Origin of the sequence: Sphingobium sp. AntQ-1, from assembly GCF_028538045.1 — a bacterium.
Taxonomy (GTDB): domain Bacteria; phylum Pseudomonadota; class Alphaproteobacteria; order Sphingomonadales; family Sphingomonadaceae; genus Sphingobium; species Sphingobium cupriresistens.
Genome location: NZ_CP117158.1, coordinates 2,100,001 through 2,156,753 on the forward strand (window position 1 = coordinate 2,100,001; position 56,753 = coordinate 2,156,753).

The 56,753-nt window shown below is 64.2% G+C and carries 51 protein-coding genes, 3 tRNA genes, 2 rRNA genes, 1 pseudogene and 1 riboswitch (2 of these 58 only partly in view); of the genes and pseudogenes, 26 read left to right on the plus strand and 31 right to left on the minus strand.

From position 1 onward, the window contains the following. From sphantq_RS10520 to tnpC, 6 genes are all read left to right on the plus strand, one after another. Positions 1-2,277: ribosomal RNA gene (locus sphantq_RS10520) — 23S ribosomal RNA — on the plus strand; it begins 546 nt to the left of the window's first position. A gap of 199 nt (positions 2,278-2,476) precedes the next feature. Further along, positions 2,477-2,591: ribosomal RNA gene (gene rrf / locus sphantq_RS10525) — 5S ribosomal RNA — on the plus strand. A gap of 93 nt (positions 2,592-2,684) precedes the next feature. Beyond that, positions 2,685-2,761 (plus strand) — tRNA-Met (locus tag sphantq_RS10530). Positions 2,762-2,972: 211 nt separating this feature from the next. Continuing rightward, on the plus strand, positions 2,973-3,302 hold the full coding sequence (locus sphantq_RS10535; protein WP_272798468.1) for a transposase: 330 nt from the start codon (positions 2,973-2,975) through the stop codon (positions 3,300-3,302). 62 nt (positions 3,303-3,364) lie between these two features. Next, on the plus strand, positions 3,365-3,646 hold the full coding sequence (tnpB, locus tag sphantq_RS10540; protein ID WP_006956380.1) for an IS66 family insertion sequence element accessory protein TnpB: 282 nt from the start codon (positions 3,365-3,367) through the stop codon (positions 3,644-3,646). A gap of 59 nt (positions 3,647-3,705) precedes the next feature. After that, a complete protein-coding gene (tnpC, locus tag sphantq_RS10545; protein WP_272798469.1) occupies positions 3,706-5,319 on the plus strand; it encodes an IS66 family transposase in 1,614 nt (537 codons plus the stop codon). Between the two features lie 89 nt (positions 5,320-5,408). Here the strand turns inward: tnpC and sphantq_RS10550 are convergent, their stop codons facing one another. Then, the gene (locus sphantq_RS10550; RefSeq protein ID WP_272798470.1) at positions 5,409-7,544 is read right to left on the minus strand and encodes a prolyl oligopeptidase family serine peptidase; all 2,136 of its coding nucleotides are present in this window, start codon (positions 7,542-7,544) and stop codon (positions 5,409-5,411) included. Next, entirely contained in the window at positions 7,541-7,885 is a 345-nt protein-coding gene (locus sphantq_RS10555; RefSeq protein ID WP_244884315.1) for a hypothetical protein, read from the minus strand. The genes sphantq_RS10550 and sphantq_RS10555 overlap by 4 nt, the downstream gene beginning before the upstream one ends. Further along, positions 7,879-7,989, plus strand: a riboswitch (TPP riboswitch). Its footprint overlaps the gene before it by 7 nt. A gap of 54 nt (positions 7,990-8,043) precedes the next feature. Here sphantq_RS10555 and sphantq_RS10560 point away from each other — a divergent pair. From sphantq_RS10560 to sphantq_RS10590, 7 genes are all read left to right on the plus strand, one after another. Beyond that, on the plus strand, positions 8,044-8,451 hold the full coding sequence (locus sphantq_RS10560) for a DUF2065 family protein (RefSeq protein WP_066598964.1): 408 nt from the start codon (positions 8,044-8,046) through the stop codon (positions 8,449-8,451). 11 nt (positions 8,452-8,462) lie between these two features. Continuing rightward, entirely contained in the window at positions 8,463-10,358 is a 1,896-nt protein-coding gene (gene thiC, locus sphantq_RS10565; RefSeq protein WP_129927460.1) for a phosphomethylpyrimidine synthase ThiC, read from the plus strand. Between the two features lie 70 nt (positions 10,359-10,428). Beyond that, complete coding sequence (locus tag sphantq_RS10570; protein ID WP_272798471.1) at positions 10,429-10,668, plus strand: DUF4160 domain-containing protein; 240 nt, start codon at positions 10,429-10,431, stop codon at positions 10,666-10,668. Next, positions 10,652-10,909 carry a DUF2442 domain-containing protein gene (locus sphantq_RS10575; RefSeq protein WP_066598971.1) on the plus strand — a complete coding sequence of 86 codons (258 nt, stop codon included), beginning with the start codon at positions 10,652-10,654 and terminating at the stop codon, positions 10,907-10,909. The genes sphantq_RS10570 and sphantq_RS10575 overlap by 17 nt, the downstream gene beginning before the upstream one ends. Positions 10,910-10,976: 67 nt before the next feature. Continuing rightward, positions 10,977-11,204, plus strand: a complete 228-nt coding sequence (locus sphantq_RS10580) for an AbrB/MazE/SpoVT family DNA-binding domain-containing protein (RefSeq protein WP_066598973.1) — start codon at positions 10,977-10,979, stop codon at positions 11,202-11,204. Continuing rightward, positions 11,204-11,599 (plus strand): type II toxin-antitoxin system death-on-curing family toxin, encoded by a 396-nt coding sequence (locus sphantq_RS10585; RefSeq protein WP_272798472.1) that lies wholly within the window; start codon positions 11,204-11,206, stop codon positions 11,597-11,599. Before sphantq_RS10580 ends, sphantq_RS10585 begins: the two co-directional genes overlap by 1 nt. A 47-nt stretch (positions 11,600-11,646) precedes the next feature. After that, positions 11,647-11,916, plus strand: coding sequence for a LysR family transcriptional regulator (locus sphantq_RS10590; RefSeq protein ID WP_272798473.1), 270 nt, complete (start codon positions 11,647-11,649; stop codon positions 11,914-11,916). 225 nt (positions 11,917-12,141) lie between these two features. Here sphantq_RS10590 and sphantq_RS10595 read toward each other — a convergent pair whose 3' ends face one another. Beyond that, positions 12,142-12,816 carry a DUF6891 domain-containing protein gene (locus sphantq_RS10595; RefSeq protein ID WP_272798474.1) on the minus strand — a complete coding sequence of 225 codons (675 nt, stop codon included), beginning with the start codon at positions 12,814-12,816 and terminating at the stop codon, positions 12,142-12,144. A gap of 192 nt (positions 12,817-13,008) precedes the next feature. Between sphantq_RS10595 and sphantq_RS10600 the strand changes: the two genes are divergently transcribed. Further along, positions 13,009-14,853: an ABCB family ABC transporter ATP-binding protein/permease gene (locus tag sphantq_RS10600; RefSeq protein ID WP_066598981.1), complete on the plus strand. Its 1,845-nt coding sequence runs from the start codon at positions 13,009-13,011 to the stop codon at positions 14,851-14,853. A 3-nt stretch (positions 14,854-14,856) separates the two neighbouring features. Here sphantq_RS10600 and sphantq_RS10605 read toward each other — a convergent pair whose 3' ends face one another. Then, the gene (locus tag sphantq_RS10605; RefSeq protein WP_066598982.1) at positions 14,857-15,252 is read right to left on the minus strand and encodes an acyl-CoA thioesterase; all 396 of its coding nucleotides are present in this window, start codon (positions 15,250-15,252) and stop codon (positions 14,857-14,859) included. Beyond that, the gene (locus sphantq_RS10610; RefSeq protein WP_272798475.1) at positions 15,252-17,324 is read right to left on the minus strand and encodes a S9 family peptidase; all 2,073 of its coding nucleotides are present in this window, start codon (positions 17,322-17,324) and stop codon (positions 15,252-15,254) included. Before sphantq_RS10610 ends, sphantq_RS10605 begins: the two co-directional genes overlap by 1 nt. A gap of 112 nt (positions 17,325-17,436) precedes the next feature. Between sphantq_RS10610 and sphantq_RS10615 the strand changes: the two genes are divergently transcribed. Then, a complete protein-coding gene (locus tag sphantq_RS10615; RefSeq protein WP_272798476.1) occupies positions 17,437-19,218 on the plus strand; it encodes an aminopeptidase P family protein in 1,782 nt (593 codons plus the stop codon). 3 nt (positions 19,219-19,221) lie between these two features. On the opposite strand, the gene sphantq_RS10620 is transcribed toward sphantq_RS10615, so the two are convergent. Then, positions 19,222-19,359, minus strand: a complete 138-nt coding sequence (locus tag sphantq_RS10620; RefSeq protein ID WP_165363661.1) for a hypothetical protein — start codon at positions 19,357-19,359, stop codon at positions 19,222-19,224. A gap of 116 nt (positions 19,360-19,475) precedes the next feature. Here sphantq_RS10620 and sphantq_RS10625 point away from each other — a divergent pair. Then, positions 19,476-19,550, plus strand: a tRNA-Thr gene (locus sphantq_RS10625). Positions 19,551-19,574: 24 nt separating this feature from the next. Here sphantq_RS10625 and sphantq_RS10630 read toward each other — a convergent pair. From sphantq_RS10630 to sphantq_RS10645, 4 genes are all read right to left on the minus strand, one after another. Beyond that, entirely contained in the window at positions 19,575-19,844 is a 270-nt protein-coding gene (locus tag sphantq_RS10630; RefSeq protein WP_336314423.1) for a DUF1294 domain-containing protein, read from the minus strand. Between the two features lie 19 nt (positions 19,845-19,863). Further along, positions 19,864-21,891, minus strand: a complete 2,028-nt coding sequence (locus sphantq_RS10635; RefSeq protein ID WP_066604738.1) for a TonB-dependent receptor — start codon at positions 21,889-21,891, stop codon at positions 19,864-19,866. A gap of 107 nt (positions 21,892-21,998) precedes the next feature. Further along, positions 21,999-23,399, minus strand: coding sequence for a porin (locus sphantq_RS10640; RefSeq protein WP_272798477.1), 1,401 nt, complete (start codon positions 23,397-23,399; stop codon positions 21,999-22,001). Between the two features lie 112 nt (positions 23,400-23,511). Then, the gene (locus sphantq_RS10645) at positions 23,512-24,468 is read right to left on the minus strand and encodes a PQQ-dependent catabolism-associated beta-propeller protein (RefSeq protein WP_272798478.1); all 957 of its coding nucleotides are present in this window, start codon (positions 24,466-24,468) and stop codon (positions 23,512-23,514) included. Positions 24,469-24,611: 143 nt separating this feature from the next. On the opposite strand from sphantq_RS10645, the gene pedF reads away from it, so the two are divergent. The 4 genes from pedF (at position 24,612) to sphantq_RS10665 (ending at position 28,553) form a co-directional block, all read left to right on the plus strand. Continuing rightward, positions 24,612-25,040 (plus strand): cytochrome c-550 PedF, encoded by a 429-nt coding sequence (gene pedF, locus sphantq_RS10650; protein WP_066599000.1) that lies wholly within the window; start codon positions 24,612-24,614, stop codon positions 25,038-25,040. A 5-nt stretch (positions 25,041-25,045) separates the two neighbouring features. Continuing rightward, positions 25,046-25,912, plus strand: a complete 867-nt coding sequence (locus sphantq_RS10655) for a substrate-binding periplasmic protein (RefSeq protein WP_272798479.1) — start codon at positions 25,046-25,048, stop codon at positions 25,910-25,912. Between the two features lie 106 nt (positions 25,913-26,018). Continuing rightward, positions 26,019-27,758: a methanol/ethanol family PQQ-dependent dehydrogenase gene (locus sphantq_RS10660; RefSeq protein ID WP_066599006.1), complete on the plus strand. Its 1,740-nt coding sequence runs from the start codon at positions 26,019-26,021 to the stop codon at positions 27,756-27,758. Positions 27,759-27,770: 12 nt separating this feature from the next. Further along, the gene (locus tag sphantq_RS10665) at positions 27,771-28,553 is read left to right on the plus strand and encodes a response regulator (RefSeq protein WP_066599009.1); all 783 of its coding nucleotides are present in this window, start codon (positions 27,771-27,773) and stop codon (positions 28,551-28,553) included. Between the two features lie 27 nt (positions 28,554-28,580). Here sphantq_RS10665 and sphantq_RS10670 read toward each other — a convergent pair whose 3' ends face one another. The 6 genes from sphantq_RS10670 to sphantq_RS10695 all read right to left on the minus strand — a co-directional run bounded on the left by sphantq_RS10670 (position 28,581) and on the right by sphantq_RS10695 (position 35,176). Beyond that, positions 28,581-30,803, minus strand: a complete 2,223-nt coding sequence (locus sphantq_RS10670) for a hybrid sensor histidine kinase/response regulator (protein WP_272798480.1) — start codon at positions 30,801-30,803, stop codon at positions 28,581-28,583. Beyond that, positions 30,800-31,942: an FIST N-terminal domain-containing protein gene (locus tag sphantq_RS10675; RefSeq protein ID WP_066599016.1), complete on the minus strand. Its 1,143-nt coding sequence runs from the start codon at positions 31,940-31,942 to the stop codon at positions 30,800-30,802. The genes sphantq_RS10670 and sphantq_RS10675 overlap by 4 nt, the downstream gene beginning before the upstream one ends. Positions 31,943-32,014: 72 nt before the next feature. Next, the gene (locus tag sphantq_RS10680; protein ID WP_272798481.1) at positions 32,015-32,419 is read right to left on the minus strand and encodes a DUF779 domain-containing protein; all 405 of its coding nucleotides are present in this window, start codon (positions 32,417-32,419) and stop codon (positions 32,015-32,017) included. Between the two features lie 108 nt (positions 32,420-32,527). Beyond that, on the minus strand, positions 32,528-34,048 hold the full coding sequence (gene adh, locus sphantq_RS10685; protein WP_272798482.1) for an aldehyde dehydrogenase: 1,521 nt from the start codon (positions 34,046-34,048) through the stop codon (positions 32,528-32,530). 49 nt (positions 34,049-34,097) lie between these two features. Continuing rightward, positions 34,098-34,544 carry a pseudoazurin gene (locus sphantq_RS10690; protein ID WP_422917745.1) on the minus strand — a complete coding sequence of 149 codons (447 nt, stop codon included), beginning with the start codon at positions 34,542-34,544 and terminating at the stop codon, positions 34,098-34,100. An 89-nt stretch (positions 34,545-34,633) separates the two neighbouring features. After that, positions 34,634-35,176, minus strand: a complete 543-nt coding sequence (locus sphantq_RS10695) for a rhodanese-like domain-containing protein (RefSeq protein WP_272798483.1) — start codon at positions 35,174-35,176, stop codon at positions 34,634-34,636. Between the two features lie 81 nt (positions 35,177-35,257). Here sphantq_RS10695 and sphantq_RS10700 point away from each other — a divergent pair, with 81 nt between their 5' ends. After that, positions 35,258-36,067, plus strand: coding sequence for a quinoprotein dehydrogenase-associated SoxYZ-like carrier (locus sphantq_RS10700; RefSeq protein WP_129927542.1), 810 nt, complete (start codon positions 35,258-35,260; stop codon positions 36,065-36,067). Beyond that, positions 36,064-37,005, plus strand: coding sequence for a quinoprotein relay system zinc metallohydrolase 1 (locus sphantq_RS10705; RefSeq protein WP_272798484.1), 942 nt, complete (start codon positions 36,064-36,066; stop codon positions 37,003-37,005). Before sphantq_RS10700 ends, sphantq_RS10705 begins: the two co-directional genes overlap by 4 nt. A gap of 175 nt (positions 37,006-37,180) precedes the next feature. Here the strand turns inward: sphantq_RS10705 and sphantq_RS10710 are convergent, their stop codons facing one another. The 5 genes from sphantq_RS10710 to paoA form a co-directional block, all read right to left on the minus strand. Then, positions 37,181-37,471, minus strand: a complete 291-nt coding sequence (locus sphantq_RS10710; protein WP_272798485.1) for a DUF1330 domain-containing protein — start codon at positions 37,469-37,471, stop codon at positions 37,181-37,183. A gap of 26 nt (positions 37,472-37,497) precedes the next feature. Beyond that, a complete protein-coding gene (locus sphantq_RS10715) occupies positions 37,498-39,816 on the minus strand; it encodes a TonB-dependent receptor (protein WP_272798486.1) in 2,319 nt (772 codons plus the stop codon). A 74-nt stretch (positions 39,817-39,890) separates the two neighbouring features. Continuing rightward, positions 39,891-42,095, minus strand: a complete 2,205-nt coding sequence (gene paoC, locus sphantq_RS10720) for an aldehyde oxidoreductase molybdenum-binding subunit PaoC (protein ID WP_272798487.1) — start codon at positions 42,093-42,095, stop codon at positions 39,891-39,893. Further along, positions 42,092-43,048 carry an FAD binding domain-containing protein gene (locus sphantq_RS10725; protein ID WP_272798488.1) on the minus strand — a complete coding sequence of 319 codons (957 nt, stop codon included), beginning with the start codon at positions 43,046-43,048 and terminating at the stop codon, positions 42,092-42,094. The genes paoC and sphantq_RS10725 overlap by 4 nt, the downstream gene beginning before the upstream one ends. After that, entirely contained in the window at positions 43,045-43,671 is a 627-nt protein-coding gene (gene paoA / locus sphantq_RS10730) for an aldehyde dehydrogenase iron-sulfur subunit PaoA (protein WP_066599045.1), read from the minus strand. The genes sphantq_RS10725 and paoA overlap by 4 nt, the downstream gene beginning before the upstream one ends. A 327-nt stretch (positions 43,672-43,998) precedes the next feature. Between paoA and sphantq_RS10735 the strand changes: the two genes are divergently transcribed. Next, positions 43,999-44,073, plus strand: a tRNA-Gly gene (locus sphantq_RS10735). Between the two features lie 308 nt (positions 44,074-44,381). On the opposite strand, the gene sphantq_RS10740 is transcribed toward sphantq_RS10735, so the two are convergent. From sphantq_RS10740 to sphantq_RS24395, 5 genes and pseudogenes are all read right to left on the minus strand, one after another. Further along, positions 44,382-45,713 carry an efflux transporter outer membrane subunit gene (locus tag sphantq_RS10740; protein WP_272798489.1) on the minus strand — a complete coding sequence of 444 codons (1,332 nt, stop codon included), beginning with the start codon at positions 45,711-45,713 and terminating at the stop codon, positions 44,382-44,384. A gap of 50 nt (positions 45,714-45,763) precedes the next feature. Next, positions 45,764-46,945 carry an HlyD family secretion protein gene (locus sphantq_RS10745; RefSeq protein WP_066599048.1) on the minus strand — a complete coding sequence of 394 codons (1,182 nt, stop codon included), beginning with the start codon at positions 46,943-46,945 and terminating at the stop codon, positions 45,764-45,766. Between the two features lie 14 nt (positions 46,946-46,959). Further along, entirely contained in the window at positions 46,960-48,627 is a 1,668-nt protein-coding gene (locus sphantq_RS10750) for an MFS transporter (RefSeq protein WP_272798490.1), read from the minus strand. Beyond that, the gene (locus sphantq_RS10755; protein ID WP_272798491.1) at positions 48,624-48,827 is read right to left on the minus strand and encodes a hypothetical protein; all 204 of its coding nucleotides are present in this window, start codon (positions 48,825-48,827) and stop codon (positions 48,624-48,626) included. The genes sphantq_RS10750 and sphantq_RS10755 overlap by 4 nt, the downstream gene beginning before the upstream one ends. A gap of 246 nt (positions 48,828-49,073) precedes the next feature. Further along, positions 49,074-49,193 (minus strand): annotated as a pseudogene (locus sphantq_RS24395) (hypothetical protein); the annotation flags it as partial. A 154-nt stretch (positions 49,194-49,347) separates the two neighbouring features. On the opposite strand from sphantq_RS24395, the gene sphantq_RS10765 reads away from it, so the two are divergent. From sphantq_RS10765 to sphantq_RS10775, 3 genes are all read left to right on the plus strand, one after another. Beyond that, the gene (locus sphantq_RS10765; RefSeq protein ID WP_066599057.1) at positions 49,348-49,773 is read left to right on the plus strand and encodes an organic hydroperoxide resistance protein; all 426 of its coding nucleotides are present in this window, start codon (positions 49,348-49,350) and stop codon (positions 49,771-49,773) included. 11 nt (positions 49,774-49,784) lie between these two features. Then, on the plus strand, positions 49,785-50,243 hold the full coding sequence (locus sphantq_RS10770) for a MarR family winged helix-turn-helix transcriptional regulator (protein ID WP_207212381.1): 459 nt from the start codon (positions 49,785-49,787) through the stop codon (positions 50,241-50,243). A 360-nt stretch (positions 50,244-50,603) separates the two neighbouring features. After that, positions 50,604-52,043 (plus strand): mannose-1-phosphate guanylyltransferase/mannose-6-phosphate isomerase, encoded by a 1,440-nt coding sequence (locus sphantq_RS10775; protein WP_272798493.1) that lies wholly within the window; start codon positions 50,604-50,606, stop codon positions 52,041-52,043. Between the two features lie 51 nt (positions 52,044-52,094). Here sphantq_RS10775 and sphantq_RS10780 read toward each other — a convergent pair whose 3' ends face one another. The 5 genes in view from sphantq_RS10780 to hppD are tightly spaced (each overlapping or abutting the next) and all read right to left on the minus strand, a layout consistent with a single transcriptional unit that may run on beyond the window. Then, positions 52,095-52,454 (minus strand): Rieske (2Fe-2S) protein, encoded by a 360-nt coding sequence (locus sphantq_RS10780; protein ID WP_066599063.1) that lies wholly within the window; start codon positions 52,452-52,454, stop codon positions 52,095-52,097. Continuing rightward, a complete protein-coding gene (gene maiA, locus sphantq_RS10785; protein ID WP_066604755.1) occupies positions 52,451-53,095 on the minus strand; it encodes a maleylacetoacetate isomerase in 645 nt (214 codons plus the stop codon). Before maiA ends, sphantq_RS10780 begins: the two co-directional genes overlap by 4 nt. Beyond that, positions 53,092-54,396, minus strand: coding sequence for a fumarylacetoacetase (fahA, locus tag sphantq_RS10790; protein WP_066604753.1), 1,305 nt, complete (start codon positions 54,394-54,396; stop codon positions 53,092-53,094). The genes maiA and fahA overlap by 4 nt, the downstream gene beginning before the upstream one ends. Further along, positions 54,396-55,703: a homogentisate 1,2-dioxygenase gene (hmgA, locus tag sphantq_RS10795; RefSeq protein ID WP_272798494.1), complete on the minus strand. Its 1,308-nt coding sequence runs from the start codon at positions 55,701-55,703 to the stop codon at positions 54,396-54,398. Before hmgA ends, fahA begins: the two co-directional genes overlap by 1 nt. Beyond that, positions 55,700-56,753 carry the 3' portion of a 4-hydroxyphenylpyruvate dioxygenase gene (hppD, locus tag sphantq_RS10800; protein WP_165363591.1) on the minus strand. The gene runs 11 nt beyond the window's last position, so only the last 1,054 of its 1,065 coding nucleotides appear in the window; the start codon falls outside the window, past its right edge; the stop codon is at positions 55,700-55,702. Before hppD ends, hmgA begins: the two co-directional genes overlap by 4 nt.

The window sequence follows — 56,753 nt, forward strand, 5'->3', positions numbered from 1 at the left end:
CAGTACCTGAAACCGGATGCCTACAAGCAGTGGGAGGGTCCCAATATCTTCGGATAGGCGAGACCTGACCGCGTACCTCTTGCATAATGGGTCTGTGACTTAGTGTATCAAGCAAGCTTAAGCCGTTAGGTGTAGGCGCAGCGAAAGCGAGTCTGAACAGGGCGACCATAGTTTGATGCATTAGACCCGAAACCCGGCGATCTATGCATGACCAGGTTGAAGGTGCGGTAACACGCACTGGAGGACCGAACCGTTCAATGTTGAAAAATTGTCGGATGAGTTGTGCTTAGGGGTGAAAGGCCAATCAAGCCGGGAAATAGCTGGTTCTCCGCGAAATCTATTGAGGTAGAGCGTCGGATGATTGCCGTTGGGGGTAGAGCACTGGATGGTTGCGGGGGTCGCGAGATCTACCAACACTAACCAAACTCCGAATACCAACGAGTCTAGTCCGGCAGACAGACGGCGGGTGCTAAGGTCCGTCGTCAAAAGGGAAACAGCCCTAACCTACAGCTAAGGTCCCCAAGTCATCACTAAGTGGGAAAGCATGTGGGATTTCCAAAACAACCAGGAGGTTGGCTTAGAAGCAGCCATCCTTTAAAGAAAGCGTAACAGCTCACTGGTCTAAACAAGAGATCCTGCGGCGAAGATGTAACGGGGCTAAAGTGATGCACCGAAGCTTAGGGTTTGGATCTTTGATCCAAGCGGTAGCGGAGCGTTCCGTAGGCCGTTGAAGCGGGAGGGTAACCGACCGTGGAGGTATCGGAAGTGCGAATGCAGACATGAGTAGCGATTAACAGTGTGAGATGCACTGTCGCCGAAATTCCAAGGGTTCCTGCTTAAAGCTAATCTGAGCAGGGTAAGCCGGCCCCTAAGACGAGCCCGAAGGGGGTAGTCGATGGGAACCACGTTAATATTCGTGGGCCTGGAGGTGTGTGACGGATGGCGTAAATGGTCTGGGCTTATTGGATTGCTCCAGGCTGTGAAGTTGTCCCAGGAAATAGCCCCTCCGTATAGACCGTACCCTAAACCGACACAGGTGGAATGGTAGAGTATACCAAGGCGTTTGAGAGAAGTATCCTGAAGGAACTCGGCAAATTGCCTCCGTACCTTCGGAAGAAGGAGGCCCCACATAAGCGCAAGCTCTTGTGGGGGGCACAGGCCAGGGGGTAGCGACTGTTTAGCAAAAACACAGGGCTCTGCTAAGTCGGCTTCAAGACGACGTATAGGGCCTGACGCCTGCCCGGTGCCTGAAGGTTAAGAGGAGGAGTGCAAGCTCTGAATTGAAGCCCAGGTAAACGGCGGCCGTAACTATAACGGTCCTAAGGTAGCGAAATTCCTTGTCGGGTAAGTTCCGACCTGCACGAATGGCGTAACGACTTCCCCACTGTCTCCAGGATATGCTCAGCGAAATTGAATTCTCCGTGAAGATGCGGAGTACCCGCGGTTAGACGGAAAGACCCCGTGCACCTTTACTGCAACTTCAGAGTGGCATTAGGAAAGAGCTGTGTAGCATAGGTGGGAGGCTTTGAAGCATCGACGCCAGTTGATGTGGAGCCATAGGTGAAATACCACCCTGCTGTTTTCTGATGTCTAACCTCGTACCGTTATCCGGTACAGGGACCCTCTGTGGTGGGTAGTTTGACTGGGGCGGTCGCCTCCTAAAGAGTAACGGAGGCGCGCGATGGTGGGCTCAGGACGGTTGGAAACCGTCTGTTAGAGTGCAATGGCATAAGCCCGCCTGACTGCGAGACTGACAAGTCGAGCAGAGACGAAAGTCGGTCATAGTGATCCGGTGGTCCCTCGTGGAAGGGCCATCGCTCAACGGATAAAAGGTACGCCGGGGATAACAGGCTGATGATTCCCAAGAGCTCATATCGACGGAATCGTTTGGCACCTCGATGTCGGCTCATCACATCCTGGGGCTGGAGCAGGTCCCAAGGGTTTGGCTGTTCGCCAATTAAAGTGGTACGTGAGCTGGGTTCAGAACGTCGCGAGACAGTTTGGTCCCTATCTGCCGTGGGCGTCGAAATTTGAGAGGAGTTGACCCTAGTACGAGAGGACCGGGTTGAACATACCTCTGGTGTACCAGTCGTTCCGCCAGGAGCGCAGCTGGGTAGCTATGTATGGACGGGATAACCGCTGAAAGCATCTAAGCGGGAAGCCTCCCTCAAGATAAGATTTCTCAGGACGGTCGAAGACCACGACCTTGATAGATCGGATGTGGAAGTGCGGTAACGCATGAAGCTAACCGATACTAATTGTCCTATTCGCGCTTAAACGGTTCACTTGTGAACCGCAGAGTCCCACCATCAACGACAATGCTGGAAACAGCAAAGCTCGGCGATCGCAGGTTGTTAAGCCAGCCCAGATATACGCTTACAAAACATACACCAAACGCGGCTGTTGCCGTGTTTGGCAAGCAAATACTCATGTGCACGGCATCGATCAAAAACCCATATATGCGCCAGCTTCATTGCTTGGTGACCATAGCGTCTGTGACCCACCCGATCCCATCCCGAACTCGGCCGTGAAACCAGTCTGCGCCGATGGTACTATTGCTCAAGCACTGGAAGAGTAGGGCGTCGCCAGGCATTGAAGCTCGCGCATATATCGGACAAACATAAAACCCATTCATAAGTCTCATAAAAGGGCGACCCAAAAGGTCGCCCTTTTACCGTTGGTGACGCGGGATGGAGCAGCCCGGTAGCTCGTCAGGCTCATAACCTGAAGGTCGCAGGTTCAAATCCTGCTCCCGCAACCAACATAAAGCATTACCGAACGCAGCGTGCTGAGGCCTTGCGCCGCCCCCGTAAAAGCGGGGGCCATCGCACCACAACCCCGCCCACAAAACGGGGTTTTTTATCGCCTGCTCTGTATCGCTCCGGTGAGGGCCGCCTTGCGGTGATCGGCTGATATTTCGAGATGGCACCGGTGCAAGCGCTGGTGTTTGCACCGGTATTAGGGACGGTGCGATGGGTCAGATCACGGTAATTTCAGGCCCGGAGCGGCGGCGAGTATGGACGGACCAGCAGAAGCGCGAGTTGGTCGCGGCTGTTTCGGCTCCCGGGGCGAACGTGGCGGAGATTGCCCGCCGTGCTGACCTACGGCCGAACCAGATCTACAGATGGCGGCGGCAGATGGGGCAGGCAGCGCAGGGCTTTGCAGAAATGCAGGTGCAGCCCGATCCGATGCCAGTGAGCGGATCGCCGATCATCGTGGAGTTCGAGCGGGCGATCGTGCGCATTCCCGCTGGCGCATCGCCTGGGTTGGTGTCGGCAGTGCTGCGGTCAGTCAAGCCGTGATCCCTGTACCCTCAGGCGTTCGGATATGGATCGCAACGGGGCACACGGACATGCGGCGCGGCATGCGCAGCCTGGCCCTGCAGGTGCAGCAGAGTTTCAGGCGGGATCCCCATGCCGGTGATCTCTATGTCTTCCGAGGGCGCCGTGGCGACCTGTGCAAGATCCTGTGGCATGATGGCGTTGGCATGTCGCTCTATGCCAAACGCCTGGAGCGGGGGAAGTATATCTGGCCATCGGCTGTAGATGGGGTAATTGCCATCTCCGCCTCCCAGTTGGCTTGCATGCTGGAGGCGATCGACTGGCGTAATCCGCAAGCAACCTGGCGGCCGACATTGGCCGGATAATCGATGCCGGAGAGCTAAAAAGCTAGAGATTCCGGTGCTTTTCTGCTATGCCTTTGGGCATGGGTGACGCGGCGCAAGCAGAGATCCAGAGCCTTCGCGCGCAGCTTGCCGCAGCCCAGGCTGTCGCCGCTGAAGTCGCCCGCATAAAGGCGATCAACGCGGACCTGGAAGCCCGCAACGCCCTTCTCCAACTGCAAAACGAGAAGATGCGCCGCACCCTTTTTGGTCAGCGATCCGAACGCACGCGCCATCTGCTCGACCAGATGGAGCTGACGTTCGAGGAGTGCGAGACCGCTGCCAGCGAAGACGAGGCGTTGGCCGCTTTGGCGGCAGCGAAGACCAATGTCGCGCCGTTCGAGCGCAAGCGGCCCGCGCGCAAGCCCTTGCCCGAGCATTTACCGCGCGAGCGCGTTGTCATCGCTGCGCCCGATGCCTGCCCCTGCTGCGGCTCGGATCGGCTGTGCAAGCTGGGTGAGGATATCACCGAGACACTTGAGGTCGTGCCGCGCCAGTGGAAGGTGATCCAGACCGTGCGGGAGAAGTTCTCCTGCCGGGATTGTGAGAAGATCAGCCAACCCCCGGCGCCGTTCCATGTGACGCCCCGCGGGCTATTTGGCCCCAGCTTCCTGGCGATGCTGTTGTTCGAGAAGTTCGGCGCGCATCAGCCGCTCAACCGCCAGCGTGACCGCTACGCCCGCGAGGGCGTGGAACTGAGCCTTTCGACCCTGGCCGACCAGGTCGGCACCTGCACCGCTGCGCTGATGCCACTCTATCTGTTGATCGAGGCGCATGTCCTGGCCGCAGAGCGACTGCATGGCGACGATACGACGGTGCCAGTGCTGGCGAAGACCAAGACCGATACGGGCCGGATCTGGACCTATGTCCGGGATGATCGACCTTTTGGCGGACCGGCACCGCCAGCGGCGATCTTCCATTATTCCCGTGACCGGCGGGGCGAACATCCTGTGAGCCATCTGCGCAGTTGGAGAGGCATTCTCCAGGCCGATGCCTATGCCGGATATAATGCGCTGTTCCACGCCGACAGACTGCCAGCGCCACTGACCCGCGCCCCGTGCTGGAGCCATGCGCGCCGCTATTTCTTCGAGCTGGCCGATGTCGCCGCGCAGCTCAAGAAGCGCCGCAAAAAGGCCGCCATCTCGCCGCTGGCGGTGGAGGCGGTCCGCCGTATCGACGTGATCTTCGACATCGAGCGCGCCATCAACAGCAGACCGGCACAGGAGCGTCTCGCCCTTCGGCAGGAACTCAGCGCACCGCTGGTTGCCGATCTGGAAGAATGGATGCGCGACAACCGGTCAAAGCTATCGAAGAACAGCGATGTGGCCGAGGCCATGGATTATATGCTCAAGGCATGGCCTGCATTTACTGCCTTCCTCGGCGACGGCCGCATCTGCCTCACGAACAACGCAGCTGAACGAGCGCTCAGGGGCATTGCCCTTGGCAGAAAATCATGGCTCTTCGCTGGGTCAGACCGCGGGGGCCAACGCACGGCCTTCATGCTGAGCCTCATCGGCACGGCGAAGCTCAACGACATCGATCCCCAGGCCTGGCTCGCCGATGTTCTCACGCAGATCGCAGACATCCCACAGAGCCGTCTCCACGAACTGCTTCCCTGGAACTGGCGCGCAAAAGACGATCAACGCAAAGCCGCCTGATCCGCGGTTCTCACCGGATGCTTACCCTGCTCTTCGCGCCATCGGCAGATGGAAAGGCGGCCCATCCAGCCGCCTCACCATCCACCCCATCACCGGTCAGCGCCTTCCAGCTGCCGACTGAAATACACCAGCTGCATCGCCTGCAACCGCGCGCCCTGCGCTATGTCCGCGTCCCCGCTATGCCCGCCGGCCGTGTCTTCGTAGAAATAATAGGGCAGCCCATAATCCTTAAGCCGCGCCGCGAATTTCCGGGCATGTTGCGGACCGACCCGGTCGTCCTTGGTTGTCGTCCAGATATACGGCACCGGATATTTCAACTCGCGGCGGATGTTCGCATAGGGCGAAATCTTTTCCAGAAACGCCTTCTCCTCCGGCACCGCTACGCTGCCATATTCGTCGACCCAGGACGCGCCGGCCGCGATCTGCTCGTAGCGCACCATATCCAGCAAAGGCACCTGGATCGTTACCGCGTTCCAGAGGTCGGGATGCTGGTTGAACGCCACCCCCATCAACAGGCCGCCGTTGGACCCGCCATAGATACCGAATTTCCTGGGCGACGATAATTTGCGCGCAAAAATATCCTGCGCCACCGCCGCGAAATCATCATAGATGATCTGCCGCTTGGTCTTCAGTCCCGCCTCATGCCAGGCCGGGCCGAACTCGCCACCGCCACGGATATTGGCCAGCACGAAACTGTTGCCCCGTTCCAGCCACAGCTTGCCGGTGATCGCCGCATAGCTGGGCGTCATCGGCACCTCGAATCCGCCATAGGCGGTCATGATCGTCGGGGTGGAGCCGTCCGGCTTCATATCCTTGCGGTGAACGATGAAATAGGGGATTTTCGTCCCGTCGGTCGATGTCGCCTCGAACTGATCGACCGCCAGGCCAGCGGCATCGAACCGCGCAGGCATCGCCTTCACCTGGCGCGGCGCGGCGGGGTTTGCCGCGTCGATCGCCCAGAGCGTCGTCGGCGCCAGGAAGCCGGCGACCGACAGATAGGCCTTGTCGCTCTTGTGAGTGGCGGTCGCGATCGAGATGGTCGCATTGTCGGGCAGGGCGACGGGCGTCGTCGTCCACCTGTCCTTGCCCGGCGTCAGCACCTGCACTCGTCCGCGCACATTGTCGTTGATGGCCAGGATCACCCGGTCCTTCGTCGCCGTCACCCCATCGATCGACTGGCGCGCATTGGGCGCGAACAGAATTTGCGGCTTCAATGTCTCGCCGGATTGCAGCGCCTTCAACGGCACCGCCGCCAGCGATCCCGTCGGTACGCTCACGCCGCCACTGGCCCAGTCCTGACTGGTCTGGATCAGCACCTGACCCTGTACCATGCCCTGCAACTGGCTCTTGGCCGGCAGGGGGAGCTTCTTCACGCCATCGGCGGTGACGAGATAGGTTTCGTTGCCGAAAAAGGTGACGCCGCGATAGAGGAAAGCGGCGCGATTGCCCGCGCCATCCGACAGGACCATGGGAAAGGTCCCGACCTGATCGCTGGGCGCGCCGCGATAGATTTCCTGTGCGGAGGACAGCGGCTGCCCGCGCTTCAATGTCTTCACCACGAAGGGATAGCCCGACGCCGTCATGCTGCCCCCCTGTGCATCGGCGCCCCAATCGCGGGCGAGCAGGATCGTGTCCTTGTCCAGCCAGTCCTCATTCTGTTTGGAGGTGGGAATGGCGAACCCGCCCTCCACGAACTGCCCGGTCACCAGATCGAACTCGCGCAGGGTCACGGCATCCTCGCCGCCATCGGACAAATGGATCAGCGCCAGCCGCTCGTCGGGGTCCAGGATGGATGCGCCCTTCCACACCCATTTCTTGCCATCGGCCTTCGACAGCGCGTCCAGGTCCAGCACCGTCGTCCAGCGCGGCGCATCGGTCGCATAATCAGCCTCGCTGGTATAGCGCCATATGCCCTGCGGATGATCGGTGTCGCGCCAGACATTATAGACCCGGCCGTGGATCAGCATCGGCATGGCGATCCGGTCCTTGGCCGATGCGATCGCCAACGCATCCTTGAAATAACCGGCATAGCGCGGATCGCCTTGCAGGGTCGCGACCGTCGCCTTATTCTCCGCCTCCACCCATTGCATTGCGCGGGGGCCGGTCCAATCCTCCAGCCATAGGAACGGGTCGTCCGCCGGGGCAGGGGCCGAAACAGGCGAAGGGGGCGCGCCGGCGCCGGTCAACAAAGCCGCAGTCACCAACAATAAAATCCTCTTTTTCACGACCCGTCCTCCTTTGGCCGGCCCATCCGTCCCTGCCGATAGCGCCGCCGCAACCGCGCGCCCGCGACCAGCAGGGGTAACGCGCCCAGCATCAACAGGCTCCCGATAAACGTGGGCGACCAGCCCCACAGGCTGTGCAGGCCAAAGGCGGCAGGCGCCATCAGCAGCAGGAAGCCGAGCGTCAGCAACCACAGCCCCCAGCGGCGCGGCCGCACCGCGACCATGCGCATCTCGCGCCGCCAGGCCTTGCGGCCCGCTTTGGTGGACAGATCCGGGGGCGGTGGGGTGTCGAACATATGGTGCTGGACCTTGTGGCCGTTCGTCCCTATCCTGTCCAGCATCCCCGGGGGACCGTCCATAGACGGTTGAGAGGCGGTTGATTGGACCGCGACCCGTTGAACCTGATCTGGTTGAGACCGGCGTAGGGAGGGACGGCTTGTTGGACCAGCAGACCGCACCCGCCCGTCGCCCTTGTGAAGAGGCGAAGAAAGGCGGACCCATGGACACAATTTCGGTTCTGACGCTGCGCCTGGCGGAGATTATCGGCCTCTACATGATCGTCATCGGCCTGGGCGGACTGGCCAGTCCGCAGCGCTGGCGCGCGGTGATGGATGATCTCAACCGGTCGCCGGGCCTGGTCGTCGCACTGGGCTTCGCCGTCTTTGCTGTCGGCGCGACCCTGGTGCTGGTTCACAGCATCTGGACCGACCCGCTCGCCATTATCGTCAGCTTGGTCGGCTATGTCGCCCTGATCGAAGGCGCGACCTTGCTCGCCGTACCCGGTCCGCTCATCCGCATCGGCCACTGGTCGACGAATTTCATCCGCACCTGGGCACTGATCGCCCTGATACTCGGTCTTCTCCTCTTCCTCGCAGGCCTTACCGGCCGCGCCACGCTTTCCGTCTGAAAGGTATCCTCATGGCAGATGTCCCCGCCCGCACCGAAATGCGCGTCACTACCGGCCCCATTCGCGGGTCGAAGAAAATCCATGTCGGCCCGCTCAAGGTTGCGATGCGCGAAATCCATCTGGAACCGGGCAGCGGCGAGCCGCCGGTCCGTGTCTATGACACGTCCGGTCCCTATAGCGACCCGGACGCCCGTATCGACATCATGGCCGGCCTGCCCCAGTTGCGCCGCGACTGGATCATGGCGCGCGGCGATGTTGAGGAATATGATGCGCGCGCAATCAAGCCGGAGGATAACGGCCTGAAAGGCCCCGACAGGTCCGGCGGCGTCCAGCCCTTCCCGAACCTGGTCAAGCGCCCGCTGCGCGCCAAGCCCGGCGCCAACGTCTCCCAGATGCACTATGCCCGTCGCGGCATCATCACGCCGGAAATGGAATATGTGGCGGAGCGCGAGAATCTCGGTCGCGCCCGCCTCGCTGAATATGTCCGCGACGGCGAAAGCTTCGGCGCGTCCATCCCCGACTATGTGACGCCCGAATTTGTCCGCGACGAAATCGCCCGCGGCCGCGCCATCATCCCCAATAATATCAACCACCCCGAATCCGAACCGATGGCGATCGGCCGCAATTTCCTGGTCAAGATCAACGCCAATATCGGCAACAGCGCCGTCGCCTCCGACGTCGCCTCCGAAGTCGACAAGCTGGTCTGGTCGATCCGCTGGGGCGCGGACACCGTCATGGACCTGTCCACCGGCCGCAACATCCACGACACGCGCGAATGGATCCTGCGCAATTCGCCCGTCCCGATCGGCACTGTGCCCATCTATCAGGCATTGGAAAAGGTCGGCGGCGTCGCCGAAGACCTGACCTGGGAGATTTTCCGCGACACGCTGATCGAGCAGGCCGAGCAGGGCGTCGATTATTTCACCATCCATGCGGGCGTCCGCCTCGCCTATATCCCCATGGCGGCCAAGCGTGTCACTGGCATCGTTTCGCGCGGCGGCTCGATCATGGCGAAATGGTGCCTCGCCCATCACAAGGAAAGCTTCCTCTACGAGCATTTCGACGACATCACGGAGATCATGAAGGCCTATGACATCGCCTACAGCCTGGGTGATGGCCTGCGCCCCGGATCGATCGCCGACGCCAATGACGAAGCGCAATTCTCCGAACTCTACACGCTGGGCGAACTGACCCACCGCGCCTGGAAACAGGATGTGCAGGTGATGATCGAAGGGCCGGGCCATGTGCCCATGCACAAGATCAAGGAGAATATGGACAAGCAGTTGCAGGTCTGCGGCGAAGCGCCCTTCTACACGCTGGGGCCGCTCACCACCGATATCGCGCCGGGTTATGACCATATCACGTCGGGCATCGGCGCGGCGATGATCGGCTGGTACGGCACGGCGATGCTCTGCTATGTCACGCCCAAGGAGCATCTGGGCCTGCCCGACCGTGACGATGTGAAGGTCGGCGTCGTGACGTACAAACTCGCCGCCCACGCCGCCGACCTGGCCAAGGGCCACCCGGCCGCCAGGGTTCGCGACGATGCCTTGAGCCGCGCCCGTTTCGAATTCCGCTGGCGCGACCAGTTCAACCTGTCGCTCGACCCCGAAACGGCCGAACAATATCACGACCAGACGCTGCCGGCCGAAGGGGCGAAGAGCGCCCATTTCTGCTCCATGTGCGGCCCCAAATTCTGCTCGATGCAGATCAGCCAGGAAGTCCGCGATTTCGCCGCCAAACAGAACCAGAGCGTCGAAGGCTTCATCGCCACCGGCCCCACCGGCGCGCAAACCGCCGCCGCCAGCAAGGCGGCCGCGCTCAAGGGCATGGAAGAGATGAGTAAAGTCTTCAAGGACAGCGGCAGCGAGCTGTATATGGGCGCTGGCGGCAGGGAGCATGATTGATGCGTGAGCTTTAGTTCGCGCCTCTGACGCTAATGTCTGCGGTAGGTGGCTCGGCCTCATTATAGGGGATATGCTGATACCGACCTTCTTCCGCTTCGATGGCTATCGCTTCTACTTCTACAGCCATGAGCCGAACGAGCCGCCCCATGTCCATATCGACAAGGGCGGCTCGTCGATGAAAGTCTGGCTCGAACCGGTTGCGATGGCGAAGAACACCGGCTTTCGTCGGTCGGAGATCAATGGCATAATAGCCATGGTCGCGGCGCATCGCAGTCGGTTGCTGGAGGCATGGCATGAATATTTCGGCTAGGATCACCGACGAGCGCGTGGCCGATGTCCGCTGCGACGATGACAGCCTGATCGTCGACTTGATGGACGGCCGCACCATTTCCGTGCCTTTGGCATGGTATCCGCGCCTGGCCCAAGCCGCGCCTGCTCAGCGGAAGATATGGGAAGTCGCCGGTGGCGGTTATGGCATCCATTGGCCAGAGATTGACGAAGATTTGAGTACGGAAGGTTTGCTCAGAGGTGCGCCAGCACCAAAGCGATAAGCAATGTCGTGGGTTTCTACGATGAACCCTGATTGATCCGGGCACTCCACCATGTTATAACCCCCGTATGAACACGCCCCTCAAAATCACGAAGATCGGCAACAGCGCCGGGGTGATCCTGCCCAAGGAGTTGTTGGCGCATCTTAACGCCGCTGCCGGGGATAGCCTCTCCGTCGTCGTCACCCCGCGCGGGATCGAACTGTCGGCCGCCGAGCCGGACTTCGATGCGCAGATGGCGGCCGCGCGTGATGTGATGGCGCGACGCAAGCGGGCGCTGCGCGAACTCGCCAAATAATGGCGCAGGATGATTGGGTCTGGGTCACGCTGGCCGTGGCGATGGCCGCCCATGCCGAACAGATCGCCGAACATGGCGGAGGAGGCGACGCGATGCGCGATCGCGGTCTGTTCGAAAGCGCCATGGCCCGGCTGCAGCAACTCGCCCATTATGGTGATCCCGATGCTGCCGCACTGGCCGCCGCCTATGCCTATGGCCTGGCGCGCAACCACCCGTTCGTTGATGGCAACAAGCGGATTGCGGCGGTGGTCAGCGAAACCTTCCTGCTGCTGAATGGCTATAGTCTGGATGCGACCGACGCCGAACTGGTCGTCGCCTTCCTCGACTTGGCGGCGGATTCGCTTTCGGAAGAAGAGCTGGCCGACTGGTTCCGCCAGCATCTTCGTCCCGCCTGAATCCTATTTGCTTCCAATGTAGGATTTCGTCTGATCTATCCTGTCGGATGGAACAGACACCCGCACCCCACACCGCCCGCGCGCGCTGGACTCCGGCCCGGCAGCGCCTCTTCCTCACCACCCTGTTCGCCTGTGGCAGCGTCGCCCGATCGGCGCGCGCGGCGGGCATGTCGCCGTCCAGCGCGCATCGCCTGCGGCGTCGGCTGGCCGGCACCGCCTTCGACCGGGACTGGAGCCACGCGCTGACGCTGCATGCCCGCGCCCTTGCCGATCCGATCGCCGGCCATCTCCACGCGCCCGCATCGGCGCACGGCTGACGCTTGGCCGGGGCAGGACGGGCGCGTCGGCATGGCGTCGCGTCGTTTGATCATGACGCAACAGGCGCGTCGGGCGCGCGTCGCGGGTCGGGCCGCTGTGGCGTCGCCGACGCCTGTCAGGGGCGGGGCAGGCGCATCGCGCGCGCAAAGCAGGCGCAATCGGCCCAAAAAGCCCGACAACGGTGTGAACTTCGCCCTATGACCCATATGTGCCGCCGCGGCGCGCTACCCCTCCAGCACGCGCACGCTGCGCCGCTTCTTCCAGTCCAGCGATACGCTGATCCGCTGCTCCAGCCGGCCGTCCCATGTGGTGCTCAGCCCCTGCGCCTCCAACGCGGCGACGATGCGATGGCCCATGGCGACCGCGGCCTCCTCGCCCTGTTCGCACGCGCCATAGTTCAGATAGAGGCCATGGCCTTCCACCGCGGACTCGGTGTCCTGCATGTGGAAAAAGGCATAGCCTTCCACCGCCACGCCCTCATCCTGCGCCGCCTCGATCTCATCCCAGATCTCGGTCGCGCCGCATGTGCCGCAGCAGGTGAAATTCTGCCGTGCGACCACGCCCTGTTCCTCCAGCGCGGAAAACGCGGCGTCCAGCCGGTCGCAATCGGTCGTCTCGGACCAGGCCTGTTCGGCGGCGCGATGCTCGGCCAGCGCCACGCGCAACGCCGCCGACGCTTCGACGCGCAGCAGCGGCCGGGGCAGTTCCTCCTCGAACATGTCGTTCGCATTGGTCAATATCGCGTCATCGTCGAAAAAGCCGCCCGCGACGTCGCGCCGCACCAAGTCGCGCAACGCGGCGACCGGGTCGTAACTGGCCTCCAATGTCGGCTGCGGCGCTTTGCGTTCCGGGCGATCGGCTTTGTTTCCGAAAATCCGATTCCATAATGACCCGAACATGCGCCTGCCTTGCCTCCTGCGATGCGCCTCGACCGGCCCATCATGCCCCGCGTTGTCGCAAAGGAAAAGGGGGCAGGCGTCGCTTTGTGCCGACAGCGCGTCCTTCCGCCACGGCGCGGGCGCGATCGGCGCTGCTCCGATGGCTGGATCATCCCATTGGATTGCCGCGCCAAAGCGACTACATAGCGGCCAATGCCCCCCGATACCGCTTCTTCCGCGCCGATCCCGCCCGTCTGGGCGACCTTGCGCCGCTTCCTCCCCTATCTCTGGCCTGCGGACTCCGCCGCGCTGCGCCGCCGGGTCGCCCTCGCCATGGGGCTGGTGCTGCTGGCGAAGGCCGTCAGCCTCGCCATGCCCTTCGCCTACAAGGCCGCGATCGACCGGATGGCGCCGGGGCTGGAGCCGGCTGTCGGCCTCGCCATGGCGCTGGTCGCGGTCTATGCCGGTGCGCGTTTCGGCAGCGTGCTGTTCGACAATCTGCGCAACGCCGTTTTCGAAAAGGTCGGGCAGGAAGCCGGGCGGCGGCTGGCCGACGACGTGTTCGTCCATCTCCATCGCCTGTCTTTGCGCTTCCATCTCGACCGCCGCACTGGCGCCGTCACCAAGATCGTGGAGCGCGGGACCAAGAGCATCGACACGATGCTCTATTTCCTGCTGTTCAATATCGCCCCGACCGTGCTGGAGCTGGTCGCGGTCTGCGCCATCTTCTTCGTCAAGTTCGGCCCCGGCCTGGTCATCGCGACGCTCGTCATGGTGGCGCTCTATATCGGCTTCACCCGCACCGTCACCGAATGGCGCAACCAGTTGCGCCGCGACATGGTGGATATGGACACCAATGCCGTCGCCCATGCCGTCGACAGCCTGCTGAATTTCGAGACGGTCAAATATTTCGGCGCTGAACAGCGCGAAGCGACCCGCTACGGCACGGCGATGCGCCGCTATGCCCAGGCGGCGGTGAAGAGCGAAAACAGCCTGGCCTGGCTCAATATCGGCCAGTCGCTCATCACCAACCTGATGATGGCAGGGGCCATGGCCTATACCGTCTGGGGCTGGAGCAAGGGGCAGTTCACCACCGGCGACGTGGTGCTGGTCAATACGCTGCTGTCCCAGCTGTTCCGCCCGCTCGACCTGCTCGGCATGGTCTATCGCACCATCCGCCAGGGGCTGATCGACATGGAGGCGATGTACAAGCTGATCGACACGCCGCAGGAAATCGCCGACGTCCCCGGCGCGGCTATGCTTGATGCCCATGGCGGCGCCGTGCGCTTCGACCATGTCCGCTTCGGCTACGACCCGGAACGCGAAATCCTGCACGATGTCAGCTTTACCGTCCCGGCTGGCAAGACGCTGGCGATCGTCGGCCCGTCCGGCGCAGGCAAGTCCACCATCGCCCGCATCCTGTTCCGCTTCTACGATATCCAGAGCGGTCAGGTGTCGATCGACGGGCAGGACATAGCGGGGGTCACGCAACAGTCGCTACGCGCCGCGATCGGCATCGTGCCGCAGGACATGGTGCTGTTCAACGACACGGTCGGCTATAATATCGGCTATGGCCGCGAAGGGGCGACCCAGGAAGAGATAGAGGCCGCGGCGAAGGCGGCATCGATCCACGACTTCATCCTCAGCTTGGCGCGCGGCTATGACACCCGCGTCGGCGAACGCGGCCTCAAATTGTCGGGCGGCGAAAAACAGCGCGTCGCAATCGCCCGCACCTTGCTCAAAGACCCGCCGGTGCTGGTGCTGGACGAAGCGACCAGCGCGCTCGACAGCCGCACCGAAACGGAAATCCAGACCGTGCTGCGCGACATCAGCCGCAAACGCACGACTTTGGTGGTGGCGCATCGCCTGTCGACCGTGGTCGACGCGGACGAGATCATCGTGCTCGACAAGGGCGTCATCGTCGAACGCGGCCGCCATGCCGATCTGGTTCGCTCAGACGGCCTCTACGCTCTGATGTGGAACCGCCAGGCGGCGGAGCGGGAGCAGATGCCAAGCGAGCCGGGCATCGGGGATATGTTCGAAGTGGTGACGCCCTGAGGCTTAATCCACGAAGTTCGTGGCCACCTCTGCGGGTACGCGCAAGATACGGCCCGTCGCCTTGTCGATGATCGCCCAGGTGGATTTGGCGGCGACCTTGACCTTGCCGTCCTCCCCGGTGAATTCGATCATCCGGTCGAACCGCGCCCCGCGTGGCGGCTCTGGAATCCAGGTGCGGGCCGTCACCGTCTGGCCTTGCGTCACATTGCCGCGATAGTCGATCTCATGCCGGGTCACGACCCAGATATAGGCGTCGATATGGGCGGGATCGGCATCCCGTTCCCAATGCTCGACCGACACCTGCTCCATCCACTGCACCCACACCGCATTGTTCACATGGCCCAGCACATCGATATGTTCTGGCAGGGCGGTGAAGGTCTTGGTGAAAGATGCGGCCACTATCCCTCCACCTTCAGTTGCCACAGGATGAAGGCGAACTCTTCCGCCGTTTCATGCAGGCTTTCGAACCGCCCTGACTTGCCGCCATGGCCCGCGCCCATGTTGGTCTTGAGCAGCAGGATATTATCGTCGGTCTTGGTCGCGCGCAGCTTCGCCACCCATTTGGCCGGCTCCCAATAGGTCACGCGCGGATCGTTCAGCCCCGCCGTCACCATCAGCGGCGGATAGGCCTGCGCGCTGACATGGGTATAGGGATCATAGGACCGGATCGTGTGAAACGCGGCCTCATCCTCGATCGGATTGCCCCATTCGGGCCATTCGCCCGGCGTTAAGGGAAGCGTTTCGTCCAGCATGGTGTTGAGCACGTCGACGAACGGCACATGCGCCACCACCGCGCCCCACAGGTCGGGATCGCTATTGACCACCGCGCCCATCAACTCGCCGCCGGCCGACCCGCCCGAAATGCTGATCCGGCCCTTGGATGTATAGCCCAGGTCAATCAAGCCCTTCGCCACATCCACGAAATCGGTGAAGGTGTTGACCCGCTTGTCCAGCTTCCCATCCAGATACCATTGTTGGCCCAGGTCGTCGCCGCCGCGGATATGCGCCAGCGCAAAGGCGAAGCCGCGATCGAGCAGCGACAGCCGGCTGGTGGAAAAGCCTGGCTCCATCGCCAGCCCATAGGCGCCATAGCCATAAAGATGCAGCGGCGCGCTGCCGTCGCGGGGCATGTCGGCGGGGTAGACGATCGACACCGGGATCTGCGTGCCATCCCGCGCCGCGATCATCAGCCGTTCGGTCGCGTAGTGGCTCGCATCATAGCCCGACGGGATTTCCTGCATCTTGAGGACATCCAGCACCCCGGTCGCCAAATCATAATCGTAGATGGTGTCGGGCGTGACCATCGATTCATAGCCGATGCGCAGCTTCGTGACGTCATATTCAGGATTGTCGTCCAGCGACGCCGAATAGCTGGCTTCGGGGAAGGGGATGCGCTTGGGCGCGTGCGTCGCATAATCGCGCAGCTCGATCTGGTCCAGTCCGTCCTGCCGCCCTTCGGTGACGTAGAACCCTTTGAACAGGGTGAAATCCGTCAGGTAGAAATGATCGTCGGGCGCAATCACTTCCGCCCACTGGTCGGGCGCTGCCAGCGTCGCCTTCACCAGCCGGAAATTGGGATGGCTGTCATTGGTCCTGATGTAGAGCGTGCCCTCATGCTCATCGACATCATATTCGCGGCCGGGCTTGCGCGCCGCGACCAGTAGGGGCTTGGCAGTGGGATCACCCGACGGGATCAGCCAGGCTTCGCTTGTCACATGATCGCCGGTCGCGATGACGATCCACTTTTCCGAGGAGGTCAGACCGATCGAGACGCGGAATCCCTCGTCATGCTCGTGGAACAGCTCGACGTCGCTTGCGACATCCTGGCCCAGCCAGTGCAGCCGGGCATTATCGGTCCGCCAATTTTCGTTGGCCAGGCCGTAGAGCAGCCCCTTGCTGTCCGCGGTCCACACCAGCGAGGATAGCGTGTCGGGGATCACTTCGGGCAGGATCTCGCCTGAAAACAGATCCTTGATCCGCGCCTCGAACCGTTCGGACCCGTTAGTGTCGATCGCATAGGCGAGGTAGCGGCCATCCGGGCTGACCGACATCGCGCCCAGCCGGAAATAGTCATGCCCCTCCGCCAACGCAGGTTCGTCCAGTATCAATTCATCGTCACCGCCAACAACGGGCTTACGATACCATTTGCGATATTGCGCGCCGGTTTCGAAGGCGCGCCAATAAATATAGTCGCCATCCTTCTGCGGCACCGACTGGTCGTCTTCCTTGATGCGACCCTTCATTTCCGCAAACAACGTGTCGATCAACGGCTTGTGTGGCGCTATCGCTCCGTCGAACCAGCCGTTCTCCGCTTCCAGATAGGCCAGCACTTGCCTGTCCTGAACATCGGGGTAATTCGGATCGCGCAGCCATGCGTAAGGATCGTCCACCGTGACGCCATGATGCGTGAAACTATGCGCGCGGCGCTCGGCTACGGGCGGCAGGGAAGGAGGCTGCATTTGATCGGTCATTAACTATCCATGGTCCAGACGGGGTCATGCGCTGGAATAAGCGCGCGTACCCCTCTATGTTGTCGGCATGATGGCCGATGCAAGAGGCCCGACATGATCCAAGGGAATAGTGATGTCCAGTTATGAAGACCGCCTGAAGGCCCTGCGCGCGCAACTGGTGCGCCAGACGCTGGATGGTTTCGTGGTGCCGCTGACCGACGAGCATATGAGCGAATATGTTGGCGCCTATGCGCAGCGGCTCGCCTGGCTGACCGGGTTCCAGGGGTCGGCGGGCAGCGCCGTGGTGTTGCCGGAAGAGGCCGCGATCTTCGTCGATGGCCGCTACACGCTGCAAGTGCGCGAGCAGGTTGACGGCGCCCATTGGCAATATGAAAGCGTGCCGCAGACCTCGATCGCCGCCTGGCTCAAGGATCATGCCGGGCAGGGCGCGCGGATCGGCTACGACCCCTGGCTCCACACCCGCGCCTGGGTCAGCCAGGCGACGCAGGCGCTGGCGGAGAAGGGCGCGGAACTGGTCGCGGTCGATACCAACCCGGTCGACGCCATCTGGCCCGATCGCCCGGCCCGCAGCGACGCCAAGCTGGTCGTGCATGACGATCGCTTCGCCGGCCAGTCGGCCGCGGAAAAACGCGCCGCCATGGCGGACTGGCTGGTATCGAAAAAGGCCGATGCGGTGGTGCTGTCGGCGCTCGATTCGATCGCCTGGACCTTCAACATCCGGGGCAAGGACGTGGAGCGCACGCCTGTTGCGCTCGCCTATGCCATCGTCCATGCCGATGCTACCGCCGATCTCTATGTCGCGCCGGAAAAAATGGACGACGCGGTCGTCCAGCATCTGGGCAATGCGGTGCGTGTCAGGGACGGTGCGAACTTCGCCGCCGCGCTTCATGATTTCGCCGGAAAGACCGTTATCGCCGACCCTGAACGGGCGGTCGCGGCGATCTTCACCGGGCTGGATCAGGGCGGCGCGAGCGTCCTGTCGCTGCGCGATCCCGCCGTGCTGGCCAAGGCGATCAAGAACGCCACCGAAATCGCCGGGCACAGGGCGGCGCAGGCCCGCGACGGAGCGGCCCTCAGCCGCTTTCTCCACTGGGTCGCTGTTGAAGCCCCCAAGGGCGGCCTGACCGAACTCTCCGCCTCCGATCGTCTGGAGGCGTTCCGCAAGGACACCGGCCTGCTGGAGGATTTGTCTTTCGATACGATCAGCGGCGCCGGGCCTAACGGCGCGGTCGTCCACTACCGCGCCGAGGAAAAGACTAATCGCCCGATCGAGACGGGCAGCCTCTATCTGGTCGATTCGGGCGGACAGTATCGCGACGGCACCACCGACGTGACCCGCACCCTGGCTATCGGCACGCCTACGCAAGAAATGCGACATCGTTTCACGCTGGTCCTCAAAGGGCATATCGCGCTCGCCCGCGCGGTCTTTCCCAACGGGACGCGCGGCGGCCAACTCGACGCGCTGGCGCGGCAGTATCTCTGGGCCGAGGGGCTGGATTACGCCCATGGCACCGGCCATGGCGTCGGCAGCTTCCTGTCGGTGCATGAAGGGCCGCAGCGCATCGCCACCTTCGGCGGCGGGGACGAGCCGTTGCAGGCGGGCATGATCCTGTCCAACGAGCCGGGCTATTACAAGACCGGCGAATATGGCATCCGCATCGAAAATCTGGTGCTGGTCGAGGATCGCGCGGTGCCGGGCGCGGAAAAGGACATGCTCGGCTTCGAGACGCTGACCTTCGCTCCGATCGACCGCGCCCTCATCTCCATCGACCTGCTGAGCAGCGAGGAGCGCGCCTGGGTCGACGCCTATCATGCCGCGGTGCTGGACTTGGTCGGCCCGCAACTGGAGGGCGACGCGCTCGCCTGGCTGAAGGCCGCCTGCGCGCCGCTCTAAGCATCAGTCCTTGGGGTCTTCGGCGGGAGGCGGCGTTGCGCCCTCCCGCGAAGCCTCGCGCGTCTGGGCCTTGCGCCGGCGCAGATTGTCGCGCAGCGCCTGCGCCAGCCTCGTCTTTTTCTCGTCCTGCGTTTCAGCCATGCCATGGGCTTAAGCAAAATGCGTACTCGGCCGCAACCCGCCTTGACATCGGGCCGGGGGGCGGCCATAGGCCCGGCCTCCGAAGCGCGAACAGCGCTTCGGAACAGAAATAGAGTGCTGCCGTAGCTCAGTGGTAGAGCGCATCCTTGGTAAGGCTGAGGTCGTGAGTTCAATCCTCACCGGCAGCACCATTTCTCCCTCAAACATCTGAAACGTCATATTATAGCCCAGGCGACGATCGCCATCGCCTGCGCCGCGACGATCAGCCATAGCAGGGTCGAGAAGGGCTGTTTGCGCGTCTTGTGGCGAAAATACTGCCGACCGGCCAGCGCGCCTGCCGATCCGCCGGCCAGCGCCCACAGTAGCAGAGTGCGTTCGGACAAGCGGCGCAACCCCAGCCGGGCGCGCCGCTTGTCCATGCCAAAGAGGGCGAAGGCGATCAGGTTCGCCAGCAGCAAAGCCGTCAGCAACGGGGCCGTCGGCAACAGGATCGTCCCAATCGCGTCAGCGCCCAAAGCTGACGCCGATCCACAGCGTACGCGGCGTCCCCAGATCCATCGATCCACCGGCATTGCGGGTCACGATCGTCTCGTCGAACAGATTCTCGCCCCGCGCCACCAGGCTGAGGCCATGGCCGATCGGCAGGCGCGCGATCGCGTCCAGCGTCAGCGCATCGGGCAGGACGTCGCTTTGCAGGTCGTCCTCATATTGTTTGGCGACATAGCGCAACGTGGTTGACAGGGTGGGGCCGGAGGCGGGGCTGTAGGCGACCGTGGCGCTGGCCGCATGGCGCGGGCTCTGCGCCGGGGTGAAGCCGTTAAACGCCGCGCCGGGCGCACGGACCATGCTGTGGTTATAGGCGTAGGAGGCCGACAGACGGATGTCGCCCAGCGCCGCCGCCGCGGTCAGTTCGACGCCCTTGGCGACGATGCGATCGACATTCTGGCGCTTGCGTGTGTTCGCTATCAATGGATTGGTGACATTGGCGATCGCGTCGTCCAGCCGATTGTAGAAGGCGGTGGCGGACAGGGTGAGGCCGGTCAGCGGGGTCAGGTCGATGCCGGCTTCCACGCCCTTCAGCTTTTCGGGGGTCAGCGCGGCATTGGCCTGGGTCGTGATCGGGAAGACCACGAACGGTCGGTAGAGTTCGTTGAGCGTCGGCAGGCGGAAGCCGCTATAGGCCGCGGTCCGCAGCGCTACGGCGTCGCTGGCGCGATAGAGCGCGCCGACCCGGCCGGACACTTCCCAGTCCGATCGGTTGGCATAATCGCTGCCTGTCGCGGCGCCGGTGGTCGCACTGACCTGATGGTAGAAGCCGTTGCGTATCGACCAGCGATCGCCCCGCACGCCGCCGGTCAGGATCAGCTTGCCTCCAAGGCCTTCTGGCGTCCAGTCATCCTCGACAAAAGCGCCGGTCGTCCACTGGTCGCCACCGGCATGGCGACGGAATGTCGTCGCGCCGCTCATGGCGTTATAGGCGTCCTCATACATGTCGCCGGTGGCGAAGCGCGTATCGACCCCCAGTCGCAGCACATGATCCGGGCCGACCGGCGGCCGGATCTCGATTTTGCCGCCGATGCCGGTGGACGGCGTGTTGCGCTGGTCCAGCGACTTGCGGAAGGTCGATGAGGACATGACTATGTTGGAGAAGTTGCGCGCCTGGACATAGGCCAGCGCATCGACCTGCCACGCGCCGCGGTTGATGTAGCGGATGCTGGCGTCCTGCCCCTGGCTCATGCTGTCGGCTCCGGCGAAGCGCAGCGTGCGGTTATCCTCGAACAGAGTGGCGCGGAATTGCAGTTCCGACGTGGCGGAAATCGGCGCGACCGCGCGCAAATTGGTGGACCAGCCGTCATAGGCGGCCGGCACGGTGGCGGCGACGCGCTGGTCCTTGGGCGTAGTGTGGAAGCCGTCGCCCCTGTCCCAGCGGCCCGACAGCGAAACATAGCCGCCGCCCAGATCCTGGGTCAGACCAGCAGAGACTTCGGTCGAATCGCGGCTGCCGTAAAAGGCGCTGGCGGAAAAATCGGGCAGTTGCGCGCGCGTCGCGCTGGCCAGTTCGATCGTCCCGGCCACCGCGCCTGCGCCGAACGCGCCGATACCGCCGCCGCGGGTGACGCGCACGACGGACAGCCGTTCCGGCGCCAGCGCGCTGAACGGGATATAGCCGAAGAACGGATCAGCGATCGGCACGCCATCGAGCAGCATCAGCGTCCGGCTCGACGCATTGCCCCCCAGCGCGCGCAGGGTCGCGCCCTGGTTGGAGGGATTGGACGATCGGCTATCGGACCGGCGGAATTGCTGGAAGCCCGCGACATCGCCCAGCACGCTTTCTATCCGCCCCGATGCGCTGTCGAGCAGCCGCTGCCGGTCGATCACCACCGATCCATAGGCCGGGGTGCCGGGCGGCAGGTCCAGCCCCGCGCCGGTGACGATGATCTGCGACGCCTCCCCCGGCGCATCGTCGGGCGCCTGGGCGAAAGCCAGCGTCGGTACGGACAATAAGATTGCAGGCAATATGACAGTTTTCATGGCGATCCCCTCGACGCCCCTCTCCTTATTTTCCATGCCTTTTGCAAACGGAAAGGGGCCGCATCCTTGTAGGATGCAGCCCCCGCCCCGTGACATTGTTCCTTTGGTCAGAAGAAGAGGATCGCGCCTGCTGCAATGGCGCTGGACGTGGCTTCGTTGCCGTTATGCGCCTGCGAATTGCTGCGCACATATTCGCCCAGCAGCGTCACCCAACTGTTGAGGCCGTAGCGGACCTGACCGACCCAACTGCTATTCTTGTCGACCAGCGTCGGGTTGGCCAGCGCATCGGCGATAGTGGCATAGTCGAGATTGCTTTCGCCATAGCTGCCGCCGACCGAGAATTTGCCGAACGTGGCCAGCCCCTGCAGGTAAAAGCCGTGGCTGTCGCGCTTGTTGCCCAGGCCATCGGTGTCGAACAGGTTGAGCGCGGTGGTGCCAAGGCCCGATGCGTCATAATAGGTGCCGACCACCGTGACCGGCCCGAACGTCACCTTCGCGCCTGCGTCCCAGCCCCAGCCGGTATAGTCCGGCCCTGCATCGACATTATGCTTCTGCGTCACGCCCGACACCCACAGTCGGGTGCCGACATCGCCGAACTTGCCGTCATAGACGAATTTCGCCTGGAAGCCCGGCTGCTTGTTAGTCTCGGCCGGCCCCGTCAGCGAGGACAAGGGTTCGAATATGCCCACACTGGCGGTGAAGCCGCTGAAACTGGGCGTGGTATAGGTGATCTGCGGCTGGAAGTCGGTGTAGATATAGCCGGTGCCGATACGACCGAGCGTCGTGTTGGACGGGGCGACATTGCCCGCCGGTGTGCCCGACGACAGCAGGGTGATGTCGTTGAGGATCGATTCGGACTGGAACAGGCCGATGTCGCGGCCGATCTTGACTTCGCCAAAGCCGGCGCGACCAAAGGTCAGATAGGTCTGGCGAAAGTCGATGCCCGCGGTTTGCAGCGCGCGGGGATTGCCGGCGCTGTTGGCGCCGCCGCCCGCCGCATAATTGACCGAGTTGATGCCCGGATACATGCCGAAATGGGCGCCCACGTCCCATCCCTCCAGGCTGGTGGAGGCTTCCACTTTCAGGAAGCCGGGGAGCAGGCCGTTGCGCACGGCCGATGTGCTGCCGCCCACGGTGGCGACCCCGCCCGTGACCGCCGTCGTCGCGCTTGGCGTGTCGCCATTGTCATGGACGTAGAAGCCGTTGACCGAGCCGGAGAATTTCAGCGTCACGTCGCCGATCTGGAGGCCGACGCCGCTGTCGGTCATGCGCACATAGCCCGCCCCCCCGGATGCGTCGGGGGTCACCGCCGGGGCAGGGGCCGCGGCGGTCTGCGCCGCTTCGGCGGTCTGACCCTTCGCCAACTCCTGATATTCATCATCGGTCAGGATGCCCTTTTCGTGCAGCCGCTTCAGCAGATCCGCGGTGGTTCCGGCCATGGCCGGCGCCGCGGTGGCGGCGAGCATCAATGCTCCAGCCGCGCTCATCAGGCGCAACGTCCCCTTCATTATCATCCTCCCTGTATATCGCCGGCTTGTGTCCGGTTGGGGCGAAGAGTGGGACGGATGAGGGAACCGAGAAATTGGACTTAGGTTCTCGTTCCTTCGGACAGGATGCGAATCAGGGCGCGGCGACGATGCCCCACGGCGCAGCACCGACGGCGATGGTCTGCGTCACTGCGCCCTTGGCCAGGTCGATCACGGAGACATTGTCCGAAAGACCATTGGCGGCATAGGCGCGCGTCCCGTCGGCGCTGATCGCCACATGCCAGACGCGCTTGCCGACCGCCAGATAGGCCCGCACCTTGCGGGCCGCGACATCGACCAGCGCGACATGATCGGCCCGGCCCAGCGCGATGACGGCGGTCCTGCCATCGGGCGTGAAGCGGATGCCGCAGGGCAGGATGCGATGGTCGGGGATGCCGGGAATAGCGAAGCGCAGCGTCTCGGCCACTTGCCGGCTGGCGGTGTCGATGATCTGCACCGTCCCGCCGACTTCCGCCGCGACCCATAGCTGCGCGCCGTCTCCGGTGAATTCGACATGGCGGGGCCGCTGGTCCGTCGGCGTCTCGGCGACCATTGTCTTGGCTTTGATGTCGATCCAGTTGACGACATTATCCTCCTCGGATGTGACCACGACCCATTGGCCGTCCGGGCTTTGCGCCACCCCCTCCGGCTCGCCGCCGACATCGACCTGGAAGGCGACGGTGCGGCTGGCGAGGTCGATCGCGGTCAGCGCGGCGTCATCCTCATTGGCGACGAACAGGGTCGCGCCGTCGCGCGACAGGAAAAACTGTTCCGGATCCTGCCCGGACGGCAGTTCCGCCACCACCTTGCCGCTCGCCCGGTCGATCACCTGCACCGCATGGTCCAGGCTGGCGCAAAGATAGAGATATTTGCCGTCCTTCGACACGGTGATGCCGCGCGGCCGGCCGCCCACCGGCCAGGTCGCCCTCACCGCGCCCGACGCGGCGTCGATCACGCTGACGCTGTCGCCGCGCTCGTTGGAGACATAGAGGGTTTCGGCCTGCGCGACGGCAGGCACTAATATCAACCCTGCCATGATGATGCGCTTCATACCCGCCTCCTGCCCCTAATCTTCTTCCAACGGTCTATCCACAGCCCGCTCGCTACGGGATTGTACCAATGGCCAATGGGGACGCGGCCCGCCCTTGCCTACACTGGCGGCCATCAGGGGAAAACCGACCGGGTGAGGATATAATGAAGATATTGGGTAGGGTCGCATTGCTGGGCGCCATCGCTACGCTGGGCATGACTGCGACAAGTGCATTGCTGGCGCATGGCGACGTGACGCCGCAGGCGGTCGATACGTCCGCGCTGCCGGAAATCGGCGAAACCTGGCTTGAGAAAAATCCCTATAGCGGCAACGCCAAGGCGATCGAGATCGGCCAGTCCGCCTATGGCCAGAATTGCGCGCGCTGCCATGGGCTGGACGCGGAAAGCGGCGGCATCGCGCCGGACCTGCGCTATCTGGAAGCGGGCGAGTCGGGCGACCAGTGGTTCGCCGAACGCTACCGCCACGGCTCCAGCCATGACGGCAAGGTCTATATGCCGCCCTTCGGCGACGTATTGGGGCAAAAGGCCGGCTGGGCGATCCGCGCCTGGCTCGAAACCAAGCACGAAGGCTGATCCCGATGCTCAGCCGTCGCGCATGGATGGGCGGGGCAGGGGCGGCGCTGGCGCTGGGCCTGTTGCCGGGTCGCAGCGACGCCGCACCGCTGGCAAAGGTCAAGGCGCTCGGCACGCTGCGGGTGGTCGTCTACAAGGATAACCGACCCTGGTCGTGGGAGGAAAGCGGCAAGCTCGTCGGGCTCGACGTCGATCTGGCGCAGGCGATCGCCGTAAAGCTCGGCGTGCGCGCCGACGTGGCGGAACTCGTGGCGGACGAAAGCGCCGACGACGATCTGCGCAACGGCGTATGGAAGGGCGGCCTGCTGGGCTTCATGCCGGGCGACGTCATGCTGCATGTCCCCTTCGACCGCACCTTCGCCGCCCGCAACGATCAGGTCGCGATCGTCGCGCCCTATTATCGCGAAAGTTTCGCGCTGGCCGGCCTGGGCGGCGCGGTGCCGCTGGAAGGGATGCCGACCGAATGGCGCGGGCGCCGGCTGGCGGCCGAACTGGACAGCATCCCCGATTTCTATCTGATCGGCAGCTTCGGCGGGATATTGACCAAGGATGTGGCCCATTATCCGACCGGGTCGGCGGCTGTGGATGCGGTGACCGGCGGCAGGGCCGACGCCGTAATCGCCAGCCGCGCCCAGATCGAGGAGGGGCTGCACCGTGCGGGCGAGCGCGCCAGTCGGATCTCGCTGCGCAAGGGTCCATTGCCCGCCTTCACCTCGCCCGGCTGGGACATCGGCATGGCGGTGAAGGAAAATAGCCGCACGCTGGGCGATGCGGTCGAGGAAATCACCACCGCCATGGCGGCCAGCGGCGAGATGAAGGCGCTGTTCGCGCGCTATGGCGTCACCTGGACCCCGGCGAACGCCGCGGGGTGAAGGCCGGCCATGTCCGACCAAAGGTCCAATTGCCGCTCTGTCTGGGCGGCATAGTCTGCACATAAACGGGGGGCGTAGAGCGCCCGTTCAACAAGGGAGGATGGTTATGAAGGGACCGATCATGCGGGCGCTGTCGGGCGTTGCTGCGATGACGCTGGCGATTGGCGCCGCGCCGCTATGGGCCGAAGGGCCGACCGATGCGGATCTGATGAACGATGCCAAATCGACGGGCGACGTGCTGACCTATGGCATGGGGCCGCAGGCGCATCGCTTCAGCACCCTGAACGCCATCAACAGCGGCAATGTGTCGAAGATGGTGCCTGCCTTCGCCGCCTCGCTGGGCGGCGAAAAGCAGCGCGGCCAGGAAGCGCAGCCGATCGTCTATGACGGCACCATCTATGTGACGGGCAGCTATTCGCGCCTGTTCGCCTTCGATGCGCGCACTGGCGAGGAAAAATGGCAATATGACGCCCGCCTGCCCGACGGCATCATGCCGTGCTGCGACGTCGTCAACCGCGGCGCCGCCATCCATGGCGACAAGATCATCTTCGCGACGCTCGATGCGCGGCTGGTGGCGCTCAACCGTATCACCGGCAAGGTGATCTGGAACAAGCAGATCGCTGATTACAAGGAAGGCTACAGCGCCACCGCCGCGCCTCTGATCGTCAAGGGCATGGTCATCACCGGCAATTCGGGCGGCGAGTTCGGCGTCGTCGGCGCGGTGGAAGCCCGCGACGTGAACACGGGCGAGCTGATCTGGCATCGTCCCGTGATCGAAGGCCATATGGGCACGCTCAAGGGCAAGGATAACGGCATCACCGGCAAGCTCAACGCGACCTGGCAGGGCGATTTGTGGAAGAGCGGCGGCGGCGCGACCTGGCTCGGCGGCACCTACGACCCCGAAACCAACCTGCTCTTCTTCGGCACCGGCAACCCCGCGCCCTGGAACAGCCATCTGCGCCCCGGCGACAATCTCTACACCGCCTCCACGCTGGCGATCGACCCGGAAACCGGCGTCATCAAATGGCATTATCAGACCACCCCGCATGACGGCTGGGATTTCGATGGGGTGAATGAATTCATCCCCTTCGACGCCACCATCAACGGCAAGCCGATGAAGCTGGGCGCGAAGGCCGACCGCAACGGCTATTTCTTCGTGCTCGACCGCACCAACGGCAAGTTCATCAGCGCCAACAAGTTCGTCATGCAGACGACCTGGGCCAATGGCTTCAACAAGGCCGGCAAGCCCAACGTCATCCCCGAAGGCCGTCCGCCCGCGCCCGGCGAGGGCAAGGGCAAGCCGGTCTTCGCCTCGCCCAGCTTCCTGGGCGGCAAGAACTGGATGCCGATGGCTTACAGCCAGGATACCGGCCTGTTCTACATTCCGTCCAACGACTGGGGCATGGACATCTGGAACGAACCGATCGCCTACAAGAAGGGCGCGGCCTATCTGGGCGCGGGCTTCACCATCAAGTCGATCGCGGAGGATCATATCGGCGCGCTGCGGGCGATGGACCCCAAGACCGGCAAGATCATGTGGGAATATAAGAACAAGGCGCCTTTGTGGGGCGGCGTTCTGACGACCGGCGGCAACCTCGTCTTCACGGGCACGCCCGAAGGTTTCCTCAAAGCGTTCGACGCCAAGACCGGCCAGGAATTGTGGAAGTTCCAGACCGGGTCGGGCGTGGTCGGATCGCCCGTCACCTGGGAACAGGATGGCGAACAATATGTGGCGGTGATGTCCGGCTGGGGCGGCGCGGTGCCGCTGTGGGGCGGCGAAGTCGCCAAGTCGTTCAAGGACATCAATCAGGGCGGCGCCCTTTGGGTGTTCAAGCTGCCTAAATAAGGAACCAGGCAAATGATCGTCATGGGACGTGGACATTATGCGCAATCGGCCCCGGCCATCCCGCCCGGCGCATTGCGGCTTGCCACGTCCCATGATGTGTCCGATCATCAGCGGCAGGGGCAGGATATGGGGCATTATATGGGCGGGGAAGCGGTCATGGAACGGGTGTTGATCATCGACGATCACCCGCTGGTGCGCGATGGGTTGCGCAGCGTGATCGCGATCAGTTTCGACAATATCGAGATTTTCGAGGCGGCGGGCCTCGAAGAGGCGGTCGCAACGCTGGAAAAGCAGGAAAATTTCGACCTGATCCTGCTCGATTTGAACATACCCGACGTGCGGCGTCTGGATGGCTTGAAACTTCTGCGCGATCGCTTTCCGATCCTGCCGGTGGTGATGGTGTCGGGCGCATTCGACCGGCCGATCGTGCAGGAGGCGCTGGCCGCCGGCGCCGCCGGCTTCATCCCCAAGTCGTTGAAGCGCAGCGCGATCGTGGAGGCGCTGCATCGCGTCGTGTCGGGCGAAATCTACCTGCCCGACACCATGGGGGAGGCCGCTGCGCCGTCAGCGGAGGAGGACGATATCGCCCGCCGCATCGACAGCCTGACGCCGCAGCAGAAGACGGTGCTGGGCCATCTTGTCAACGGCCGCTTGAACAAGCAGATCGCCCATGATCTCAACGTGTCGATGACCACGATCAAGGCGCATGTGTCGGCGATCTTGCAGAAACTGGGTGTATTGAGCCGCACCCAGGCGGTGATCAAGGCCAATCGGGTGCATTTCGGCGCCGATTGAGTCGCGGCCATCCTGCCTGCGAACCTGCTATTTCAACATGGTCCGCAGCAGAGCGCGCAACTGGGCGGGCTTGACCGGCTTGTTGAGCAGCGGGATGCCATGCGCATCGAGCCGCGCTTTCAACTCCTTGCCGCGATCGGCGGAAATCATCACGGCGGGAACCGGCATCGCGAAATGGTCGCGCAACCGGTCGAGCGCGACGTCGCCCGTCTCGCCCTCGTTCAGATGATAGTCGATCAGGATGATGTCCGGCGCGCTGTCGGCCGTGAACAGGCCGGTCGCTTCGGCAAAGCCGCCCGCCGCCAGCACGGTGCAGCCCCAGCCGCCCAGCAGCGTGCGCATCCCCGTCTGGATCGCCCGTTCATTATCGATGACCAGCACGTTGAGTCCGCGCATGGAGCGGTCGCGCCCGATCATCTCCGGTTCGTTGTCCAGGTCCGCCACCGGCTCGCCGGTCGGCAGATCGATCGCGAAGGTCGATCCGCGGCCGGGCGCGGACTCCAGCGTCACGCGATGGCCCAGCATGTCGCTCGCCCGCTTGACGATGGCCAGGCCCAGCCCCTTGCCGCTGGTGCGGGTGTCGAGCCGGCGAAATTCCTCAAACACCAGCGCCTGCTTGTCGGCCGCGATGCCGGGGCCGCTATCGGTCACGCTGACGCGGATGGCCCGTTCGCCGACCAAACAATCGAGCCGCACCGATCCCTGTTGCGTATAGCGCAGCGCGTTGGACAGGAAATTCTGCAGGATGCGCCGCACCAGCCTGATATCGGACCGGACCCAGAGCGGCTCGCTCGCCATGTCCAGCACCAAGCCCGATGCGCGCGCGACGGGCGCGAATTCCACCCGCAACGTGCCCAGCAGCGTATCGAGCCGGAAGTCGCCAATCTCCGGCTGGATCGCGCCGGCGTCGAGCCGGCTGATCTCCAGCAGCGCCTCCAGCAGATCCTCGACCGAATCGAGCGCGGTCGATGTCTGGTTGACCAGCGCGCGGGTCGGCAGCGCCAGCCGCCGGTCGCCCAGCGCCGCGACGAACAGGCGCGCGGCGTTCAACGGCTGTAACAGGTCGTGGCTGGCGGCGGCCAGAAAGCTGGTCTTGGACAGGTTCGCCTTCTCCGCCGCCGTCTTGGCGTCGCGCAACTGCGCCTCGATCTCGCGCCGTTCGGCGACTTCGGCGCGCAGTTCGGCGGTGCGCTCGGCGACGCGGCGCTCCAGCGTCTCGGCTGTTTCCTGAAGGCCCGCCTGCGCGCGCAGCATGACGGTGACGTCGGTGAAGCCGATGACCTGTCCCCCGCGCTCCAGCGCCGTGCTGCGGACTTCGAAATGACGATCCCCGGCTGCGACCAGCGCATGGCGCGCCGCGCCTGGCTGGTCCCCCCGCCAGTCAAGGCACCCTCCGTCCGCCATGCCCAGCCGATCGCGGCACCAGTCAAGCAGCGCGCCATGGCTGGCCCCTTCCTGCGCCCAGTCGTCGGGCAGGTCGAGCACATGCTGCAACGCCTCGTTCCAGGCGGCGACCCGTCCCTGCGCATCGAACAGGCACACGCCTTCGGACAGATTGTCGAGCGTCGATTGCAGCACCAGATTGCGTTCGGCCAGTTCCAGCGCGCGGTTGCGGGCATCCTCCGCCTTCACTTCGGTAATATCGGTATAGATACCGACGATCCCGCCCTCGCTGGTGCGCAATTCGTTGATCTGGACCCAGCGGTCGTCGGCCAGCGCCTGGACATGGCCGCCATCGGCAACGCTGTGACGCGCCAGCCGGTCGGACACCCAGCGGTCGGGCGCGACCACCGATCCGGGGGGGCGGTGGTGCGCCGCGGCCAGCCGCGCGACATCCTCGAACGACATGCCTTCGTGCAACTGGTCGGCGATTTCGGGCCAGAAGCCCAGATAGGCGTCGTTGAACAGGACCAGCCGGTCTTCCGCATCGAACAGCACGAAGCCTTCGTTGATCGAATCGATCGCGTCGCGCAGCCGCACCTGCGCCGCTTCGGCGCTGGCATGGGCCTGGGCCAGGTCGGCATTGGCGGTGGCAAGCCTGCCCAGCGCGTCTTCCAGCTCGGTCGTCCGCTCGCGCACCATCGCTTCCAGCGTGATCGCGGTTTCGAACATCGAAAAGGCGTTGCCGGCCATGTCGCTGGACCGTTCCACCCGATCGATCAGCGCGGCGTTGATCTTGCGCAACTTGCGATTGTCTTCGCGCAGTTGAGCCAGTTCCGCCTCGGTCGAAGGAAGGATCGTTTCCGTCATCGCCCGATCGCCAGCCCGCTGAACGTCTGGTTGACGTGCAGCGCATGATATTGCTCGCCATAGGTGTTGAAACCGATCACCCGATGGCGGCCATAAAGTTCGGACACGGCGCGGCCGATCTGCCGCTGTTCCGCGTCGATGCGGTTGAGCACGCAATCAAAGGCGATGATCCGGTCGACCTGGCCGACATGGGCGCCGATGTCGGCGAACATCGTCTCCATCCCCGCGATCCGGTCGATCGGCTCGCCCACGGTCAGCACGATCCCTTCGTCGATCGCGCAATAGAAGGTCAGGCTGCCGTCCGGGTTGGCGCTCTGGATCGACCGGACATGATAGTCGCCGCCTGCGCGCACCATCGGCGGATGGGCTGCGTAAAAGGCCAGGCCCAGCGCTTCGCCGGCATGGCCCGCCAGCCGCAGATATTCCTGCGCGGCCGGTTCCGCGTTGATCTCGGTCACGATCCGGTCCTGCGGGATCGCGCCGGTCACGACCATCTTCGCCGCGCCGGGACGATAATGCTGCGCCTTGAACACATGGATCGGGCGCGGCGTGGACAGGATCGCGATCACCGCCGCGCGCTTGTGAAACCGCCCGCCCTCAAAAATGGCGGTTTCGCGGAACGCCAGCCCGTCGCCCGACGATCCACCGATCAGCGGGATGTCGCCCAGCGCATCCTGGATCGTCATCGTCAGCAATTCTTCGCGGTGCGACAGGCCATCGACCAGGAACAGCGCGACGTGGTTGACCGCCTCGCCCAGCCGCCGGCTGTCCCGATCGGCGATGGCGGCGAGCGACCGGATCGCCTCGCGCGCGGCAACGGGATCGAACGCATCGATATCGTCGAAAATATGGGATGTCAGGTGAAAGGCGTCGGCGGGAAAGCCGATCACGCTCAGGCTGTCCTCGTCATAGCCCGCCTCGGTCAGTTCACCCGAACTGGTGCAGCCGATCGCGACAACATGTTCGCTATGGCGGTTGACCGCGCGGGCCAGCGCATCGCGGTCGAAGCGGTGCGAGCAGAACAGCAGCATCCCGGCCAGCGGCGCGTCGCCCAATTGCCGCGCGACGTCCGCCATCGCCGTCGCCGGATCGGGCGAATGGCTCGACGCGAAACCGATTTCCGACGCCAGCATGGTCATGTTCCTCTCCCCCATGGCCTCCCCCTTTTCCGGGGGTTATGCACCGCGTCGCGTCCCAATGTCACGCCCGTCCTATGCCGTGACCGCATCGCCCCTGGCCGGATCGCCCGCCGCTTCCAGCAGCGCATTTTCCGCGTCGTCGAATATCCGCGACCGCACGATGAAGCGGACGCCTTCGGGGCTTTCCAGTGACATGCCCGCGCCGCGTCCCGGCACGACGTCGATGGTTACCTGGGTATGGCGCCAATAGTCGAACTGCGCCGCCCCGATCCACACCGCTATGTCGCCCGCGACATGGCCCAGAAGCACGTCCTGCCCGCCGACCTTGAATTCGCCGCGCGGGAAGCACATCGGCGCGGACCCGTCACAGCATCCGCCCGACTGGTGGAACATCAGCGGCCCGTGCTTGTGCGTCAGGCTGTGCATCAGCGCCTGCGCCTCTGGCGTCGCCAATATGCGTGGGGGCAGCCCGGTCATGATCATGCTCCTGAAAAACGACGATGCGGCGGGCATCAGGGAAAGAATGCCCGCCGCCGTCAAAGGCCTTATGGAGAGGAATCCGCCTTTGACGAACCGTCGACGGCTTTAGAAGAAGCCAAGCGCCTTGGGGCTGTAGCTGACCAGCAGGTTCTTGGTCTGCTGATAATGGTCCAGCATCATCTTGTGGTTTTCACGCCCGATGCCCGACTGCTTGTAGCCGCCGAACGCCGCATGGGCGGGATAGGCATGATAGCAGTTGGTCCACACCCGGCCCGCCTGGATGCCCCGGCCCATGCGATAGGCGCGGGTTCCATCGCGGGTCCATACGCCCGCGCCCAGCCCGTACAGCGTGTCGTTGGCGATGGCGAGCGCGTCTGCTTCATCCTTGAAGGTGGTGACGGCCAGCACCGGGCCGAAAATCTCTTCCTGGAAGATGCGCATCTTGTTGTGGCCCTTCAGCACGGTCGGGGTCACATAATAGCCCTCGCTCAGTTCGCCATCGAGCGATGCGCGTTCGCCGCCGGTCAGCAGTTCTGCGCCTTCATTCAGGCCGATCTCGATATAGGAAAGGATTTTTTCAAGCTGGTCGTTCGACGCCTGCGCGCCGATCATGGTGCTGGGGTCGAGCGGGCTGCCCTGCTTGATCGCCTTCACCCGTGCGATGGCGCGTTCGATAAACTTCTCGTAGATCGATTCCTGGATCAGCGCGCGGCTGGGGCAGGTGCAGACTTCGCCCTGGTTCAGCGCGAACATCGCGAACCCTTCCAGGCATTTGTCGAAATAATCGTCGTCCGCGTCCATGACGTCGGCGAAGAAGATGTTGGGCGACTTGCCGCCCAGTTCCAGCGTGACCGGGATCAGGTTTTCCGATGCATATTGCATGATCAGGCGGCCGGTCGTCGTCTCGCCGGTAAAGGCGATCTTGCTGATCCGCTTGTTGCTGGCCAGCGGCTTGCCCGCCTCCACGCCAAAGCCGTTGACGACGTTCAGCACGCCGGGCGGCAGCAGGTCGCCGATCACGTCCAGCAGCACCAGGATGGACATCGGCGTCTGTTCGGCGGGCTTGAGCACGATGCAGTTGCCCGCGGCCAGCGCCGGGGCGAGTTTCCACACCGCCATCAGGATCGGGAAGTTCCACGGGATGATCTGGCCGACCACGCCCAGCGGTTCGTGGAAATGATAGGCGATCGTGTCATGGTCGATCTCGCTGATCGACCCTTCCTGCGCGCGGACGCAGCCCGCGAAATAGCGGAAATGGTCGATGGCGAGCGGGATGTCGGCATGGGTCGTCTCGCGGATCGGCTTGCCGTTGTCGATCGTCTCGGCCATCGCGATGAGGTCGAGATTGGCCTCCATCCGGTCGGCGATCTTGAGCAGGATGTTGGACCGCTCGGTGGAGGACGTCTTGCCCCAGCTTTCCTTCGCCTCGTGCGCGGCGTCCAGCGCCAGCTCGATGTCGGCGGCGGTGCCGCGCGCGATCCTGCCGACGACCTGGCCGGTGACGGGCGAGATATTGTCGAAATAGCCGCCCTGCACCGGCGCGACCCATTCGCCGCCGATATAATTGTCATATTGGTCGCGGATCAGCGTCTTTCCCGCGAAACGCTCCATCGCCTGCTGCAGCATGTGTCTACTCCCGATTGCTATGCGTAAAAATGGAAAAGCGGCGCGGCCCTTACTTCACCTTGGCCAGCGCCGCGGTCATGCGCTTGGCGGCGAAGGGCGGCATCTTCACCGCCCTGGCGGCGGCGATGTCGGCGGGCGTCACCTTGCCCACCTGCACCAGCGCGACCATGCCCATCGAATAATGCGGCATGCATTTGATGCCGTAGAGGCCGGGCTTGCCGACGGTCAGCACCGCTTCCTTGTTCATGCCGCCCTTCATCGGCGTCGCGCCGGCGGGGAGCATGTTGGCCATGGTTTCGGCATTATGGCTGGCGTCGGTCGGCTTGAACCGGATCGTGTCGCCGGGTGCGGCCTTCACGAAGCTCGGCTCGAACACCATCGACCCATCGGCGCCCTGATTCTTCATCTGGACGACAATCTCCTTCGCCGCGGCGGGCAGCGAAAAGGCCAGGACGGCGGCGGTCAGCAAACAGGCCGGGATGCGCAGGTCAGTCAAATCACTCTCCATGGAATCGGACGGCTTTCTCTGCCGGATTGCATGGAGAGTGCGGCCACAGGGGCTGCGTGCACAATTGACCTTTGGTCCTATGGCATAGCACCGCCGGCCGGCTCGACGCGGGAAAGCGGCTTTTTCAGGTCGCTCCACCCGTCCGTTCCCTCGGCCAGCCACCAGACATTGCTATAGCCAGCCGCTTGCAAACGCTTGGCCGCATTCCATCCCATCCAGCAATCGGCGCGGCAGAAGAGGATCAGCATCGCGTCGCGGCGCCCCTTGGTCAGGCGCGCGACCCCTTGCGCGAACCAGGCGTCGATCCCCGGCGCCAGCGCGCCACGCCCGGTTTCGGGAAACCAGTGCGCGCCGGGGATGGAATCATGCGGCGCGGCCAGCCGCCAGCGGCCGTCGGCCTCGCGATGCCCGCCCTCGGCCGGCAGCACATCGATGAACAGCGCGTCGCGCCCCGGCACTAGCTGCGCAGCCGCCGCCGGGGCGATCCGGCCGACGCCGACTGGCGGCTGCCGTACCGGGGCGCGATAATAAGCGATGCGATAGCCCGCCGGGTCGAACAAAGATTCCTGCGCGATCGCCGGCGACGCGATCAGCAGGGCAGGGAGGAGGAAGCGGCGCATGATCGTCTCCGGGGGGTGACCCAAGGGCCAATGGTAACCGACGCGGGAGGAGAATAGACCCCGGCTTAAGGGAGAAGGACAGTGCAAAGGCAGGCAAGCCTTTGGGTCGCGCTCGCCCTGGTGCTGGTCGCGGCCGACGCCAGGGCGACAGCACCCGTCGATCCGCTGGGGTCGCCTATGTGGGCCGCCCATGCCCGCACCCTGTTCGGCGACGATCCGGTGCGGTTCGATCCGCGCGTGCAGGTCGATTTCCCGATGATCGCGGAAAATCAGCGCGCCTTTCCGGTGGCGATCGACGCGCGCGCTATAGCGGGCGTGACCCGCATGGTGCTGCTGGTCGATCTCAATCCCATTCCTATCGCCATCGACTATCGCCCCCTCCACGCCGCCGCCTATGTCGCAACCCGCATCAAGCTCGACCAGCGCACCCCGGTACGCGGCGCGGTGCAACTGGCCAGCGGGCAATGGCTGGTGTCAGGCGGATGGGTCGATGCGGCCGGCGGCGGTTGCTCTGCGCCGCCGGTCAGCCGGGTCAGGGGCGACTGGGCCGACCATCTGGGCGAGATACGCGGCGAAGCCTGGCCGATGGCGGACGGGCGCAGCCGGGTGCGGCTCAATTTCCGCCATCCGATGGATACCGGCTTCGTCGCCAATATCGCCACCTATCATCTCGAAGCGCTGCGCGTGAAGGGCGCGGATGGACGGACGCTGGGCGAGATGGAGATATGGGCGGCGGTGGCCGAAGATCCGGCGATCACGCTGATGGTCGATGGCGGGGCCGGGGAGGCGCTGCGGGTCGAGGCGCGGGACACCAACGGGCGCGACTATCGCGCGGCGCTGTCCGTGGCGCGGCAATCACCTGTTCCGGCGTCGATGCCGGGCGGCCGATGATCCTGTCGCGGCGATCGCTGCTCGGTGGCGTGGGGGCGTTGGCGTCGGTCCCTGCGCGCGCGGCCGGCTATGCCATCGCCCCCGAACCGATCGGCGAAGGCGTCTGGCTGGTGCGCGGAGCGGACGAGCCGATCGAGGCGGGCAATGGCGGCGCCATCGCCAATATCGCAATCATCGCCACGCCGGCCGGGACGGTGCTGTGGGACTGTGGCCCGTCCGTCCGCTACGCCCGCGCGCTGCGGCGGGCGGCGGAGCAACTGACGGGCAAGCCGGTGGTGCGGGTCTATGTGAGCCATCTTCATCCCGATCATGGCCTGGGCCTTGCCGCCTTCGATCCGTCCATCGTCGCGGCGCTGCCCGGCACGATCGATGCGTTGCGGGCGCAGGGGCAGGGCTATGCCGACGGCATGTACCGTTTGCTGGGCGACTGGATGCGCGGCACCGACCTGCTGCTGCCGGGGCGGGCGATCACAGCGTTGGAGGAGGATTTCGGCGGCCGGTCGCTGCGCCTGCTCGCTTTGTCCGGCCATAGCGCGGCGGACCTGGCCCTGCTCGATCCGCAGACCGGCCTGCTGCTGGGGGGCGACCTGATCTTCCACGACCGCGCGCCCAGCACGCCGACGGCCGATCTGGCCCTGTGGCGCGCCAGTCTGGACCAGTTGACGGCGCTGCCGCACAGGGGCGTGCTGCCCGGCCATGGTCCGTTCGATCCGGGCGGCACGACGGCGATCGACCAGACGCGCGACTGGATCGACTGGCTGGAAGCGACGCTGACCCAGGCGGTGCGGGGCGGGCTGGACATGGTCGAGGCGGGCGAGCTGCCCATTCCCGATCGGTTCGCGACCATGGCGGCGGGGCGCTACGAATTGCAGCGCAGCGTGTCGCACCTCTATCCGGGGCTGGAGGCGACGCTGCTGCCGCGGGTGGATGTGCCGTGAATGCAACAGCGAGTTGGACAGTTGTCACAGATTGACGAAATTCAAGCCGTTGTTAAATAACGGTTTTTAGGAAGTCATGCGCCGGATCTGAACACATGACTTCCTATTTTTCTTTATAAACAATCACTTATGGAATCTGGAAAGCACCGAAAAGTGGATATTTTGGGCGAAAGGGTCAATCGACGCCCTGGATGATGAAGGTCTGATAGTCGCCGCTCGCCAGCCGGAGCTTCAGCGCCTCCTGATAAGCGGGGCTGTCATACCAGGCCTCTGCCTCCTCGAAGGTCGGGAAGGCGATGATGACGGCGCTTTCGGTCGCCGGCCCATCGGTGGCGCGGGTCTTGCCATAGACGGCGAGCGGCGTGATGGCGTGGCCCGCCATGGATTTGCCGGCCAGATCGCCATAGGTGGCGAAGGTTTCGGCGTCGGAAATGCTGTTGCGGACGGCGACGAAATAGGCGGTCATGCTGTTTCTCTCCTGTTGTCAGATGGTCAGAATAGCGCTTTCACGCCGACTTGCCAGCGGCGCGGCGCGCCCGGCCCATAAGCACGCGGGTTGGATGCGCCGGGCGCCTCTTCCAGTGCGATCTCGTCCACTTCGCTGAAGGTGCCGAAGGTCGCGTAGCGGCGGCCCAGCGCATTGTTGAGCGTGCCGAACAGGCTGACGCCCTTCACCAGGGTCAGACTTGCGCGCAGGTTGACGAGCGCATAGCCGCCCAGCCTGGCCTCGTCATTGCCCTCATCGCCGACCAGATATTGGCCCGATCGCGCGATCACGTCGCCGCCGACCGACCAGCCTTTCCCCGCAAAATCGAGGTTCAGCGTGGCGCTGTGCCGGGGAATGCCGGGCAGCCGGTCGCCGCGCGCGACTTCGATCAGGCCTTCCTCGTCCGCCGAGGGATTGGCGGGGCTGGAAAGGGTCAGCGGCGCGCGATAGGTCGCGTCGGTGAAGGCGTAGCTCAGCCCCGCGGTAAGGCCGCCCCGGCTGGCGCGCACCGTTGCTTCGACGCCCTGCCGCCGCGTGCTGCCTATATTGCGGAAATAGGCGCGACCGCGAATCTCGGACGCGACATATTGGATGTCGTTGCGATTGTCGGTGCGCCACGCCGACAGCAGCCAGTCGATCGTGAAGCCGCCCGCCTGGGCATGGCCCTTCGCGCCCGCTTCCCAGCTTTTGGCGACCACCTGCTTCAACGGCGGATCGGCGACGAAGAAATTGGTCAGGCTGCACGGCGCATTTTCGTCGGCGCAGGACAGTTCGGCCGGGGTCGGCACGCGATTGCTTTCCGCATAGCCCGCGCGCAGCGTCAGTCCGTCGGAAACGACATAGTCGAACTCGATGCCGGGGTTCAGGCGCTGGAAGCGGTGGCGACCGTTCAGTGCGGTGCCGATCTGGTCCAGCATCACGATGCGCGCATGATTGTAGCGCAGCCCGATCTCGGCCGACAGGCGTGACGTGATCGGCAACCTGTCCTGCACGAACACGCTCCAATAGTCGGTATGGGCGATCAGGCCGACGGGCGCGATCGCGCCGTCGGGCTGCACGATGATGGACCCCAGCCCCTCGACGCTGCGATCGTCGGTCAGCGCGCCCAGTTCGGTCGAAGTGTCGAAACGGGTGCGGCTGGTGTCGTAGCTGAAGCCGAGTGCGAAGACATTCTCGCCCGCGCCGATCGCGCGCGTGTCGATCAGCTGCGCCAGCGCGCCCATCGCCCGCGTCGCCGTGCGCCCGCGGTTGAGCACGCCATAGCCCTCGCCGCCCAGCGAGTCGGCGATGGCATTGCCATCGGCGCCGGTCAGGACGGCCTGCTTCTCCTCGTCATCGCCGCCAACGGTTTCCAGGCAGACGAAACCAACGTCGTCGTCATCCTCGCAGCCTTCGATATCGGCGGCGTCGCCATTGACGGTGCGCAGCGTCAATTTCTGCGCATAAAGTGTCCCTTCGATCCGGGTCGTGTCGGACAGCGCGATCCAGGGGTGCAGGCTGACCCGGCCATAGCGGCTGCGGCTGTTATCGGGCCAGGTGAAGACGGCGCGCCGGTCCGCCGCCAGCAACTCCACCGGCGACACGCCATTGCCGGTCAGGTCGGTGTTCGCGCCGACGACTTTAAGGTGCAAGCCGCCGGTCGCCGTGTCGAAGCCGACATCGGCATAGCCATTATAGAGGGTGGAGGGCGAATGATCGCGCCAGCCATCGTCGCGCCTATATTGGAAGGCGCCGAACGCGCTCCAGTCGCCCCAGGCCATGCCGCCCGCGACGCTCGCCTCGGTCGTGCCGAACCGGCCGTGCGACAGGCTCGCCTCCAGCCCCGGATCGCTCAGCCCCGTCTTCGTGTCGATCACCAACGCCCCGCCCAGCGCATTGAGGCCATAGACGGCGCTCTTGTCGAGCAGACTGACGCCCCGGACCGCCGCTTCGGGCAGCAGGTCGAACTGCACCGTGTCGCCGAAGGGCTGGTTGAAGCGCGCGCCGTCCAGATAGACGGCAATGCCCTGCGCCTGCCCCTGGAGCGGGGACGCGACGAAGCCGCGATAGACGAGATTGGGCTGCCACGGATTATTCTGCGCATCCTGCAAGGTAACGCCGGCGAAATTGCGGGTCAGCGCGCCGAGGAAATCCGGACTGCCGGTCCTGCCGATGTCCGAGGCGCTCAGCGTGAGTGCGTCGTCCAGATCGACCGCGCCGCCGGGTGCGGTGACGATGATCGGCTGGCGCACGGCGTCCCCGGCATCGGGCGCCTGCGCCAGCGCCGATCCGGCTCCGATCAATGCGCTTCCCGCCAACAGCGCCGCCATCACCCTCACGCCCATCCTCCCGTCTTTTATCGCCGGGAGGCTAGGAGGCGGCGGCGCGGCGCTCCATTATACCTTGGGTCGGGCCGTCGTCATGCCGCCTGCGCTTTCAACAGCTTGTCGATCGTCAGCGGATAGTCACGCAGGCGAATGCCGGTGGCGTTGTAGATCGCATTGGCCACCGCCGCGCCTGCGCCGCAGATACCCAGCTCGCCCACGCCCTTGGCCTTCATCGGCGAGCTTTTGTCGTCCAGCTCGTCGATGAACAGCACGTCCTGCTGCGGAATGTCGGCATGCACCGGCACCACATATTCGGCCATGTCGTGATTGACGAAGAAGCCGAAGCGGGTGTCGACCTCCAGCGATTCCATCAGCGCCGCGCCCACGCCCATGGTCATCGCGCCGATCACCTGGCTGCGCGCGGATTTGGGGTTGAGGATGCGCCCGGCGGCAAATGCCCCGCCCATGCGGCGGACGCGCACTTCGGCCGTGTCGATATCGACGCCGACTTCACAGAAATGCGCGCCGAAAGTGGCCTGGGCATAGCGTTTGTCGAGATCGCCATACTCCATGCTGTCTTCGGCCCACAGCCCCTCGCGCCCGGCCAGTGCGGCGAGCGTCTGGGACTTATTGTCGAATTTCACCAGGCCATCGTCGAACTGCGCCTTGTCGGCGGGATAGCCCGCCTTCTCCGCCAGCTTCGCGCGCAACGCCATCGCCGCGGCATAGACGCCCGCCGTCGAGCTGTTCGCGCCCCATTGCCCGCCCGACCCGGCCGATACCGGGAACCGACTGTCGCCCAGCCGCACGATCACCTGATCCAATGGCACGCCCAGCATTTCGGCGGCGGTCTGGCCGATGATCGTGTAGCTGCCGGTGCCGATATCGGTCATGTCGGTTTCGACGATGACCTTGCCCTGCGCGTCCACGCCGATGCGCGCGCCCGACTTGCCGACCAGATTATTGCGAAAGGCGGCCGCGACGCCCATGCCGACCAGCCAGCGCCCGTCGCGCACTTGCCCCGGCTTGGCCTTGCGCTTGTCCCAGCCGAAGCGATCGGCCCCGGCGCGCAGGCACTCGACCAGCTTGCGGCTGGAATAGGGGCGCTGCGGCCCGGCTTCAGGATCATATTGCACATCGTTGCGAATGCGCAGTTCGACCGGATCGACGCCGCAGGCTTCGGCCAGTTCGTCCATCGCCACTTCCAGCGCCAGCAGGCCGACGGCTTCGCCCGGCGCGCGCATCGCATTGCCTTCGGGCAAGTTCAGCGTGACCAGTCGGTGCGCCGTCATCCGGTTAGCGCCGCGATAGAGCAGCCGCGTCTGCTGCGCCGCCGTTTCCGGGCTGCCGCCGGGCAGGTCGCCCGACCAGACTTCATGGCCGATCGCGTCGATCACCCCGTCCTTGTCCGCGCCGATGCGGATGCGCTGGATCGTCGCCGGGCGGTGGGTGGTGTTGTTGGGGATCTGGTGCCGGGCGATGGCGACCTTGACCGGCCGCCCCACCTGTTTCGCGCCCAGCGCCGCCAGCAGCGCGTCCGCGCGCAGGAACAGTTTCGACCCGAAACCGCCGCCGATATAGGGCGACACCAGCCGCACCTTCTCCTTGGGGATGCCCAGCGTCTTGGCGACTTCGCCTACGCCCCAGGCGATCATCTGGTTCGATGTCCACAGCGTCAGCCTGTCGCCATTCCAGGCCGCGGTCGTCGCATGGGGTTCCATCATCGCATGGCTATGGTCGGGCGTGGTGTAGCGCTGGTCGATCTTGACCGCCGCCTTGGCGAAACCGTCATCGAAATCGCCCGCCTTCGTATCGGCCGGGGTGCCAAAGCTGTCGGGCGGCATCACGCCCTTCAGGCTTTCGGCCGCCAGGTCATATTTGCCGTCTTCCGGCGTGTAATCGATCCGCACCAGCCTGGCCGCGTCGCGCGCATTTTCGAACGTGTCGGCGATGACCAGCGCGACCGCCTGCTCATAATGGTCCACCTGTGGCCCGCCCAGCAGCGGCGCGGTGTTCATGGCACCCTTGCCCAGCTTGCCGGCATTGGCGTGGGTGACGATGCCCAGCACGCCCGGCGCAGCCTCGGCGGCGCGCAGGTCCATCGCCGCGATCCGCCCCTTGGCGATGGCGGACCCGACGATCCAGCCATAGACGGCGTTGGGGGCGGCGTCGTGCCGTTCGTAGGCATAGGGCGCGCTGCCCGTCACCTTGGCCGCGCCGTCGATGCGGTCGTGTGGAATGCCGACCACCCGGCCCTTGTCGATCGGGTTGATGCCCGCTGGCGTATCGAACTTCATGCCCGTGCCTCCCGCTGGCGATAGAGGGACGCAAGCGTCCGTTCGACCAATGTCTTTTTGAACTCGTTATGATGGGTGGTGCGCGCACCGGCCAAGGCTGCTTCCGCAACGGCTTTGGCTCCGCTTTTGGCTGCTGCGTCGGCCTCTTGCGTGCGCCACGGCTTCGCGCCGATCCCGCCAAAGGCGAAGCGCGCGCTGCCATCCTTGCCGAACACGGCCGCTACCGACACCAAAGCGAAGGCGTAGGAGGCGCGGTCGCGGACCTTGCGATAGACATAGGCGCCGCCGACCGGCTTGGGCAGAGTGACCGATGTGATGATCTCGCCCGGCTTGAGCGCGCTTTCCCTGTGCGGCGTGTCGCCAGGCAGCAGGTGGAAGTCCGCGATCGGGATCGCCCGCGCCGCGCCGTCCGCGCCCATCGTGTCGACCTGCGCGTCCAGCAGCCGCATCGCCACCGCCATGTCGCTGGGGTGCTGGGCGATACAGGCGTCGCTCACGCCCAATATCGCCAGGCTGCGGCTCATCCCCTGCATCGCGCCGCAGCCGCTCCCGGCCTTGCGCTTGTTGCAGGGCATCCGCGTGTCGTAGAAATAGGGGCAACGGGTGCGCTGCAACAGGTTGCCGCCGGTCGTCGCCTTGTTGCGCAGCTGGCCCGATGCGCCGGCCAGCAACGCGCGGCTGAGCACGGCATAATCCTGCCGCACGCTCTTGTCGGCCGCCAGGTCGGTATTGCGCACCAGTGCCCCGATCTTCAGCCCGCCGTTGGCCGTCTTCTCGATCCGGTCCAGCCCCAGATGGTTGACATCGATCAGATGGGTCGGCGTTTCGATCTGCAGCTTCATCAGGTCGAGCAGGTTGGTGCCGCCGGCGATGAAGCGCGCGCCTTGAACCGAGGCCGCGGCCTTGGCCGCCGCTTCGACGGTGGAGGCGCGTTCATAGGTGAAGGCCTTCATGCCACCTTCTCCCCGGCTGCATCTCGCATCGCGGCGATGATGTTGGGATAGGCGGCACAGCGGCAGATATTGCCGCTCATCCGCTCGCGCAGTTCCGCGTCGCTGAACGCCACATCGTCCAGTTCCGCCGTCGCATGGCTGGGGATGCCCGCCTTGATCTCGTCCAGCACCGCGACGGCCGAACAAATCTGCCCCGGCGTGCAATAGCCGCATTGATAGCCGTCATGGACGATGAAGGCCTTTTGCATCGGGTGCAGCTTGTCGGGCGTGCCCAGCCCCTCGATCGTCGTGACGCGCTCGCCATCATGCATCACCGCCAGGGTCAGGCAGCTGTTGATGCGGCGACCCTCCACGATCACGGTGCATGCGCCGCACTGGCCATGGTCGCACCCTTTCTTGGTGCCGGTCAGGTGCAGATGTTCGCGCAGCGTGTCGAGCAGGCTGGTGCGCGGGTCGAGTTGCAGATGCACCTCTCGCCCGTTGACGGTCAATTCGACGGGGATCATCGCGCTTCCTCCGTTGCGCTTGGGTATAGCGGCGGCCTGCGCCACGACGGGGCTGGCTGCGGCGAGAGCCGCGCTGCCTTGCAACAGGCCGCGGCGCGTCAAATGATTGGACGACATGGCTGGTCTCCCTGTTGGTTGCTGGTCAGTACGAAGGGCGAGGGCAAATGATCCCGCCGCGGCAAGAAACTTGTCGCTACAGCCTTAGCATAAGCACGGCGCGCGCCAAGCCGCCCTTTCGCGCCGCGCATGGGGTGATTCGCGCAGCGAATGATGCGCCGACCCGACGGTGACATATTCCGTATCCGGTTAACACACAGGAAAGCTTGGGTTTTTATGCTTGTGAAGGAGAATTTCATTTTTGTGCAATTCTCCCCTTGCCCCTTTAGACAAGCGCTGCTAGTTCCCCGCCACCCGCCGAGAGGGACACATCCTCCGGCCGCCAGAGCGGGCGTAGCTCAGGGGTAGAGCACAACCTTGCCAAGGTTGGGGTCGAGGGTTCGAATCCCTTCGCCCGCTCCAGAAATCAGCGATATATCAATGGTTTCTGGGGCGCTGAGGCGAGGAAAGTTTGGGGGACAAGGCTGTCCAAGCCGCACGCCCTCTCCATATTGTCTCCAGAAAATCAACAAGGCTAACGTCTCACATCGTCGCCAAATCTCTCGATATGATCGAACATATCGGCTCTTCGCTCCATTTACGTCCTCCAGTCCGATAAACACCTTGTCTTGGTGTCCACCAAACCGGCAGCAGGCCAGTCTCCTGTTGCGAGCTCTAATCGCTCAGGTGACCGGCGCAAATCCGTCACAGGTCCACGCTAAGGATGGCTTTCATCCTCCACCAGTTTGTCCGCCAGACCATCCGCCGCCCAGCGCACGGTAGAGCGTTATGATATTTTCCAGCTGGAGCTGTCGCACGCTGATCGCGTCAAGTTCTGTAGCATAGAGATTTCGCTGGGCGTCGAGTTGCTCGATATAGGCCGCATAGCCGCCCCGATAACGATCGGTGGCCAGCGCGACCGACCGTTTCAGGATCGTGCGCCGGTTGTGCAGCCGGTCGATTTGTTCGGCATAGCGCAAGACCCCGGTCAGCGCGGTTTCGACTTCCTCGAACGCGGCGAGCGCCGCGCCGCGATAGGCAAAGGCGGCCTGATCGCGCTGCGCGGTGGCGGTGGCGACCTGCGCCGTCAGCCTGCCGCCCGAAAAGATCGGGGCCAGGATGCTGCCGCCCAGGCTCCAGATGGTGACCGGATCATAATCGGTCGCATTGACCAGCAATTGCCCCAGGCTGGCGGATAGCGCGACTTGCGGCAGGAAGGCGGCGCGGTCGGCCGCCAGCCTGGCGTCGGCGGCGGCGATCGCCAGTTCGGCGCTGGCTATGTCGGGACGGCGGCGCAGCAGGTCGGATGGCAAGGTGGCGGGTACGACCGGCACGGGAAAATCGATCAGGCTGCGATGGCGCGCCACGGGTCCGGGCAGATCGCCGACCAGCCGGCGCAGGGCGTTCTCCTGCGCGCTCAACGCCAATCTGATTTGCGGAATGGCCTGTTCGACGGCCTGATATTCCGATTGCGCCTGGGTCAGTTCGAATTGAGAGATATAGCCGACCGACGCCTGGTCGGTCGCCAGGCGCAAGGCTTCCTTGCGCGACGTCACGGTTTCCTGCGACACGAACAATTGCGCGTCCAGCGCCAGCAGCCCGATATAGCCCTGCGCCACCTGCGCGGCGACGGACAGGGCCATGGCATCGCGATCCGCCTGGCTGGCGACATAGCGCAGCCGGGCGGCATCGGTCAGGCGCGACAGTCGCCCGAACAGGTCCACCTGCCAATTGGCCTGCAATTCCGGTTGCAACGCCGTGCTGGTGGAGAGGCCCGATGCACCCGGCGCGCGCGCATATTGGCCCGCCCCGATGGCGTCGACCGCAGGCAGCAGGGCCGATCGCGCGGTGCGTATGTCGGCCTGCGCCTCCTGCACGCGGGCGGCGGCGACGAGTATGTCGGTGTTGCGGGCAAGCGCATCCTCGATCAGCCGATCCAGAACCGGATCGCCGAACGCACGCCACCAGTCGGGGGCGATGGACCCGGCAGCGGCGACCGCGTCGCGCCATGCGGCAGGCGCTACGACCGTAGCGGAGGCCGGCGGGCGCACATCCGCGGGCATACATCCCGAAAGCAGGGTCGCTGCACCTGCAAGCGCCATACAATGCCGCTTCATCGCACGCTGCCTGTGCCGGTCGCGCCGGCGGTTTCGACCCGCGTCACGACCGACATGCCGGGCCGCAGCCGGTTGGCGAGCGGCTGGCCGGGGTCGATGTTGATGCGGATCGGGATGCGCTGGACGACCTTGGTGAAGTTGCCGCTGGCATTATCGGGGCGCAAAACGCTGAATTCCGAACCCGTCGCCGGGGCGAAGCCCTCGACATGCCCTTTCAGCGTTTCGCCCAGCGCATCGACCTTGAAGGTCGCGACCTGGCCGGGACGGATGTTGCGGGTCTGGGTTTCCTTGAAATTCGCCACCACCCACAGGCTTTCGGGCACCAGGAACAGCAGTTGCGAGCCCGCCGCGACATATTGCCCCTGCCGCACGCTGGCTTCGCTCAACTGCCCGTCCTTGGGCGCATGAATGACTGTGTTGGCAAGGTTGATCCGGGCAAGGTCGCGCTGCGCCGTTGCGGTCTTGACCTGCGCCTCCAGCCCAAGGCGCGACACTGACGTCGCCTTTGCGCTTTCCTCCGCTATGCGGATCGCGGCGCGCGCCTTGAGCACATTGGCGGCGCCCGATCGCGCGGTCGCGCGGATCTGGTCGCGCTCTCGCAATGATACCGATCCGCGCAGGGCCAGGTCGTTGACCCGCTCCTCGTCCGATCTCGCGCGATCGCGCTCCGCCTGCGCGGCAAAAAGGTCCGCGCGGCGCGCCTCTATGTCGGCCTGATTCTGGGCCAGCGTCTGCGCGGCGTTGGCCAGTTCCGCCCTGGCCGCATCGAGTTGCCCCTCGGCCTGTGCCAGTTGCTGGCGATAGATGCGGTCGTCGATCCGCACCAGCGGTTGCCCGGCGCGGACATGCTGGAAATCGCGCACCAGAACCTGCGCGACATAGCCGTTGACCTGCGGCGCCATCACCGTGATCTGGCCGCGCACATAGCTGTTTTCCGTCGTCACGATGCTGCTGGTGAACGGCCAGATGCGCCAGGCGGCCAGGATGAACAATATCCCGATCAGCGCGACGCCCGCCATGATGAACACCGTCTTGCGCCGGGGCTTGATGGTTTTGGGCGGTTCCGCAACGGTCGCGTCATCGCTCGCCCCCAGCGGGTTGCCATTGGCGTCCACCAGGTCGGGCGTTGGCGCGTCATCGACCGGGCGATCGTCGCGGATGATTGGTTCGTCTGCCATGTTCCGGTTTTCCATCAGGTCGGGGCCGCCGCGCCGGTCTGCGGACCGGGCGCGGCGGGAGGGTTGTTCTTTGCCTCCAGGGCGAGGCGGATGACGTGGAGCATCGACCAGCTGAGCAGCAGCAGCGCGAGCAGGCCGTTCAGCAGGAACACGTCGTTGAACGCGCGCACTTGCGATTCGCGCGTGGATATCTGGGCCAATTGCGCGACGCCCTGCGCTTGCCGCAGCACGGGATCGGTCATGACCCGGCCATAGACCTGACCTTGCATCTGAAGCCGCTGGGCGACGACGCCGTTGGTCGGGTCCACGCCGGCGTTGATCGCGGCGGAATATTCATGCTGTCGAAACTGCTGGAACGTGCCGAGCGCAGCGGGGCCGGCCAGCCCGCCAATCGATTGGCTGACGCCGAATAATACAGCGAAACTGACAATATAATTGGGACCGTTCTTCAGCGCGCTCATCACGCCCACCAACAGCAACGGTCCCATGAACAGTCCCGCCCCGCAGGACAACAGGAGCTGGCTGAAAAACATATCATGCGGACGGGTCAGGCTGGTGGCGTTCCAGTCCAGAAAGCTGCCGATCGCGATCAGCACTATGGAAAGCAAGATTTGCGGAATGACGGTTTTCTGATTGAAAGTCAGGGCGCTTGCGCCGATCCCCGCCACCAGACCCAGTAGCATGACGGCATAAAGCGGCTGCAATTGGTCCGGTCCCATGCCCAGCGTGCGCAGCAGGCCGGTCGCGCCATAGGTCTGTTCCGACAACAGGAAACGGATGCCCATCGCGCCGATTGCAAAACGGATGGTGGAGGCGGTGCCCAACCAGCGCGTCTGGATCATCGGATTGGCGCGATGATGTTCGACAAATATGCTCGCCATGAGCAGGATGATCGCAACGATCAGCGCAGCGGCGATCCATGGCTGTGACGTCCACCATTGGGTGCGTCCCTGCGCCAGCACAGCCACGATCAGCGCCAAGGCGGGAGCAAGCAGCAGGAACGTCAGGAAATCGCGGCCCTCGAACACCTTGATGCGAATGCCAGGCGGCAGTTTCAGCGTCACCACGGCGGCGAGGCAGCATAATGCCAGCCCCGATTCAAACAGGTAAAGGGTCCGCCATTCGCCAAGATCGAGCAAGGCCGGCGACAATAGCCAGGCCAACGGGGTCGCCAACTGGGAAATGCCAAGGCCGATGACCAAACCTTGCCCCAGCTTCGCCTTGGGAAAGGCCTGCAATGTGTAGAAAATGGCCAGCGTGCTGATCGTGGCGCCGACAAACCCGCTGACCGCGCGCACCAGCAGCGCCATGGCGTAGCTGTCCGCAAACAGATGCAGGATCGTGACCGCGGCATAAAGCGGCAGGCCGATCTCCGCGAACAGGCGCAGGCCGAATTGCTGGCGGAACTTGAACAATAGCAGGCTGGTCGAGACATTGACCATTAAATAAGCTGCGGGCAACCAGGCCGCCTCGACCGGCGTGAGGCCCAGTTCCCCCTGGATGCTGGGCAGATTGGCGCTGATCAGCGCGTTGCCAAGCCCGCCCGTGATTCCCAGCAGCAGCGCCGTGGCGACATAGGCGACGCGGACCGGGCCGCTGTGGCGCGGCGTGGATGGCGACCCCGGCATCGATGGCTTTTCATCGTCGGTCCAGTTGGGAATGGGTTCGAGCGGCGTCGTCATCGTGACGCGCCGGAATCGACTGGTTGTAACCCTGAAACCAGCAGATCGACCAGACGGGCGGCCATGGCCCGGCGTTTGTCGGCATCAGGTTCTCGTGCGACGGCCCCAAGCATACCGCCAACCAGCAGCATGTCGTCGGACCTGAAGTCGCCGCGTAGCGTGCCGCCTTCGATAGCGTCGCTTACGGCCCGGTCGAACATGAGCCGAAAGCGTTGGAGCTGGCCTATCCGCTGGGCGTTGTCGGATGGAATAACCCGCCAGAAGTCCGCCAGCGAGGGATCCTTCGCAAGGATATCAGCCAGATGCAGCAGCAGAATCTGAAACGTCGCGCGATCGTGGGGAACAGCCTTAGCCAAGGCTTCCAGCGCGTCGAGAGACTGATCGACCAGCGCAAGAACCAGCGCAACCCGATCGGGGAAATGGCGATAAAGCGTCGCGCGCCCGACCCCGGCGCGCGTGACGACCAGATCGAGCGGCGCGGTGATGCCATGTTCCAGAAAGATTGCGGAGGCAGCCTGAAGCAATGCCTGGCGATGTCGTCTCGCGTCGGTCCGATCGTTGGTCACACGAGCATAAGCGGACTATTTTGTCCGAATGTCAATCTTTTTGGCTTCGGATCAAGGTTTTTGGCAAGCGGATTTCCGATGGACGCTCACAGGCCTTGACCAAATATATTGTGCGCAATATATTTGCATATGATTTAATAGTGAGGATCAATGAATGAGCCTGCTTTACAGCACTAAAGTCACCGCCGTCGGCGGACGTTCCGGGACCGTGAAAAGCGCCGATGGCCTGCTTGACCAGCCCTTGGCCCTCCCAAAGGCTTTGGGTGGGAAGGGTGGCGCTACTAATCCGGAGCAATTGTTCGCCGCCGGCTATGCGGCGTGTTTCGGCAATGCCGTAATCCATGTGACGCGCGCGACATCTGAAAAGGTCAAGGACGAGGATATCGTCGTCATAGCCGATGTCGGGATGCAGCCCAACGGAACAGGCGGCTTCGCCTTGACGGTGGCGCTTGATGTGACGATCACGGGCCTGGATCAGGCAACGGCGGAAGAAGTGGTTGCCAAAGCCCATGCCGTATGCCCCTATTCAAACGCGGTGAAGAATAATATCGATGTTGCGATTGCGGTGTCGGTGAACTGAGAGGAAATGGCATGACGCTGCCGGATTCGGATCCGCTCGATCTCGACCGGCAGGTCTGCTTTCCCCTTTATGCTGCGTCGAACCTGCTCAATCGCCTGTATAGGCCCATTCTGGCGGAGTTGGGACTGACCTATCCCCAATATCTGGTCATGCTGGTTTTGTGGAAACATACGCCGCAAACCGTCGGGTCCCTGGGTGACATGCTCCATCTCGACAGCGGCACCCTGACCCCGCTGCTCAAGCGTATGGAAAAAGCGGGCCTGATAAGCCGGACCCGTGATGCGACTGATGAGCGGCGGGTATTGATCGACGTAACGCCAAAGGGTCGGGATCTGAAATCCGCCGCCGCGCGGGTGCCCGAAATGCTGGGCGCCGGGCTCGACATCGATACAGAATCGATCATCGAATTGCGCAGCCGGGTTCGCGCCTTGGTCACTGCGTTGAAAGGGGTGCCGGTCGGGGAATCCTAGCACGCATCTGGCAGATATGATGTCCCAAGCCGTTACCGATCACGAAGATGATGTCGCTGATGTTTCCGCGATCATCGACCCGTGGCCTCCGTGCGACAACGGGAAATACGGCTTGATCCGTCGCATCTGCGCCTCCGGTAGCCAGATCAAATCACCCGTGAAGACGTCTGCTTGCGCCGCCATTGGATCAACCCGTCGCCATCCCAGCAAGCGATTTAATAGGTCCTCAACCTGGTTTCACCAAAAGCGATAGGCGATCACCGCGTTAGATTATAAGTCACACATAGAATGCGGATATAAAGCAACTCTGCTTCGCAACCGATTTGTAGAAGATCCTTTTTATAGGGGCGCGCCTCTGTCATGCCGACTGACCATAATGTGATTTATCCCGTAATTCTATGCGGCGGAGCCGGCACGCGCCTTTGGCCGCTGTCCCGCAAAGCCTATCCCAAGCAGTTCGCCGACCTGATCGACGGGACCAGCCTGTTCCAGCGCGCCGCCACGCTGGTGCAGGGCGAAGGCTTTGCCGCGCCCGCGATCGTCACCGGCGACCCGTTCCGCTTCATCGTGGCCGAGCAACTCGACGCGGCCGGCGCCACGCCATCGGCGATCCTGATCGAGCCGGAGGGGCGCAACACCGCGCCCGCCATCCTGGCCGCCGCGCTGGTGCTGCAACGGCAGGACCCCGACGCGCTGATGCTGGTCCTGCCGTCGGACCATCTGATCCCCGACGCGCCCGCCTTCCAGGCTGCGGCGCGCGCGGCGCGGCAGAGCGCGCTCGATGGATCGCTCGTCACCTTCGGCATCGAACCCACCCGCGCGGAAACCGGCTATGGCTATCTGGAACTGGACGACCCGTCGGCCCGGTCCGCACCCACGCCCAGCCCGCTGATGCGCTTCGTCGAAAAGCCTGACGCAGAGCGGGCCGCCGCCATGCTGGCTTCGGGCAAATATCTCTGGAATGCGGGCATTTTCCTGTTTTCCCTGGCCGCGATCATCGACGCCTATCGCCGCCACGCCCCCGACCTGCTGGCCGCGGTCGAAGGCGCTGTGGCCGGCGGTTCGGCGGATCTGGGCTTTACCCGGCTGGGAGTGGAGGCGTGGCGCGGGGCGGCGACCATCTCGATCGACTATGCCATCATGGAGAAAGCCGACAATCTGGTCGTGATGCCGTTTGCCGCGGGCTGGTCGGACCTGGGCGACTGGAAAAGCGTGTGGCAGGAAAGCGGCCCCGACGCACAGGCCAATGTCTGTTCGCGCGGCGCGACGGCGATCGATTGCACTGGCACATTGCTGCGATCGGAAGTGGACGGGCTGGAACTGGTGGGGATCGGCCTGGACGACATGATCGTCGTGGCCATGCCCGACGCCGTGCTGGTCGCGCCGCGCGCGGCCAGCCAGCGGGTGGGCGAAGCGGTCAAGACGCTCAAGGCGCGATCGGTCAAACAGGCCGAGACGATGCCGCGCGATCACCGGCCATGGGGCTGGTTCGAAAGCCTGGCGATGGGCGACGGGTTCCAGGTCAAGCGGATCATGGTGAAGCCGGGAGAGGCGCTGTCGCTGCAAAGCCATCATCATCGCGCCGAACATTGGATCGTGGTCGCGGGCACCGCGCAGGTGACGATCGGCGAGACGGTCAAGCTGGTGAGCGCGAACGAGTCGGTCTATGTGCCGCTGGGCGCGGTTCACCGGCTGGAAAATCCCGGCAAGATCCCGGTCGAGATGATCGAGGTCCAGACCGGCCATTATCTGGGCGAGGACGATATCATCCGCTATGAGGACCGCTATGCGCGTCAGTGACGTGCCGGGGGGGGCAGGCCAAAATCCTGCAATGGACGCAAAGGGATAGGGTCAGGCGGTGACGATCCAGTCCTCGACCAGCGCCACCGGCCAGGCCTTCAGCGACTGGCCGGTGCAAGGGCCGCCGACGCACCGGCCGTCCTGCTTGTCGAACAGGGCGCCATGCCAGCTGCAGGCGATGAAGCGACCGTCGGGCGTGAGATAGTCGTCCAGCGTCTGCGCCAGCGGCAGGCCCGCATGGGGGCAGCGGTCGACAAAGCCCGACACTCGCTGGCCGTCCCGCACGACGAAGCCGTGGAAACGGCCCGCGCGCATCTGCAGGACGAAATTGCGGGCGGCCCCGTCCTGCAGGGCGTCGAGCGCGCAGAGTCGCACACCCGTCGGCGTCGCCGTCACCCGATCGCCGTTCATCTGTCGGCGTCCGGCTGCACATCGGGACGAGCTGCGGCGACGGTCGTCAGCGCAGCGGCTTTGTCACCGGCCGCCACCAGCGCGGGGTAGGGCGTCAGATCGACGCCGGAGCGCCGTGCATTGAAAAGCTGCGGTACGAGATAACAGTCCGCCAGTGTCGGCGCATCGCCAAACGCAAAGCCGTCGCCATGGCGCGCGATCATCTGCTCCAGCGCCCCGAAGCCCGCGCCGATCCAGCGATGGGTCCAGGCATCGATCTGTGCTTGATCGGCCCCGAAATCATGCTTCAACGCCTTGAGTATGCGCAGATTGTTGAGCGGATGAATGTCGCAGGCGATCAGCGCCGCCATCGACCGGACGATCGCCTTGTCATCCTCATCCCTTGGCAGCAACGTCGGCTCCGGCCACCGGGCGTCGATCCATTCGAGGATGGCGGGGCTTTCGATCAGCACCCGGCCGTCAACCTGCAACGCGGGCACCAGTCCGTGCGGCGCAATCGCCAGATAGGCGTCGTCGCGCTGGGCGCCTATGCGCAGGTCATGATTGATCTGAGTATAAGCGACGCCCTTGAGATTGAGGGCCATCCGCACGCGATAGGCGGCTGACGATCGCCAATAGCCGTGCAGGACGACCCCGCTCATGGCGCGGGCTTCACCAGCGCCCGACATTCGCCCAGGCCGATGGACACGCGGCCCGGCGCCGACGCATGGGCGCGCAGGATGATCTCGTCGCCATCCTCCACGAAGGCGCGGCTTTCGCCATTGGGCAGGGCGATCGGTTCCTTGCCGCCGATGCTCAGTTCCATCAGGCTGCCGAAGCCGTCGCGGGAGGGCGCCGAAATGGTGCCGGTGCCCAGCAGGTCGCCCGGATTGAGGTCGCAGCCATTGGACGCATGATGGGTGACGATCTGTTGCACAGTCCAGTACATATTGGTCGCGGGGCCGCGGCTGAGGCGGATCGGCGCCTGCCCCGCCTCCCGCATTCTGGCGGTCAGCAGCCAGGCTTCCAGCATCAGGGCGAGTGCGCCATGCGCCTGATCGCTCGCATCCAGCAGATAGGGTAGCGGTTGGGGATCACCGTCCGGCCGCATGGGCTGGGCTGTGCGGAATGGCGCCATCGCCTCTGCGGTGACGATCCAGGGGGAGATGGTCGACTGAAAATTCTTGGCGAGGAAGGGACCGAGAGGCTGATATTCCCAAGCCTGAAAATCACGCGCGGACCAATCGTTGAGCAGACAGAAGCCCGCGACATGATCGGCCGCCTGCGCGATCGGGATGGACGTGCCGAGCGCATTGCCCGGCCCGATCCACACGCCCAGTTCCAGCTCATAATCGAGTCGGGTGGTCGGCCCGACGACCGGCGCATCGGCTTCGGGTGGCTTGCGCTGGCCCAGCGGCCGCCGCAGCGGCACGCCAGACGCGCGGATCGAGGACGCGCGTCCATGATAGCCGATCGGCACATATTTATAATTGGGCAACAGCGGATTGTCGGGCCGGAACTGGCGGCCGACATTATTGGCATGATGGATGCCGACATAAAAGTCGCTATAGTCGCCGATCCGCGCGGGCACGTGCAGGGTGCAGTCCGCCGCGCTATGGAGAAAGTCTTCCACGACCGGCCGATGCGCCGGATCGGACAATAGTCCGCTCAGCCTATGGCGCAGCGCGCGCCGCCGGTCCGCCGGGAGGGCGAGCAATTCGTTCACCACGCTGCCGCGGCACGCCATCGCCACGTCGTCGGGCAGTAACCCGGCGTCGGCGCTGGCCCGCAGGTCCAATATCGCGTTGCCGATCGCGACGCCGATGCGCGGTTCGTGACCGGGCGGGGAGAATAACCCGATCGGCAGATTTTGGATCGGGAAATCGCCATGGTCCTGCGCGCTTTCGACCCAGCTGGTCAGCGCCGGGTCATGCGTCGCGTCGGTCGTCCACCAGTCCGCCATCATATATCCCCCTGCGTAACCGGCAATTGCGCCTTGCGAAAGCCCGTCCAGCAGGCGTCATAGTCGGGTTGCAGCAGCGGCGTTTCCGTCGCCCAGGCGGTCGGCTGGATCATGTGGCGGCTCTCGAACATGAAGGCCATCGTTCCTTCTATTCTGTGCGGCGCCAACTGCGCGGCGACCGCCTTGTCATGGCTCGACAGGTCTGGCCCGTGAGCCGACATGGCATTGTGCAAACTGGCCCCGCCCGGCGCGAAGCCCCCGGCCTTGGCGTCATATTCGCCCTCGATCAGTCCCATAAATTCGCTCATCACATTGCGGTGGAACCAAGGCGGGCGGAACGTATCGTCCGCCACCATCCAGCGCGGCGGGAAGATCACGAAATCGATATTGGCCGTGCCGGGCGTGTCGCTGGGCGATGTCAGCACGGTGAAGATCGACGGATCGGGGTGGTCGTAACTGACCGTGTTGATCGTATTGAAGCGCGTCAGGTCGTACCGATAGGGCGCGACCGTGCCGTGCCAGGCGACCACATCGAAGGGACTGTGGTCGATCGTCGTCGCCCACAGCCTGCCGCCGAATTTCTGGACGATCTGGGTCGGCCGCTCGACATCCTCGAACGCCGCGACCGACGCTTCGAAATCGCGCGGATTGGCCAGGCCGTTGGACCCGATCGGGCCAAGGTCCGGCAGGCGGAACAGCGCACCGTAATTTTCGCAGACATAGCCGCGCGCAGCCCCGCCCGGCAGCTCGACACGGAAACGGATGCCCCGCGGGATCAGTGCGATCTGGAGCGGCGCAACGGTCAGGACGCCCATTTCCGTCACGATCCGCAACGTACCGACCTGCGGCACGATCAGCCATTCGCCATCGGCGCAAAAGAAGGCGCGATCGACCATCGACTGGTTCGCCGCGTACAGATGAATGCCGCAACCCGCGCCCGTCGCGGCATCGCCATTGCCGGCATAGGTCACCAGGCCGTCGATGAAGTCGGTGGGTTCCGCCGGCATGTCCAGCGGGTTCCAGCGCAGGCGATTGGGCGAGGCGGGGCGCTCGTCAAAGGGACCGGATCGCAGCAGGCTGTCGCGATCATAGGGCAGGAATGGACCATGGCCGGCGCTCGGCCGCATACGGTACAGCCAGCTACGCCGGTTTTCGTGCCGCGGCGCGGTGAAGGCGGTCGCCGAAAACTGCTCGGCGTAAAGGCCAAAGGGCACGCGCTGCGGCGAGTTGCGTCCGACCGGCAGCGCGCCGGCAATCGCCTCGGTCGCATGATGGTTGCCAAATCCGGTGAGGCGCATATCCGTCATTCGCTCACCGTGATGACGCCGCGCCGAATCTGGTCCAGCTCGATGCTTTCGAATAGCGCCTGGAAATTGCCGTTGCCGAAACCTTCATTGCCCTTGCGCTGGATGATTTCGAAGAAGATCGGGCCGAACATATTTTCGGTGAAAATCTGCAGCAATATGCCCTCGCTCTCCACATCGCCGTCGATCAGGATGCGGTTCGCGCGCAACCGCTCCAAATCCTCGCCATGGCCGGGCACGCGCTTGTCGACCAGCTCATAATAGGTTTCGATCGTATCCTGCAACCTGACGCCGCGCGCGCGCAGCCGCTCGACCGTGTCGTAGATATCGGCGGTGGTCAGCGCGAGATGCTGGATGCCCTCGCCATTATATTGGCGGATGAACTCCTCGATCTGGCTTCTGTCGTCCTGGCTTTCGTTCAGCGGAATGCGGATCGCCTTGTCGGGCGCGATCATCGCCTGGCTGAACAGGCCGGTGGCCTGGCCCTTGATATCGAAATATTTCTGCTCTTCGAAATTGAACAGGGTGCGGTAGAATGCGCTCCACACCCGCATCTGGCCGCGCCGGACATTGTGGGTCAGATGGTCGAGCAGGTCGAGGCCGACATTGTTGCGCGCTTCCGCTTCGCGCCAGCCGGAAAATTCCGCCCAGTCGGCGTAGAGATCTGCATCATCCGCCACGAAATAGAGGTACGAGCCGCCGATGCCCTGAATCACGGTGTCATCCTCGTCGGTGCGCTTGGCGCCATGGTCCAGCGCCCAGCGCATCGCCGCCTGCGGATCGTTGACGCGGAACGCCATCGCGCTGGCGGACGCGCCATGTTCGCCCCGGAACGCCGCGACGCGACCGGCGTCGTCGCGGTTCAGCATCAGGTTGATGCGACCCTGCTTGTAGCGGGTGATATTCTTCACAGGATGGCGGTGCGTCGCGGTAAAGCCCAACTGTTCGAACTGCGCGGCCATTCCATCGGGGTCGGGAGACGTGAATTCGACGAATTCGAAACCGTTGAGGCCGAGCGGATTGTCGGTCACGGACTCCGGGGCGACGTTGACG

Coding starts and splice junctions, on each gene's coding strand:
- sphantq_RS10535 (WP_272798468.1), top strand. CDS start 2,973: ATGGGTCAGATCACGGTAATTTCAGGCCCGGAGCGGCGGCGAGTATGG.
- tnpB (WP_006956380.1), top strand. CDS start 3,365: ATGCGCAGCCTGGCCCTGCAGGTGCAGCAGAGTTTCAGGCGGGATCCC.
- tnpC (WP_272798469.1), top strand. CDS start 3,706: ATGGGTGACGCGGCGCAAGCAGAGATCCAGAGCCTTCGCGCGCAGCTT.
- sphantq_RS10555 (WP_244884315.1), bottom strand. CDS start 7,885: ATGCTGGACAGGATAGGGACGAACGGCCACAAGGTCCAGCACCATATG.
- sphantq_RS10560 (WP_066598964.1), top strand. CDS start 8,044: ATGGACACAATTTCGGTTCTGACGCTGCGCCTGGCGGAGATTATCGGC.
- thiC (WP_129927460.1), top strand. CDS start 8,463: ATGGCAGATGTCCCCGCCCGCACCGAAATGCGCGTCACTACCGGCCCC.
- sphantq_RS10570 (WP_272798471.1), top strand. CDS start 10,429: ATGCTGATACCGACCTTCTTCCGCTTCGATGGCTATCGCTTCTACTTC.
- sphantq_RS10575 (WP_066598971.1), top strand. CDS start 10,652: ATGAATATTTCGGCTAGGATCACCGACGAGCGCGTGGCCGATGTCCGC.
- sphantq_RS10580 (WP_066598973.1), top strand. CDS start 10,977: ATGAACACGCCCCTCAAAATCACGAAGATCGGCAACAGCGCCGGGGTG.
- sphantq_RS10585 (WP_272798472.1), top strand. CDS start 11,204: ATGGCGCAGGATGATTGGGTCTGGGTCACGCTGGCCGTGGCGATGGCC.
- sphantq_RS10590 (WP_272798473.1), top strand. CDS start 11,647: ATGGAACAGACACCCGCACCCCACACCGCCCGCGCGCGCTGGACTCCG.
- sphantq_RS10595 (WP_272798474.1), bottom strand. CDS start 12,816: ATGTTCGGGTCATTATGGAATCGGATTTTCGGAAACAAAGCCGATCGC.
- sphantq_RS10600 (WP_066598981.1), top strand. CDS start 13,009: ATGCCCCCCGATACCGCTTCTTCCGCGCCGATCCCGCCCGTCTGGGCG.
- sphantq_RS10610 (WP_272798475.1), bottom strand. CDS start 17,324: ATGACCGATCAAATGCAGCCTCCTTCCCTGCCGCCCGTAGCCGAGCGC.
- sphantq_RS10615 (WP_272798476.1), top strand. CDS start 17,437: ATGTCCAGTTATGAAGACCGCCTGAAGGCCCTGCGCGCGCAACTGGTG.
- sphantq_RS10620 (WP_165363661.1), bottom strand. CDS start 19,359: ATGGCTGAAACGCAGGACGAGAAAAAGACGAGGCTGGCGCAGGCGCTG.
- sphantq_RS10635 (WP_066604738.1), bottom strand. CDS start 21,891: ATGAAAACTGTCATATTGCCTGCAATCTTATTGTCCGTACCGACGCTG.
- sphantq_RS10640 (WP_272798477.1), bottom strand. CDS start 23,399: ATGAAGGGGACGTTGCGCCTGATGAGCGCGGCTGGAGCATTGATGCTC.
- sphantq_RS10645 (WP_272798478.1), bottom strand. CDS start 24,468: ATGAAGCGCATCATCATGGCAGGGTTGATATTAGTGCCTGCCGTCGCG.
- pedF (WP_066599000.1), top strand. CDS start 24,612: ATGAAGATATTGGGTAGGGTCGCATTGCTGGGCGCCATCGCTACGCTG.
- sphantq_RS10655 (WP_272798479.1), top strand. CDS start 25,046: ATGCTCAGCCGTCGCGCATGGATGGGCGGGGCAGGGGCGGCGCTGGCG.
- sphantq_RS10660 (WP_066599006.1), top strand. CDS start 26,019: ATGAAGGGACCGATCATGCGGGCGCTGTCGGGCGTTGCTGCGATGACG.
- sphantq_RS10665 (WP_066599009.1), top strand. CDS start 27,771: ATGATCGTCATGGGACGTGGACATTATGCGCAATCGGCCCCGGCCATC.
- sphantq_RS10670 (WP_272798480.1), bottom strand. CDS start 30,803: ATGACGGAAACGATCCTTCCTTCGACCGAGGCGGAACTGGCTCAACTG.
- sphantq_RS10675 (WP_066599016.1), bottom strand. CDS start 31,942: ATGACCATGCTGGCGTCGGAAATCGGTTTCGCGTCGAGCCATTCGCCC.
- sphantq_RS10680 (WP_272798481.1), bottom strand. CDS start 32,419: ATGACCGGGCTGCCCCCACGCATATTGGCGACGCCAGAGGCGCAGGCG.
- adh (WP_272798482.1), bottom strand. CDS start 34,048: ATGCTGCAGCAGGCGATGGAGCGTTTCGCGGGAAAGACGCTGATCCGC.
- sphantq_RS10695 (WP_272798483.1), bottom strand. CDS start 35,176: ATGCGCCGCTTCCTCCTCCCTGCCCTGCTGATCGCGTCGCCGGCGATC.
- sphantq_RS10705 (WP_272798484.1), top strand. CDS start 36,064: ATGATCCTGTCGCGGCGATCGCTGCTCGGTGGCGTGGGGGCGTTGGCG.
- sphantq_RS10710 (WP_272798485.1), bottom strand. CDS start 37,471: ATGACCGCCTATTTCGTCGCCGTCCGCAACAGCATTTCCGACGCCGAA.
- sphantq_RS10715 (WP_272798486.1), bottom strand. CDS start 39,816: ATGGGCGTGAGGGTGATGGCGGCGCTGTTGGCGGGAAGCGCATTGATC.
- paoC (WP_272798487.1), bottom strand. CDS start 42,095: ATGAAGTTCGATACGCCAGCGGGCATCAACCCGATCGACAAGGGCCGG.
- sphantq_RS10725 (WP_272798488.1), bottom strand. CDS start 43,048: ATGAAGGCCTTCACCTATGAACGCGCCTCCACCGTCGAAGCGGCGGCC.
- paoA (WP_066599045.1), bottom strand. CDS start 43,671: ATGTCGTCCAATCATTTGACGCGCCGCGGCCTGTTGCAAGGCAGCGCG.
- sphantq_RS10740 (WP_272798489.1), bottom strand. CDS start 45,713: ATGCCCGCGGATGTGCGCCCGCCGGCCTCCGCTACGGTCGTAGCGCCT.
- sphantq_RS10745 (WP_066599048.1), bottom strand. CDS start 46,945: ATGGCAGACGAACCAATCATCCGCGACGATCGCCCGGTCGATGACGCG.
- sphantq_RS10750 (WP_272798490.1), bottom strand. CDS start 48,627: ATGACGACGCCGCTCGAACCCATTCCCAACTGGACCGACGATGAAAAG.
- sphantq_RS10755 (WP_272798491.1), bottom strand. CDS start 48,827: ATGTTCGACCGGGCCGTAAGCGACGCTATCGAAGGCGGCACGCTACGC.
- sphantq_RS10765 (WP_066599057.1), top strand. CDS start 49,348: ATGAGCCTGCTTTACAGCACTAAAGTCACCGCCGTCGGCGGACGTTCC.
- sphantq_RS10770 (WP_207212381.1), top strand. CDS start 49,785: ATGACGCTGCCGGATTCGGATCCGCTCGATCTCGACCGGCAGGTCTGC.
- sphantq_RS10775 (WP_272798493.1), top strand. CDS start 50,604: ATGCCGACTGACCATAATGTGATTTATCCCGTAATTCTATGCGGCGGA.
- sphantq_RS10780 (WP_066599063.1), bottom strand. CDS start 52,454: ATGAACGGCGATCGGGTGACGGCGACGCCGACGGGTGTGCGACTCTGC.
- maiA (WP_066604755.1), bottom strand. CDS start 53,095: ATGAGCGGGGTCGTCCTGCACGGCTATTGGCGATCGTCAGCCGCCTAT.
- fahA (WP_066604753.1), bottom strand. CDS start 54,396: ATGGCGGACTGGTGGACGACCGACGCGACGCATGACCCGGCGCTGACC.
- hmgA (WP_272798494.1), bottom strand. CDS start 55,703: ATGACGGATATGCGCCTCACCGGATTTGGCAACCATCATGCGACCGAG.